Here is a 56942-nt window from a genome sequence, read left to right as displayed (position 1 = left end):
TTCGGCAGTGGCATCATCAAGCGCGCCCGTAGGCTCATCGGCGAAGATATACGGCGCACCGGCCAGCAAGGCGCGCGCTACCGCGACGCGCTGCTGCTGACCGCCGGAAAGCTGCGCGGGCAAGCGGCGCTCCAGTCCGTCAAGCCCCAAAGACGCGAAGGTTTTCTGCACCTCGTCGCGGCTGCAGCGCCGGCCGGAAAAGCGCGCGGTCAACGTGGCATTGCGCTGCGCATTCAGCGATTCCAGCAGATTATAGTCCTGGAAGACGAAGGCGCGCTCCGTGCGGCCCGGCGCGTTGACCGTGCCGGAGCTGGGCTTATCCAGCCCGGAAAGCAGGTTCAACAGCGTTGTCTTGCCGCTTCCGGATGGCCCCATAATCGCGACAAATTCCCCCGGCTCGATGCTTAGGTCCACCTCGGCGAGAGCGGTATGGCTCCCGTAGCGCTTGCTCAAATTCTGTGCTTCCAACATGCCTCCCATTCCACCGGCCGGCCCCCGCACGCGCGATGGGGAAGGCTGCCCGAAAAATAGTGGGGCTAGCTCTACTGCCACCACCCCGGCGCGGCGGCTAGGCTGAACCGATATGCGAACTGTCAAGGCCAACGGGTGGAGCCTCGTCCTCGGAATACTCGCCCTTCCGGGACTGGTAGTTTCGGTGCTCATGCTGCCGTGGATTCCGCTGGTAGCCCGCGCCGCGGAGTTTATCGGCCGCTGTGGTGCGAGGTGGATGGGCGTTGATATTCCCCCACGGCGTGCCAATCGTTGGTTTGATTGGCAGCAGTTTTATCACCTTTTACTGCAACTTCTTATTTGCGCGTCCTGCTTTGCTAACTGGGTCTTTGTCGGTTTTGTCGCGGGCGTACTGATTATCGCGCCGTTTATTCCGCAGGCCGAATTCAGCGTCGGCGAGTGGTCCACTGATAATCGCCCACTGATTTTTGTCGTGTGTTGGCTCGCGGCCGCCGTGCTCCTCATTTTGCTGGTGGTGCTCAACCGCCTGCTGGTCAAGGCCTCCATTTCTTTAACCCGGCTCGCCCTGAGCCCCTCCGCACAGGAGTTGGCGGCCTCGCGCGCCACGCTTATTGATGCCTTTTCGGGCGAGCGCCGCCGCATCGAGCGCGAGCTCCACGATGGCCCGCAGCAGTACCTCACCGCGCTCAAGCTCAACCTGGCCGCGGCGAAACTCCAGTCCCCGCCCGAGGCTCAGCAGGCGCTTGCCGATGCCGAACATAACGCCACCCAAGCCCTATCCTCCCTGCGCGCTACCGTGCGCGGCATTGCACCACAGGTGCTTTTCGATGACGGCCTCATCCCTGCCCTCGATGAGCTCTTGGCCCACAGCGGGCTCGACGCGGAACTGCACGTCGAAGGCGCGGAACGATCGATTGGGGAAACCACGGCGCTGCTGGCCTACCACGCGGTAGCAGAAGCGCTGACCAACGCCTCCACCCACGGCGCGGCCACCGCCGCCACCGTGTCCATCTCTTTTGGCGACGATCTTCGCCTGAGTGTCCGCGATAACGGCGCCGGCGGCCTCTCTACAGGAGGAGGCCCTAGCGCGTCTAACACCGCGCATTCCCGTGTCGGTGCTGATACCACCGCCGACGCGACTGCCGGCACGAGCGCCGGCACGACTGCCAGCGCGGACACCAGGAAGACCGCGGGAATGACTGGGGGCACGGGGCTGGCCGGGCTGCGCGAGCGGGCCGCGGCGCTCGGCGGCAGCGTCGACTTTTCCCCCGCGCACACAGAAGGACAAGGAGCGACCTTAACCATGTCACTACCGCTAAAGGAGGCCCGATGAAACTCTTATTGGCAGAAGATTCTGCCCTCTTGCGCGCCGGGCTGGAACAGCTTTTAACGGCACTGGGTCACAGCGTGACCGCCGTCAATGATGCGGAGGAATTGCGAGCCTGCGCGGCCAGCGATGACTTCGATCTGATCATTAGCGATGTCCGCATGCCGCCCACCATGAGCGATGATGGGCTGCGCGCGGTGCACGATGTGCGTGCAGCAGATCCGTCACAGCCGGTGGTGGTGCTCAGCCAATACGTGGCGGCAAGCTACTTGGACCGACTTTTAGAGCACGGCGGATTCGGCTACCTGCTCAAGGAGCGCGTATCCGATGTGGACGAATTCGTGCGCACCCTGGAAGAAGTGGCGGGCGGTGGCACCGTGGTCGATCCAGAAGTGGTCACCGCCCTACTCTCCGCGCGGCGCACGGGGCTGAGCCAATTAACCGCCCGCGAGCGCGAGGTTTTGGGCCTTATGGCGCAGGGATTGAGCAACCAAGAAATCGAAGACAAGCTGGTCTTAACCGCTGGGGCGGTAAGCAAGCACGTCTCCAATGTTTTTCTCAAGCTCGGGTTTCGGCCCGAAGACGCCAATCGCCGCGTCAAGGCCGTGCTGATGTGGCTGCGCCACACCGAGCGTTAAAGGAGGGGTGTTTACGCGCTCTTCGTGGAGTTGATGACCGCAGCGCGCCAGAGCGTGTACTCGTCAGGAAAATCCTCGCGGTAGTTTTTCACCGCGCGGATGCCGTGCTCGACGGAAGCCATGACCTCATCGATGGAGTCCTCCTCGCCCTCTGCATCCACGAAGATGACCGGGCCGCTAATAGCACGGATGGGATCTTGTAAAAAGGCGGAGTTTCCCGTGTCGGCGGCATTGCGCGCCAGGGAAGCAACCGGGTTGGGCTCGGCGCCTTCCTGCTTAGCTTCTGGTTTATACAGCGCGGCGTAGGTCGTCCCGTCATCTTGAAAGACGACGGAGACGCGACCCTCGGTGGTGCCGCCCAAAAACTGGTTGGCGTGTTCTAATTCGAACTCGATTTTTCGGCGAGTGAGATCGGGGTTGACGAGGAAACCAACGGTCATGAGAGAAAGCTCCTTTAAAGCCGAGAGGGCATGAACGCGTTAAAGGTTACCGCTCCCTCCCCCACCCTGCAGTGCGAGGAAGAAGAACTTTAGGTTAATTGTGGCTGTTCCACATCCAATTGCGTATCGGTACCGATACCCAGGCTCGACGGCGCAGCCCCCTCATGAATGAGCTGGGCGCCAAGTGCTGCAATCATCACGCCGTTATCGGTGCACAGGTTAAACCGCGGCACGCGCAGCTCGACACCCGCGGCGTTGCAGCGCTCGGCGGCTAGCTCCCGCAGCCGGGAATTGGCCACAACGCCACCACCGAGCAGCAGCACCTTCGCCCCGGTATCCTCGCAGGCGCGAATGGCCTTCGCGGTCAGCACATCGGCCACGGCCTCTTGGAACGAGGCGCATACATCCTCCACGGAGATGGTCTCACCGGCCTTTTCGGCGCGCTCCACATAGCGCGCAACGGAGGTCTTGAGCCCCGAGAAAGAGAAATCATGCCGATGCTCGCCGCGCAGGTCTTCGGCGCGCGACATGCCACGGGGGAAGTCGATGGTGGGTTTTCCGCGGGCAGCCAGCTTATCAATGACCGGCCCGCCCGGGTACCCCAGCCCTAGGAGGCGGGAGACTTTGTCGTAGGCCTCACCGGCGGCATCGTCAAGCGTGGAGCCCAACTCGCGCATGGGCTTTCCCACGGCCTCGACTTCGAGCAACTGCGTGTGCCCGCCGGAAACCAGCAGCGCGACCGAGTGCGGCAGGCTCTCGCCCTCAAGGTTGGCCACCGCCACATGGCCGCCGAGGTGGTTGACGCCATAAAAAGGCACGCCCCACGCGGCGGCATAAGCCTTGGCTGCGGAAGCACCCACGAGCAGGGCTCCGGCCAGGCCCGGGCCCACGGTGGCGGCAATGGCATCGGGCTTATCGATGCCCGCCTCCTCCAACGCCGCCCGCATCACCTGCGGCATGGCCTCCAGATGCGCGCGGGAGGCGATTTCGGGCACGACGCCGCCAAAGCGCGCGTGCTGCTGCATTGACGAAGCAACGGCATTGGCGATGATCTCCATGTGGCCGTCTTGGTCCAGCTCGACAATGCCCACCCCGGTCTCATCGCAGGAGGACTCGATGCCCATGACCTTCATTACTGCTCCTTTGCTTCGCGCTGGCTTGCTTGTGGCGACTGGCTGGGGCGCACCATGACGTGCGCATCCGCGCCGGAGGGCTGGTAATAATTGCGGCGGATTCCCTCGATGCTAAAGCCATAGCGCCGGTATAGCTCGATGGCGGGATCGTTTCCCACGCGCACTTCTAAGAAGATGGGCGCGCTTTTTAAGTCCGCGATGTAGCAAATATTGTCCATCATCATGCGCGCGATGCCGCGGCGCTGGGCCTTAGGATCAACGCCAATGGTGTGGATTTCAAACTCGGGGTCCGCGGCCGGGCCCATCATGCCGATGCCGACATAGCCCAATAAGACCGGCTCCTCGCCGTCCTCCGGCGATGCGGGATCTAGGGCGCCTTCCACCCCGAGGTAGAAGTTGAACGGCTGGGCCATTTCTTGCTCAAATACCGCTTCTGTCCACGGGGTTTCACCAGGAAAAAGCACCTTTTCCAGCTCAGCGCAGCGCGGGGCATCGGCGGGAGTGAGCTCGCGCAGGTTCACAGGCGCACCTCTGGAATGGCCGCGGAAAGCTGCTGCTTTTTGGGCGGAACCGCATCGGGACGGCGCAGGTACAGCGGCACGAATGGCTCCGGCTCCGCGTCAAGCCGCGCGACGGCCACCAGGCCCTCGGCGGTGGGTGCGCCCTCGCTACGCGGCAGCGCGGCGAGTTCTTCCGGCAGCTGGTCGGCCAGCTTCTCCGGGATGTTCACCTGCGCGATATCCTGCACGGCAAGCTCCCCCGGCTTTGAAACGTCCGGTCCGGTAACGCGCTGTCCCGCGCGGTAGGTGGCCCAATAGATTTCCTTGCGGCGGGCATCGGTGGCGACCAGCGCCGCGTCCTTTTCATCGGCCTCATCGACCCCCGCTAGCGCGGCGTGCGCGATGGCATCGTGGGTGCAGACGCCGTGGAGGGGGATGGAGAGGGCATCGGCAAGCGCTTGCGCCGTAGCCATACCAACGCGCAAGCCGGTAAAGGGGCCAGGGCCCATGCCCGCAACGATGGCGTCGAGGGCGCCGAGCTCCACCCCGGCCTCACTCATCACCGCGAGGATGGTGGGCATGAGCCGTTCATTGTGCGCGCGCGTATCGGCCAGCACGCGCTGTGTTATCTGCCCAGACTCGGTGTCGACTACCCCGGTAACCAGGGCGGTCGTCGCCGTATCAATGGCCAGGACGCGCATTAGCCGACCAGCTTCCACACGCCGTCTTCACTCTGGAAGGCCAGCGGCTGGGAGCCCTGAACCAGTGGAACTCCGCCGTCGAGGCCGTGGCCCTGCTGCTCCATGGCCTTAACCTGGGTGTTGATCATCTCGCAGACCTCAACCTCGGAGGAATCCAATTCCTCTACATAGGGGTCAACGTTGTGGCCCAGCGCCATGACGTAGCTCTTGCCCTCAGGAACGACACCGTCCTCAAAAGTGATGTCATCGGGGTTGGGGGCTGCTTCCTTAACTTTATCTTCCGCCATGCCTGGGCAGATGAAGCCGATGGCGCTGTAGTCGGCGCCGTAGACATCAGACGGGATGAGCGACATTACCTCGAGGTTCCGCGGGGCATGCTGCAAGGTATTGGTGAGGTTGCCCTCCAGGGAATCCTCATCACGCAGGGTAGCCCCGGCAACGAGCACCATCATCACAATGATAAATAGCGCGATAATGGTCGTGGTCAGGTTGCGTGCAAATTTAGTCATGGGGTGAGTAACGCTCCTCGGGTCAAGGGGGTCCTATATGTACATATGGTGAAGTGATTGTCAGTTCTATTTCCGAGGCTACTCGGCGGCCAACAAGCACTCACCCACTGGGTAGTGCCTGCCAGTGTAGGCGGCTTACCCAGTGGGTGAATAATTAGCGCGGGACATATGGGGCTAAAGCAATAACAATAGCAGCACCTGAGCGGCGATAATCTTGCCAATGATGGTGGTTGGATACACCGTTGCCCAGCCGCGCCCGGCAAGCTCCGTGCCGGTTTGGCCCCGGATATAGGCAAATACTGCTGGGTTCGTGGTCATGCCGGCTGCACAACCCATGGCCTCGTCCCACTTCAAGCGCAGCACTAGCATGCCGATGACGCCGATGAGGATGGCCGATACCAAGGTAATGATAAAGCCAACGCCGATGATGGTCAGCGAGGACGGATCTGTCAGGGCCTCGCGGAACGATGCGCCTGCCGATGTCCCCACGCCCGCCAGGAAGAGCGTCAGTCCCAGGTTCGAGAGGGTTTCCCTGGTGTGGAAGGGCATCTGCCAATTGATGGGGCCGGTGCGGTTCAGGTAACCGAGGATGAGGCCGACCACGACGGGACCGCCACCAAAGCCCAGCTGCAAGGTCGATCCGCCCGGCATGGGGATGGGAATAAGGCCCAACAGCATGCCCAAGGTCAAACCGATGGACATGGACAATAGGTCAGCGTTGCCGAGCGCCGATTCAGAATCGCCCAAGTACTTGCGCACCTCGCGCACGTGGTGCGAGCTACACACCACGCGCACGCGGTCGGAGTAATTGAGCACCATATCTGGGTGCGGGACCGCATCGCTATCGCCCTTGCGCACGCGCGCGATGATGAAGCCATGCTCGAGCGCATCGATATCGCGGATGCGCTTGCCCGCGACCTTCGGGTTCGACACGGTCACGCGCTTATATTGCAAGCCCGCCTCTGGGGTGAGCTCGACGGGGTATTCCTCACCGAGCACCTCGATGGCACCGGCGACGTCTTTTTCGGAGCCATTAATAAGGAATGCCTCGCCCTTGCGCAGGGGCATATCCGGGTGCGCAAGCCGGTGGTGTTCCATATCGGAGATCTCGCGGGTAGCCACCACGGTATGTCCGGTGACGCGGTACAGGTGCCCGGCTGTATCCGGGAAGTCTTTGGTCAGCCGTACGCCTTTGGCTACCAGCGGAGCGGGAATCATCCCCTCTTTCTTGGCGTCCGCCTCGTGGTCTACCTTGAGAACCTTCGCGCCGATGGCGGCGACTAGGATCGCGCCGATAACCGCACCCGGGTAAGCCAGCGAATAGCCGACGACCGGGGTGGAATCGCCCAGCATATCCACCACTGCCGCCATACCTGGTGTGGACGACAGCGAACCGGCAAACATGCCGGCCGCCACATCGGTTTCGAGGCCGAAGACGCGGATGAGCCCGAAACCCACGCCGACCAACAGGATCAACATGCCGATCATAAAGACGGTCAGCTTCCAGCCGCGGGTAGCAAATTCGCGAACGAACGACGGTCCGAAGTTCAGGCCAATGGCATAAACAAAAATGGCCAAGCCGAATTGATAGACCAGCGGTGGAATCTGGATATCCGGATTGGCGGTAGAAAGCCCGAGCGCCACGAACATCGCGGCCGCGGCGCCAAGAGAGATGCCAAAGAATTTGATTTTGCCGATGGCCAAACCAATGGCCATGATGGCAAAAAGGGCGAGCAGAGGACTAGAGGCTAGGAGATCTAACACCCTTTAAGGATCCCGCACCTTAAATACCTAAAGCAACTTGACGCCCTAAGATATCCATCACTTATACCTTGAAATTAATGAGATCTACCTAATCATTGTGGCGCCATGACCAGCTAATACGGCGCACGTCCTCATCGGCGCCGGCAAACTCCGCCGGTTCGCGGTCGATGCTGACAAAGAGGTACCTATCTGCGATCTGCTCGATTAGGCCGCCGCCCCATTCGGCGACGACGACGGCATCGGCAAGCTCGGTGTCCAGGTCCAAGGCATCCAGCTCCCCCAGGGGATCGCCGGAATTGGCCCCTCCCTCATCCAAGAGGCGGTACGCGTCCACGTGCACCAGGTCCGGTCCCCCAACCCGTGAGCGATGTACGCGGGCGATGACGAATGTGGGCGAGGTAATCCGGCCCTTTACCTGCATGCCCTGGGCTATGCCTTGGGTGAAGGTGGTCTTGCCCGCGCCCAATGGGCCATCCAAGATGACGACATCGCCGGCTTCCAGCGCGGCGCCCAGTTCCTTGCCGCACGCGTGGGTCTGTTCCACCGTTGCCAGATCGCGGGTTCCAGACTCCGGAAAATTACTGCGCATCGGCCCCTCCTATATATTCGCGTTCGGTGCGGCCGGTGGGTCGGCACACCACTTCATAGTTGATGGTGCCCACGGCATCGGCAAGCTCGGTGGCAGACATGCCACCCTGGCCAAAGATGGTGACCTCATCACCGGGGGCAATGCCGTGCGGGTTTTCTCCTAGATCCACCACTATTTGGTCCATGCACACCCGGCCTACCTGGGGATACAGCCGCCCGCCGATGCCCACCTGAAGGTGGCCCTGGTACGCGCGCGGCAGGCCATCGGCATAGCCACAATCCACAGTGGCCAGGAACCCTGGCTTATCCGCGCTCCAGGTCCGCCCGTAACTGGTGGCCTCATTCTTATCGATCGGCTTGACCCCGAAGACATTCCCAGACCAGGTCATTGCCGGGCGCAGGCCATGCTCTCTCCCTGCGATGGGCTCGAGCCCGTAGCAGGCGATACCCACCCGCACCTGCTCAAAGTGCGCCGATGGGCGCGAGAGCGTGGCCGGCGAATTGGCCAAATGATTAACCGGGCACTCCAGACCCGCCGCGCGCGCCGCATCCAGGGCGCGCCGAAACTCTTCTTCCTGGGCGTCATTATGGGCGTCATCCGGATCGTCCGCGCAGGCAAAGTGGGACATGAGGCCTAGGACGGTGATATGCGGGGCATCCCGCAGCAGCGCAAAGACCTCATCCCAGTCCGCCTTATCCACCCCGGAGCGGTGCATTCCGGTTTCGACCTTAATATAGACCTCGGCGGGAATCTCAGCCTCCACCAGCTTCTGCGCCTGCGCCGGGGAATTGACCGCAATCTGGATGCCACATGCCAGAGCCTCTTCTAGTACCTGATCCGTCTGCCAGATCCATGCCGCGATGGGTGAGTCCACTCCCATGCGCCGCAACTGCACGGCTTCTGTCAGCGTGGCGACGCCAATGGAATCCGCCCCCGCTTCCAGCATCACGGGCACGACCCTTTCTACGCCGTGCCCGTAAGCATCCGCCTTCACCACGCACATCAGCTTGACGTCTGGGCCGATCTTCTCCTTAATCAGCCGCACGTTATGCGCGATGGCAGCAAGGTCAATTGTGGTTTTCAGCATGCCACTATTGTGCCACTTTCTACCCGCGCGCTGAATTTACCGCAGATATGGGTAAGACCCCTCTCCCACCTGTGCAAAAAGGACGAGAAAGGGGCCAGAATCGCCGGAAGGTTATTCCACGGTCACGGACTTAGCCAGGTTGCGCGGCTGGTCAACGTCGTAGCCCTTGGACTTTGCCACGTGTGCGGCAAAGATCTGCAGGGGCACCGTAGCAAGGAGCGGCTGCATCAATGTCGGCGCCTTTGGCACGCGGATGACGTGGTTAGCGTAATCCTCTACCGCGGTATCGCCTTCTTCTGCGATCACGATGGTAATGGCACCGCGGGCGCGGATTTCCTGGATATTGGACACCACCTTGGAGTGCAGCGAATCGCGCCCGCGCGGGGAGGGCACGATGACGAAGACCGGCTGGCCCTCCTCAATCAGCGCGATCGGGCCGTGCTTGAGCTCGCCGGCGGCAAAGCCTTCGGCGTGCAGGTATGCGATCTCTTTGAGCTTCAGCGCGCCTTCAAGGGCAACCGGGAAGCCCACGTGGCGGCCCAGGAAGAGCACGGATTCCGCATCCTTCATGGAGTTAGCCAGGCCAGCTACCTGCTGTTCTTCATCGATGACGCTTTGTACCTTGTCCGGCATATTGCGAAGCTCAGCAAGTACTCCCTGAATTTCATCCGAGAACATATTGCCGCGCAGCTGTGCCAAGTACAGGCCCAGCAAGTAGGTCGCGGTAATCTGCGCCAAGAAAGCCTTGGTGGAGGCCACAGCGATTTCGGGACCAGCGTGGGTGTACAGCGCCGCATCGGATTCGCGCGGAATGGACGAGCCCTGCGTATTGCAGATAGCGATGACCTTCGCACCCTGCTGGCGTGCGTGACGCACGGCCATCAAGGTGTCCATGGTCTCGCCGGACTGGGACAATGCCACGACCAAGGTCTTCTCATTGACGATCGGATCGCGGTAACGGAACTCGTGGGCGAGCTCAACCTCGGTGGGGATGCGGCACCAGTGCTCGATGGCGTACCGCGCCACATGGCCGGCATAGGCCGCCGTGCCGCAGGCGATCACGATGATCTTATCGATGGACTTCAAGACCGACTCATCGATGCGCAAGTCATCTAGGGTCAGCTGGCCCTGCTCATCAAAGCGGCCGAGCAAGGTATCGCGCACGGCGGCAGGCTGGTCATGGATTTCCTTTTCCATGAAGGAATCAAAGCCACCCTTTTCAGCGGCGGCCGCATCCCACTTGATCTCAAAGGCCTTGCCTTCAGTGGGGTTGCCGTCGTAGTCAGTAATGACGACATCGTCAGCAGTGATGGTGACTACCTGGTCATTGTCCATTTCCACTGCGGACTTGGTGTAATCAATAAAGCCCGATACGTCAGAGCCCAAGAAGTTCTCGCCCTCGCCCAAACCAATGACTAGGGGCGAATCGCGGCGGGCGGCAACGATGCGATCCGGCTGGTCAGCGTGAATGGCCAACAGGGTAAACGCGCCGTCGAGGCGCTTAGCGGTCAGCTGCATTGCCTTGGTGAGGTCACCTGCGGCGTCATTGTGGAAAACATCGCCAAGCAACGCAGCGGCAACTTCAGTATCGGTTTCAGAAACGAAGTTGTAGCCCTTATTCAAGAGCTCGGTCCGCAGCTCCGCGAAGTTTTCGATGATGCCGTTGTGCACCACGGCCAGCTTGCCGCCGTCAACGACGTGCGGGTGCGCATTGAGATCGGTCGGACCACCGTGCGTGGCCCACCGGGTGTGCCCGATTCCCAAAACGGAATCCTGCAGCGGACGCGCTGCAATCTCATCATCCAAGGCAGCAACCTTGCCCGCCTTCTTCCGCCAGCTAATCTCCCCATCGGCGTACATCGCCACACCAGCGGAGTCATAGCCGCGGTATTCCAGTCTGTGCAGACCTTCCACGACTACATCCAGAGCGAAGTATTCGCGGTCACCGCTAGCGTGACCAACATATCCAACAATTCCACACATAAAAAGGAATCCTACCTCATTGGTCAACACGAACCGGGGGTTGGACTAGGGCCTGTTATTTATGGCCGCACACTTATTCGGGCCTTTTATAGTTACTGGAAACTGGCCTGCCCACCGCTAGTTTTCGCACCCTCGGTGAGCAGCCCTCCCGCCCTGCGGCTGACTGGGGCGCGGAAGAAGACGGGGGCATCGGCAAGCAGCCGCGCCCCTTCCCCACCGGGCTGCTAGCGCGTGGCGCGCTCCAGCATCTCAAGGACGTGGTGGTAATCCTCGCCGGTGGCGCGGGTCATGCCCAGCTCACACGTGCGGTTGGTAGAGGCGTGATACTGCGCGCCCAGCTCCGTGACCTGGGCGGCCTCGGCGCGGGTGGCGGACTCCGTGAGCTCTGGGTGGAGCATGCCGCGGTCGCCGGCATAACCGCAGCAATTCCAGGCGGTGGGGATGTGTACCTCCGTGGCTGCGGCTCGGGCGACCTTTTCTACATCTCCCATCATGCCAAGCTGGAACGCCGAACAGGTCGGGTGAATCGTCATGGAATCGACCGGCTGGGTGGTCTCGAGGCGCGGCAGCAGCGTATCGGCGGTGAAGCTCAGCGCATCGATGACGGTGATGCCGATGGATTCCAGCATCTCCTGAAAACCCGCGGTACAGCTGGACGCGTCCACGATCACGGGCAGGCAGGCGTTATCCGTGGCCTCCATGACGGTCTCGCGCACGCGCTGCTCCATGATGTCGTGACCCTTGCGCATGCCCTTTGAGGACCATGGCGTTCCGCAGCAGAGCTTTTCTATGCCCTTAGGCACCTCCAGCGCGATCCCCGCCCGCTCCAAGACGGTAATGAAGGCTTCCGTTGCGCCCATGCCCTCGCCTTGCGGGGCGAACATAGAGTTTACGCAGGCTGGAAGGTAGATTCCCGAGGTTTCAGCGTAGCGATCACCCACGCGCCCGGCCAGGCGCTCGCGGGACTTGCCGCCCTTGCCGAGCTCCGGCTGGTATCCCGGCACGGTATCGGGGCCGATGAGCGAGCGGGCCACGTCGGTAACCTTCGTCACCAGCTGAGCCGGCAGCATGTGCGCGCCGGTCAGCGTCGTTGCGGCACCGCGGCTGGTTACCTGCCAATTCTTGGCGGCAGCGGACCAGACCTTTTCTTCTGTGGCCCCGGCATTCTCGTGGCGCAGCTTCTTGATGAATTTGCCGGTATCGATGCCCACCGGGCAGGCGGTCAGGCACATGGAATCCACGGCGCACGTATCGATGCCCATGTACTCATAAGCCTCATCGAGTTCTGCAACCAAGTGCGTATCGCCATTTTCCTGCGCCCGCTGGCGGGCACGGCGCACCACGATGCGCTGGCGCGGAGTCAAGGTGAGATCCCTCGACGGGCACACCGGCTCGCAATAGCCGCACTCAACGCACGGGTCGATTTCCTCTTCCACCGTGGGGTTGAGCTTGATATTTGTAATGTGCGCATCGGGGTCATCGTCCAAGATGACACCTGGGTTCATCGTGCCGGCGGGATCGCAGGCACGCTTGAGCAGCTGCATGACCTCGTAAAGCTCATCGCCGTACTGGCGGCGCACATACGGGGCCATGGCGCGGCCGGTGCCGTGCTCGGCCTTGAGGTTTCCCTCTGCCGAAAGCACCAAGTCCACCATTTCCTCATTGAAGTTGTTATAACGGCCAATGGCGCTATCGCCTTCGAAGCGATCCGTTAGAAGGAAGTGGATATTGCCGTCTTTCGCGTGGCCGAAAATGACCGCAGCATCGTAGGAATAGCGGGTAAAAAGCTCCTGCAAGGAGGAACAAGTATCGGCCAAATCCCCCACCGGCACCACAACGTCTTCCAAGAGCGCCGTGGTTCCTGAGGGCCTCGCTTCTGCCACTTGGGCATACAGGCCCTTGCGGAAGTTCCACGCGGCGGTGCGGGTGGGAATATCGGCAGAAAACTCCGCCGGCGATTGCAGGTCCAATTCCCGCAAAAGGGACGAGCCCTTGTTCTCTTTTTCCCGCAGCTCTTCCTTGTCATCGGATTGGTACTCGATGAGCAACGCGGCCTGTGAATCCACATCGAAACCGGTAATGGCCTGCGGGACCTTATCAAAGCCTTGGCCCACGCGAATGGAGGCAGAATCCATCAGCTCCAGGGTGGCGGCACCGGTCTCCACCAGGGAAGGCAATGCCTTCGTAGCGGCGGAGAGATTATTAAAGACCGCCACGGTAGTCGTCGTGAGGGAAGAGATGTGCACGGTGCGAAAGACCGCTTCCGCGATAAACGCGAGTGTGCCTTCGGAGCCCACCAACAGGTGCTCAAAAAGCTTGACGGGGCTATCAAAATCCAGGAAGGAATTAAGCCCGTAGCCCATCGTATTTTTTAGCTGGAAGTGGCGGCGGATGATATCTACTGATTCCTGGTTATCGCGCACGCGGCGCTGCAGGCGGATGAGCGTATCCACCAGCTCGGGTTCTTGCGCTTGGAATTGCTGGTCCGCATCCGCGTCCGCAGTATTGATCACCGTGCCAGAAGGCAAGACAAAGGTCAGCGATTCCAAGGTGTTGTAGGTATTAAACTCGGTGCCGCAGGCCATGCCGGAGGAATTATTCGCCACCACGCCGCCGATGGTGCAGGCCGCCTCGCTGGCCGGGTCCGGGCCAAGCTTGCGGTTGCGCAGCCCTAAACGCGCATTGACCTGGCGCACGGTTGCCCCTGGCTGCACGCGCACCCGCTTGCCGTCATCGAGGACGTCTATGCCCCGGAAATGCTTGCGCACATCCACCATATACCCCTCGCCGGAGGCCTGGCCGGCCAAGGAGGTGCCGCCCGAGCGCAAGGTCACCGGAATGCCGTGCTGCCGCCCCGCCTTGAAAATAGCGGCCACGTGTTCTGCCGAGCGCGCTTCAATAACGGCCTTCGGGGTGTAGAGGTAGTGCGAGGCATCGGAGGCATAGGCCACCCTGTCGATGATGCCGGTCTTTACTTCCGGACCATCCTGCGGAAATAATTGGTCGATCTTAAGGGTGCCGGTAGTCATTTGCGGCGACCTGCCTTCCCAGAGAAGCATAGAAAATGTTACCTAGTGCACATTTTCGCCTGCTTTCTCGCCGGCGCGCAAGTAAGGCAACCCATAGAAATTCGGCGCCGCGCACCCCTTTTGGCCTCCGCGAATCCCCCGCATGTGCCACTCGCCACCCCTTGCCACCAGCACGGGGTGATCTTCATCTATCCTAGAATGCGTGTCTGCGAATTTGAATAAACACCTCGGAACGTTATCGAAGCGTGGCCGCAACCGCGTGCTGGTTGGCGACCTCGATTATGCGGGTATTACCGGCAAGGTTTATACCCCCGCGGAAGGCCAAGGCCTGCCCGCCGTCGCCTTTGGCCACGACTGGATGCACAAAATCAAGGATTACCACGCCACGCTGCGCCACCTCGCCAGCTGGGGCATCGTCGTGGTCGCCCCCAATTCTGAGACCGGCATGTTCCCTGACCACCGCAACCTGTCTGCAGACATGGAATCTGCGTTGCAGATCGCCGCTGGGGTAAAACTCGGAACCGGCAATATCACCGTATCGCCGGGCAAGCTCGGCATGATCGGCCACGGAATGGGCGGCGGCACCGCGGTTTTGAGCGCGGTTGATAACCCGAAGGTCAAGGCCGTCGCGGCCATTTATCCCGCCGTGACCGCCCCATCCGCCGTCGAGGCCGCCCGCAGCCTCGATACGCCAGGCTTGGTCATTGGCTCTGGTCGCGATGACATTTTCAATGCCGGAAACCCCGCCAAGCTGGCCTATAACTGGCGCGGCCAGGTGGCGTTCCGGGCCATCGACAAGGGCACTCAGGCTGGCTTTAGCGAAGATCGCTTCCGCAAATTGGCCATCGGTTCCGGTGCCTTCCAATCTGGCCCCACCGAAATCGCCCGCGGCCTCGTCACCGGTTTCTTGCTCTCCACCCTTGCCGGCGAGTCCGCCTACGATGGCTTTGCGGATCCTGAGGCGAGCGCGAAGAAGGTAGAAAGCTTTACTGGCGACGAACTAGCCGAGCGCGCCGGCGTTGCCCGCGATGACTAAAAGCTAACTCGCTGAATTAGACCTATCCACGTCGCAGCACAGATTTCACCTGCCCCGATGCGTTATTGACACGCGTTGGGGCAGCACCATTTTGGCCGCTTCTGCCACCGCGGCGCCACGTTCCAGCAGCTGCTTGCCGATGCCCCACCGCATCACCTTCCTTTCCCCCATGCTGCTCATTTTTGGCCTGCTGCACGGCCTTAGCCGTGGACTTTTCTAGCTCGTCTTGGGCCTTAGCCAGGCTTTTTTCAAATTCCAACATGCGTCGCGCGGTGCGCTCACGAAACCCTTGCGCGAATTCTGCGAAATCGTTATTCATTACCACTGCCCTGCCTTTCGTGCAGTCACGGATGGTTCATCTGAGTCTGGCGCTGGCGCAGGCTGGGTATCAGCCTCGGGAGCAGGTGCCGGCGCCGGGGCTGGGGCCGGTGGCTGTTCAGGTGCCGGTGCCGGCGCTGGTGCTGGTGCGGACTCAGGTTGAGGCTGCGGCTCTGGCGCAGGTGCTCCAGCTCCAGCGGCTTCTGCTGCTTGCAGGTGCTGTACCTTTTCTGGAGGCGGGGCCGGCTCTTCCACCTGGGAAAGCTCCGGAGGTGGCTCAATTGTTCCGTCTTCCGGGCAGGGTTCAGGCGCGGGCTCGGGTTGAGGCTCAGGTTCTGGGCATGGCTCCGGTTCCGGTTCCGGTGCGGGCTCGGGTTCTGGTTCAGGCGCAGGTTCCGGTTCCGGCTCCGGGCAATCTGCATCGCCGATGTTTTCCAGGCACTCCGCAGCGCCTTCAATGATGAGGCCTACACCTACCAAAGCGATTCCTGCACCGACGATTCCCAAGCTGCCGCTGCAGGAGGACTCGATGTCACAGGCCGCATCATCTTCCACGGCAGCCGGTGTTGTTGGTTCTTCTTCGCATTCAGAATCTTCCGGCACAGGCTCAGGTACTGGGTCCTGTTCTGGCTGCGGTGCGGGTTGTTCCTGTTGTTCTGGTGGGCAGTCTTGTGGTTTGGGTTCCGGCTCAGGATTCGGATCTGCGTGCGCCGGAGTGGTCGTGGATTCGTTCTGTCGAGGCGCCTCGTTTACGAAACCGCGGCACTGTTGGCACTGGCACCCAGAAGGGTGCTGCTCAGGTGCGGGTTCAGGAGCCGGCTTCGGAGCCGGTCCTGGTTTCGGCTCCGGTTGCGGCTCGGGAGCTGGTTTCGGCTCGGGCGCGGGTTGTGGTTGCGGGGCCGGCTTCGGGCCTGGCTTCGGGTCTGGCCTTGGCTCCGGGGTCGGCTCTGGCATCGGTTCCGGCTTGGGCGGGCACTCAGCGGTAGATGCGGGTTGCGTCGGCTGCGCTGACTGTGGCGGGGTGGAAGTGGTGTCGCCCCCGCCATCGGGCATCGGGCGCGTGGGAGCTGGCGTATCTGGGCACTTTTCCACTGGCGGTGGGAAGGAATCCTCCTCGGCCTCTGCAGGCTCGGGGCATTCTTCAGGCAGAGGACGCTCGCAGACGCATTCGCAGCGCGACTCAAACTCGTCGTAACAGGATTCAATGGCATCATCGCGGTCCCGGCACGTGCTGGCGATAGAGTCATTGGTGTCATCGATGATTTTCGCACCAATGGTGGAGACGATGGGAATAATGAACTTGGCCAGCGGGTGCCTGGTAGCCACCATGGACAAGATATTAAGCAGCGGGATGACCGCAGAAATCAGCTCTGTCAGTGCGGTATCGGAGGTATCGACGACATCGGAAATAGCGCTCGAGCATTGCTTGGCGGAGTCAGTAAGCTGCTTGCCTTCATCGCGGTGGATATCAAAATCCTTTTGAATGCCGGTCAGGTGCTCGCGCAAGGTGCCATGGGCAACATCGGAATCATCCGTGCGCAGGAAATCCGCAAGGCCTTTCCCGCCGCCGTGCGGCAGATTTCCTCCCACCGCGGAGATGGTATGGCGCAGTATGTTTTGCGGGGCGATTCCATCTACCGCGCTGATGAGCTCACCCAGAAGCCCCAATGGCATGCTGGGACCAGAGTAATGTCCCAGGCAGGCCAATTGGAACTGCGAAATGGCGGCGGAATAATCCCCTAAAAGCGATTTAGTCAGCGTACTCACTAGTCCACGGCCTTTCCGCTCTCTCCTGCAAAGGAGCGGCTAAAGCCGACATCGTACGTGGCGAATGCGCGCATCTGGTCGTGCGCTGCCTGACCTGTGGCAGAGATATTGTCTAAGTGCCACGTTCCATTGTCATGAATGCGCGCGAGGATGCTGCGGATGCGTTCCCCGTGCCCGGAGAAATTTCGCCCAGCCGCCGCAATAGGAAAGTCTGGAACGTCGGCGCGGTGAGCTTGGCGCTGTTCATCATTGGCGCTTATAGCTTGTTGTAGTGCTGTCATCGCCTCTGCAGGGCGAAGGAAAACCTCAGACATCGGTATAAATCCCCAAATCCATATGCGGTAAGTGTGCTCACCTTCATTGGACTGGGGTTTATACCAAATGGTTCCCCAATACTTCTTATTTTCTTAACTGCCTACACCGAGGCGACGACGGCAGAAAGCCTACCTGCCACCTTGCGGGCGTGCTCCTCTTCGGCTGCTTCCACCATGACGCGGAACAGTTCTTCGGTGCCGGAGGGGCGCAGCAGCACGCGGCCGGTCTCCCCGAGCTCCTCTTCTGCCTCCACAATGGCCTGCTTAACCTCGGCAGAATCCATGATCGCGGCCTTATTGGATACCGGAACGTTGATGAGCACCTGCGGCAATACGGTCATGACGGAGGCCAGTTCCTTCAAGCTCTTTCCAGACTTGGCCATGCGCGCCATGATGGAAAGGCCGGTGAGGGTGCCATCGCCGGTAGTGGAGTCATCGGGAAGCACGACGTGCCCAGACTGCTCGCCGCCCAGGGAGAAATCGCCGCGGTGGAGCTCTTCAAGCACATAGCGATCGCCCACTGCCGCGTGGCGGACCTCAATGCCTTGCTTTTCCATGGCGAGGGTCAGACCCAGGTTAGACATGACTGTGGCGACGAGCGTATTAAAGCGCAGGTCATTGTCTTCCTTCATCCCTACCGCGAGCAACGCCATGATCTGATCGCCATCGACCACGTTGCCTTCGGCATCGACGGCGAGGCAGCGGTCCGCATCGCCATCGTGGGCAAGGCCCAAATCGGCACCGTGCTCGAGCACCGCTGCCTGGGCTTTTTCAATATGGGTAGAACCACAGTTCTCGTTGATATTAAAGGCATTGGGCCGGTGGTAAATCGGGATAACCTCAGCGCCTGCTGCTTCATAGGCGCTGGGAGCGACTTTCGACGCCGCGCCGTTGGCCGTATCCACAACCACCTTGATGCCGCTTAAGTCAGTGGATACAACATCCTTGAGGTGCTCTAAATAGCGCTCGCGCCCATCAGGGGCCTCCGAGATAATGCGACCCAACTTGGTGCCCGTTGGGCCTTCCTCAACGAGATTATCCATCGCGTCTTGAATCTCATCTTCCACGCTATCCGGTAATTTCTTACCGCCAGCGGAAAAGAACTTAATGCCATTATCTGGCATCGGATTATGGGAGGCAGAGATCATCACGCCGAGATCCGCACCATAATCATCCGTCAAAAAGGCGATGGCTGGGGTGGGAAGCACCCCCACGCGCACAACGTCCACGCCGCGGGACGCCAAGCCGGAAGCGATTGCGGCATCAAGCATTTCGCCCGATACGCGGGGATCACGGCCGATGATTGCCAAGGGGCGGCGCTCATAAGATTCGCGCTGCGCAGTAAAGACCTCTGCAGCCGCTTGTCCCAGCGTCAAGGCCAAAATGGGAGTCAGCTTTTTATTCGCGAGGCCGCGAACTCCATCGGTTCCAAATAGTCGAGTCATGCAGTCAATTATGCCTTGTAGGACCCATCGGTTGCATGTTTGGGCATCGGCAAGCAGGCCAGTTGGGTAACCAACATCACGAAAAATGTGCTTGTGGCGAAAAGCGAAATTTGCTTTAAGTCGTACTTTCCGGCATTTATATGAAATTATTAGCTAGGTTATACTTCACTCTTTTGCCTTAGAGAGGATCAACGATGAACGAACCTAGATCTTCAGGTGACAAGTCACCTGAAACTACCTCGCAGAAGGCACGGTCAGCCATTGCGAAAGCCGCTTCTGGGGAACGCGCTATTCATCCAGCCCTCATCCCCGGAGTAAGTGTCGAAAACACCCGCGCAGATTTTAAGACCAATAAAACGGTCTTTGCGGTGGCCTTGGCATCTACATTTGCCGTTATCCTGTGGGCCATCATCGCCCCAGATAATCTGGCCAGCACAGGAAGCACCATGCGGGCGTGGGTCGTCCAGAACTTTGGATGGCTATTTACGATCATCATGATTGCCACCACGGCATTCCTGCTGACAATCGCTATCGCCCCAACCGGCAAAATTAAGCTCGGCGCAGATGATTCCAAGCCCGATTTCTCCCGGAACGCCTGGATCGCCATGCTCTTTGCCGCTGGCATGGGAATCGGCCTAGTTTTCTACGGCCCGATGGAACCGCTTGCCCTATTCTTGACTCCACCGCCGTATCTCTCCGGCGTTGAATCCGGCAGCCAAGAAGCCATCCTTCCGGCCTTTGCCCAGGCTGTGCTTCACCACGCTACGTTGCCGTGGATGATCTTTGCGCTGGTGGGCGGCGCGCTTGCCTATGCTGCTTATCGACGCGGCCGCATCCCGCTTATTTCCTCGCTATTTGAACCCCTCATTACGGATTCGAATAACCGAGTATTTGGAAAGATCGTCGATATTTTCGCAGTGTTGGTCACCCTCTTCGGCACGGCGACCTCGCTGGGTATCGGTGCCCTGCAGATCCGTACGGGAACCTCGATTCTTACCGGCAAGCCCCTCGAAGGAAACGGCATCATGGTGGTGATCATTACGATCCTCACCATCCTTTTCATCCTTTCCGCAATGTCCGGCATCAAGCGCGGCATCCGTATCCTGTCCAATATCAACATGGGCCTGGTCATCGGACTCGCGGTCTTCGTGCTCATCACCGGACCAACGCTCTACATTCTGGATCTGATTCCCGCATCCCTGCTGCAGTTCTTCAAGCACTTCGAAGACATGATGTCCCTGTCCGCCTCCCAAGGTGAACCGGAGAAGGAATTCGTCACCGCATGGACCATGCTGTACTGGGCGTGGTGGATTTCCTGGTCGCCCTTCGTCGGCATGTTCATCGCGAAGATTTCCCGCGGGCGCACCATTCGCGAATTCGTCTTCGTCATCATGCTCGTGCCTACCACCCTGTCGCTTTTCTGGTACGTCATCTTTGGTGCCACTGCGATCAAGACCCACCTGGATGGAGACGGAATCGAGATTGAAGGTTCCGGCGAGAATGTGATGTTCGATCTCATGAGATCGCTGCCGCTATCCAGCATCACCACGGTCATCGTTCTCCTTGCTGTGGTGGTCTTCTTCAATACGGCAGCTGACTCCGCTACCAACGTCATGGGCTCTATGTCCCAATCCGGTCGACCGGTCCCCTCAACATTGATTTCTGTAATTTGGGGTGTTGCCCTAGGCGGCATTTCCTTGTCCCTGCTGCTGATTGCCGGCAAGGATGCGCTCAGCGGCCTGCAGTCCATCATGGTCTCCAGCTCGCTGCCGTTTACCTTCATCCTCATCGGCATCATGGTGGCGTGGGGCAAAGACTTGGCACGCGACCCCGCAATACTGCGCAGGAAATACGCCCATGCTGCCATCGAGCGCGGCACCCACTTGGGCCTCCAAGAGCACAATGGCGACTTCGTCTTCAGTTCTTCTGCCGTTCCAGAAAACCACGGTGCCGGCGCCGAAATTGAAAACGATGATCCATACCTCCACGAGTGGTACACCATCAACGCATCGGATGAATACCTCGCAGAGCAAGCCGCCCTACGCGAAGAGCGCCGCGCCGAGCTCAAGGACTTTGCACAGAAGAAGAACAAGGACAGGGCCGCAGAAGACGATGAGTAGTCTCTCTGTTTAATCGGCCTTCCCCTTCCCCTTGCCGCTAGCCCGCTTCCATCGCACTGCGCATTAATGCTTCCGCGACTGGAAGCGGGCTTTTTCTACTCCGCAGTGCCGTGGCGCATCGCGGTGCCTACGGGCTCACTACGGTCTCAGCGGGGCCGCTCATGCCCCGAACACGGTTAAGCGTTAAGAGGCCATCGAGGGCCGGCCAGGCGAGTTTAGCCGACTTGACCGGAGAGGGGCATCGCTAAGAGCAATAAAACGACAAAGCCGCCGCCTCCCAGAATGGGAAGCAGCGGCAGTGTATGGCGCTTGCGGGCGCAGTAGAAGCGAGATTAACGCTTGGAGTACTGCGGTGCGCGACGTGCCTTGTGCAGACCAGCCTTCTTACGCTCAACTGCACGAGCGTCACGGGTGAGCAAACCAGCCTTCTTCAGGGCGGAACGATCAGCCGGGTTGTAGATGTTCAGTGCACGAGCGATAGCCAGGCGCAGGGCGCCGGACTGACCGGTCGGACCACCACCGTTAACGGTGACCTTCAGGTCAAACTGGTTCTCGCGGTCCAGCAGGGTCAGCGGGGTGAGGATGTCCTGCTGGTGCAGCTTGTTCGGGAAGTACTCAGCGAACTCGCGGCCGTTGACCACGATCTGGCCGGAGCCAGCAACGAGGCGAACGCGAGCGACGGCGCGCTTACGGCGACCGACGGTCTGAATTGGGCCCTCGTGGACCGGAGCAGCGGTCTCAACCTCTGCCTCGGTCTCAGCGTTGGCGCTAGCCAACGAATCACCGATGGTGTTGGTGAACTCTTCGGTAGCGGCGCTTGCTGCAGCGATGTCAGCAGCCTCGGCTACATTGTTGTCGATGTTCTGCTCAGCCATTACTGTGCCACCTGCTTAAACTCGAAGGTTTCCGGCTTCTGACCGGCGTACGGGTGCTCATCGCCTGTGAAGACGTGCAGCTTCTTGATGGAAGCGCGGGAGAGCTTGTTGTGCGGCATCATGCCGGCAACAGATTCTTCGATAACGCGGACCGGGTTGGCGTCCAAAGACTGACCCAGGGTCATGGACTTCAGACCGCCCGGGTAGCCGGAGTGGCGGTAGCGCATTTCGCGGTCGCGCTTGGTGGAAGAAACGTGAATCTTGTCAGCGTTGATGATGATGACGTGGTCACCGGTGTCAACGTTGGGTGCGAACTGTGGCTTGTGCTTGCCGCGCAGCAGGTCTGCCACGGTGGAAGCAAGCTTGCCCAGTACCACGTCAGTAGCATCGATGACGTACCACTTGCGGGTGATGTCACCGCTCTTTGGGTGGAAAGTAGACAAAATGACTCCTTGAAAGTCTGTCTCGGAACTGCCGGCCAGCGCTAAGCATCCATTCGCTTCCCAACAGCGGCCGGTGGAGACCTGCGGGAAGCGCTTCGCCAGCTGCTTGCCGACGAGCGAACACATAGGGCTACAACTTTAGCCGTGACCTATAGAAAACACCAAAACGCCGAAACCGGCACCTTCTCAGGAAGAAAAGGTACCGGTAAAAGAGGTGCTAGGCGGCGGTTTCTGTGGTGGTTTCTGCGGTTAGCTTCTGCGATTAGCGCTGTGCGGGGACGGCGGCTGCGTTCGCCTCCTGCCGGTTGGATACAGGCACAGGCGCCGCTCGTCCCTCCTACCGTGCTTAGAGAAACAGGTTAGTTAGATACCACCATCAGTGCGTTAGCCCCAGCTAGCGGCGGCGCGGCGGTTGACATCGCTCATGGCGTCATTGCCCTGAGAGACGGTCTTGGAGATGGTCGCCAGCACGGTGTTGAGTTCTTGTGCTGCCTTATCCCACTTGGCCTGCGCCTGGTTATAAGCCACTGCGGATTCACCTTCCCACGTACTCACCATGGGCTGGAGGCGGGATTTGAGGTCGGCCAAGGTGCTGTTGATGCGGCCGGAGGTGGCGTTGATATCAGCTGCGGCAGAAGAGATGGCGCCGAATTGGTACTTGATCTCGGACATGTGGAAAATGGTTCCTTTCGAAGTTGCTGGTGGAGGTGGCTGGGTTACAGGGCGAGGCCGCCGCCAACATTGGAGAAGGCCTGGGTATTTTCGGCTTCGACGTTGTCAAAGTTGCGGGCATTGCTGCGGATGTTTTCAGAAATCGACGTCAATGCCTCGCGCAGTTGTTGCGCGGAGGTGCTGTAGCGCTGCATCAAGTTATCGAATGAAACCTGCGCCTGGCCGGCCCAGCTGCCGCGGACAGAATCCACTACACCCTGCAGGCGGGTGAGCTCGCCTTGGACTTCGTCATTGGTGTTATCCACGCGGCCGGCGGTGGAGACCATGACATCGGCTTGTGTCTTAAAAGTCTGAGACATAACAGTGCGCCCCTCCTTAGGGCGGGAAGAGATGTTGAGTGTGATTTCCCCCGAAAAAGCTTCTGTGCTTTCTCACCGTTATTGGACTGAGCTCAGGGCCATATGGTTCCCAGTAAGTTAAAACTTTTCTGGTTATTTCTTACTCAGGGACTCGGTGGCCATCCGGCACGCGGCTTTTTGCACGGCATTGGCGTTATGGCGGGTATGGCACCCCACCGACATGTGGTGTCCGGTATCTTCCCAGATGGTCCATTCCACAACGGAGCCATCGCCGGGGTCTTCTATATAGTGCAAACGCCCTGCGTCCTCGGATACATCGCGCAGTTCCGGATCCTTATCCACCTGCGCTTTTATTTCATCAAAGAGCGCCTTGGCCGGAACGTTAAAAAGCGAGTCCGACGCTAAGAGGATCCTCAAATCAGGGTCTTTTCCTGAGGCGGTAACCAGTCCTTCCTCCACGGTGGCTTGAAATCCGGTGGGAAGGACAACGGAGAGCCCTTCAATATCGAGGCGTTTTTCGCCTGGGTTGAGCTCGCCATCACCGCCCGCGTCGCCAGCCGCACCGTCGTCGCCATCACTGCCATCGCTGCCACCACCACCGGTTTCTTCCGCCGGCACCGAATCAGCGACGCTCGCAGCGGTGGCGCTTCCGGCGGTGGCACCGGCATCACTATCGTCCTCATCATCGGACGCATTTGCGCTCATGGCCCACCACGAGGCCCCGACGACGGCGAGAATCACCACGACGATCGCGACGTGAAACATATCGATGGCACCTATCCAACCGCGCAGCTTATCGCCCCACCGCGTGCCTGCTTCCTGCCCCTTGCCTGCTCGCGCACCAGTTCCAGTTCCGGCTCCGGCTTCAGCCCCTGCCTCCGGAGCCGCTTCCGCGCGTTCCATGGGGACATCCATCTGGTCGGTCGGCACGGATTCTGGGGCGCCCGCAACCGATTCAGTACTTCGTGCTGGAGTTGATTCCGCTGCGTGCGACACGTCCTGCTGCACGCGGGCGCCGGCTACATTGAGCTGGCGGGTCAGGATGGTCACCGCTTCCCGGGAGATGGCGGTGCCCGAGGGATCCGCGATGACGGATACGTCCACGTCCGGCCAGACAGATCCAGCGATCTTCGCTATCTGGTCCATGACGTGGCCTAAGGCCTTGCCTTCTACGATGCCGGTTCCAGCGAGATCGTAGCGATACACGGTTTCCGGGCCTTCAAAGATGGTGGCCGCATCCATGACGGTCACCGTAATTGTTGCCGGTGGCGCGGATGTAGGCGTTTCTGTAGACATTTATTCTTTTCCTTCCCCATAGACCACCTGGGCGATTCCCAGGTTTTCGCCGCGGATGCTCCACTGCCCGCGCCCGGGCGGCTGGTGGCTGGGCTTGAGCCCGAAGATGGTGCCTTCGTCGCGGTCGGCATCGAAAAGCAGGAATGCTGGTTGCAGATCACGCACCGCGGAAAAAAATTGGCCAAACAGTGCTCGGCCGATGCCGCCGGCTTTTCGGGCAATGACCATGTGCAAGCCGATGTCCCGCGCGTGCGGCAGGAGATCGATTAAGGGTGCCAGCGCGATATCGCTAACCAAATCTGCATCATCAATCACCACATAAATATCCGGACCCTCCCACCAATCGCGTGCGGCGAGTTGCGCTGGGGTGATGTCCGGCCCCGGCAAGCGTTGTTCCAGCGTGCGCACGGTATTAACGATTGCCTCCTGCGCACTGGATTGCGTTGCGGCATAGGCCGCGACCATGTCCTGATCCAGCGTGCCCAGGTGAGCGCGGCGCTGATCGATGACCACCAATCGTGCCGCCTCGCGCGGAAGGCCGCTAATCCCGCGCATTATCTGTGCCAAGAAGTTGGACTTGCCACAGCCTTGGGCGCCGATGGCAACTAGGTGCGGTTCGCGCTCCGGATTCCACGCCAAAGTGGAAAGGTCGCGCCCGCCGATGCCCCACGGGATGCCGCCAGTAGGTGCTTCGCCATGGGCGGCGAGCGCTTCTGGGGTCAGGACCGCGGGCAGCATCTTCAAGCGCGGGGCGGGAACGGCGTTCGCATGCACGCGGCAGATATGGGCAATGTCTTGATTCGAGGTACGCGCGAGCAGCATATTTTCGCCGGCCTGTGTAAGCCCCCTGCCCGGCGCGCTTGGCAGTTTTTGCTGCAGCTTGCGGTCAATAAGCGAATCGAGCGCCTCGCCCAAGCGCAGCTCAAGGCGGTGGGCGATGAGATCCCTAATCGCCGGGCGCATCGTGGTCCACCGGGAGGTCGCGATGACGACGTGCACATTAGCGGAGGCGCCGTCCGCGACGATATCCGTGATGGACTCAGCTATATCCTCAAACTCCGCGTTGGACGGGCCAATGTGGTGCCAGCCGTCGATAATCAAGAAGGTCTCACGCGATTCCGGCCGGCGAATAAACCCAGCCACCTCATCTACGATACGGCGGATCTTCTCGCCTTCCTCGCGCCCGGCTACCCCGGCAACGTGCGGGAGCCGGTCCAAGGCGGCCAGCTGCCCGCCGCCCAAGTCGATGACATAAAAGCGGATATCCTCCGGCCGCCGGTTAAGCGCCAGGGAGGAGGCTATCGTGCGCAGCGCGCCCGACTTGCCAGATTGCGGTCCCCCGCACAAGGCAAGGTGGCCGCCGTGTTGGTGAAAATCGATGACTAATTGGTCTTGCCGCTGGTAGTAGGGTCTATCGATGATCCCAATCGGCGCGGACAGTTCCGCTGCGGTGGACTCCGCGCCCTCCATATCGAGGGACGATAGTTCAATGACCGGTGGCAGCGGAGGCAGCCAAATGCGGTGGGCCTCCTGGCCGCGTGCGGCGGCCTCTTCGCCGGCGGCGCGAACCACCTCAGTAAGAACCGATGTAGATTCATCCATCACCACCGCAGGAGAATTCTGTACAGCGGCATCGTCCTGCGCCCATCCCGTAAAAAGCTCCACCCGGCGCGGCGGGCCGGAAGGATTACCTTCCAGATCCGTGACCGCGTGCATCCCCGCGCCAGGTGCAGCCCGGCGCGCGAGCGGCCCTGATACGTAGGAAGCCTGAAACCGGGTGAGATCCTCGGCATCGGATTTCAGGTAGCCGGCGCCGGGTTGGCCGGGAAGGTGATAAGCATCGGTGACGCCTAGGACCTGGCGGGATTCGGCGGAGGAAAAGGTTTTGAGGCCGATTCTGTAGGACAAGTGGGAATCTAGCCCCCGCAAGCGCCCTTCCTCGAGCCTTTGGGAGGCTAAAAGGAGGTGCACGTGGAGGCTGCGCCCCAAGCGCCCGACGGCAACGAAAAGTTCTGCGAAGTCGGGATGCTGGCCCAAGAGCTCGGAAAATTCGTCCACGACGATGACCAGCGCCGGTAAGGGGCCGTAGTTACGTACGGCATCCGCAGAGGCGTTGTATTCGCCTACATTGGCAAAGTTGCCGGCGGTGCGCAGGAGTTCTTGGCGGCGGTTCATCTCCCCGGAAATGGCATCATACATGCGCTCTACCAGGGTAGATTCCTCTTCAAGGTTGGTAATGACCGCGGAGGTATGCGGCAGGCGGTCACAGCCTAGGAAGGTCGCACCGCCCTTGAAATCCACCAGTACCAGATTGAGCTCATCCGGGCTATGCGTGGCGGCCAGTGCGGTCACTAGGGTGCGCAGGAGCTCAGATTTACCACTACCCGTTGCTCCGATGCACAGGCCATGTGGACCCATTCCCCCATGCGCGGATTCTTTGAGATCCACGGTCACCGGCTGCCCAATGGAATCGATGCCGATGGGCACCATGAGCCGCGAGGCGCCATCGCGTCCGTGCCACATGCCGCTAGCGGCCAACTCATCCACGCCGCTGTAGCCGAGCAGCCCCAGCAAATCATTGCCCCGGCGCCCAGAGGTGCTATCGGGTCGGCGAAAGACCGCCATCCGGCGGGCCATAATCGTGGCCGCGGCAGTGCCCAAATAATCGGGTGTACCCAGTTCTTCCACGCCCGCGGCCGTGACCGCCTGCAGGGTATCCGCCGCGACGAGGCACAAGCCTTCTTGTTCCGCGCGCAGGCTCAACGCGGACGATGGTGCACCGCCTACTTCAATGACGGTGGTATAAGAATCGCCGTGGAAGAAGTCTTCGGTGCCGGTGGTCAGGAGGGCATCGACGAGCACAATGCGAAACCGCGCCTTGTCTGGCTCCCGGCTATGCGGCAGCCATTTCAGCCACTCCCACTCGCCGCCGATGGCCTCGATTCCGATGGTCTCGGGACCGTGCGCCAGGGCTAACTGCATGACGAGGGCGCGCACCGTATCGCGGGCATTATCGCCGGTAAAGGATAAAAACCTAAAGGCCTGCAATTGGATAACCACCGGCATATCGGGCACGGTGCCCACCGCCTTGATGGCCTGGCGCATGCTCACCGCACAGACCGGGTCTAGGTCCTCGGTCGCGCCGGAATCCGGGACGTTGATGGGCGAGCACAAGGTGGTGGAACCGGTGCCCACGCGCACCTCCAAGGCATCTGGATCATCGGGCCCGCGCTCCCACATGCGCCGCGAGCCCACCAGCGGTTCCAGCCCCTCCGGATCCGGGTGCCGGTACAGCTCGTGCGCGCGCTGCGCACCGGCATTATCCAGGGCCTTTTCCCGCAGCGCCTTAATGTGACGCAAGTAGGTCCGCCGGGTTTCATCCGGGTCCTGCCCGCTATTTTGCGGCCCAAACATCATGGCCATGCTGGCCAGCATCATGAGCGGAAACATCAGGGATACCGGGCTGATATGCCGCGAGTCCCCCGCGCCCAGCACCATCAGCGCCACCATGCCCAACATTGCGGCAATCATCACGATGGGTAGTAGCAAGCGCACCAAGGGCACCGGCTGTGGGCGCACCGCTTCTGGAACTTCTTCTGCCTCGATGGTGCCGGTGGGAAGCGGCGGTGGCGCGTCCCTGAGCGGCACGGTCAATGGCTCCACGATGTGGGTTTCCCTGATCCCAAGCATGGGTAAAATCCTCCCCCGATCCACACGCTTAGCGCTCTTGGCCCCCTGCCAAGATTCCCCGCGCTGCGGTGGACACGACGCCACCAGTAAGCCACAATATGTGGCATTGGGCAAGGGGGACGCCCACAATCATGAGACAATTCGGGGGAATTATGACCGCTCCAACGGCGCATCACCTGCGCCTTACCATCCGCATCCATGCAGATTCCTTCCACAAGGAAGCAGACGTAGCATTGCCGTTAAGCTCCAGCCTCGGCGAGCTCATGGCAGAACTTACTGACCTTGTCGATGCACCCGCGATCGCCTCGCCGTGGCGCGCCAGCACGGCCTCCGGGCGCGCCATCGACCTCACCGCACCGCTTGCCGCCACGCCGCTTGCGGAAGGCTCCATCCTGGTGCTCGCCCCGCGCGAGGAGCGGCCCGCGCCCGTCATCCGCGATGCCGCCGAATCCCTTGCCGCGCAGAGCCACGACGACACCACCTCTGCCATTCCCATCGTTTGGGCGTGGACCGGGCTTGCCGCTGCCTTCGCCGTGGCCTGGGTCCTCTCGTACCCGGCGGTGGCCTGCGCCGGGCTTGCCGTCGCGGCCTTCGTGCTCGCCCTGTGGACGCGAGCGCTATCCCTTGTCATGCTCGCCCTGACTGCGGGGGCTGCAAGCGGATGGGCGCTTATTTCGCCCGCGCTTGCCGATGCCCCCTATGCCGCCCTCACCGCCAGTGCCACGCTGCTTGTGGCCTTATTAGCCTGCCACCTCACCCGGCTAAGCACCGTACGGATAACCTCCGGCGCGCTCACCATCGCCGGGTTAGTGCTCATCGCGGCCGTGAGCTATCTGCTTCCCGGGCTGAGTGGCAATTCCGGCATCGGCACGAGCCACGGCACCGCAGCGGCCGCGGGCACCGTTATCGCCGGAGTCACTATGCTTGCCACCGCCCCCGCGCTCACCATTGCCACCGCGGGGCTCAAGGTGCCGCAATTGCCCACCGCGGGCCAAGACCTTGCCGTCTCTGATGAACTCCAGCCCGATGTGGACAATCGCGCCACCCGCGCCGGGTACGCCTACGAGGGCATCTGCTGCGCAATCGCGCTCTGCCTCATCCCGGCCCTTATCGCGCTCAGTTTCACTGGCACCGGCACCCTCGTGGCCACGGACGGGACCGTGGACGAGGCGGGATCCGCCGCTACCATCGGGTCTCGCATCGCCGTGCTTTTCGGCACCGGATTAACCGGGCTCGGCTTCGTCCAAGCGCTCTGCGTCTCCGTTGCTGGAACGGTGGTCATGCACGCCGCGCGTCACGGGCGCGTGCTTGCCAGCTGGGCTCTCATGCTCGTCGCCATGGTTGCCTGCCTCACCGCCTGTCTGTGCGCCGTGCATGCGATTGCCGCAGATGGGCTTGCTGGCGCTTGGGCGCCAACGGTGGTCGCCACCCTCCTGCTTGCCGCGATGCTGAGCGCCCCACTGTGGACGCCCAAAATGAGCGAGGTGGAGCCAACGACCATCGCCTGGTTTGAACGCCTTGAGTCCCTGACCATCGCCGCCTGCCTGCCGCTTGCCGCTCACCTCGCCGGGATCTTCGAGCTCATTCGGGGGCTAGGATAATGCGCCACCCCCATCCACGTCGTTCCTTCGCGCTACCTAGGTTCAGTGGCAGTTCTGGAATTACAACTTATGTCCTCACCACGTGTGTTCTCGCCGGAACCGGAAGCTTCACCACAGGAGCTCCCACCGCGCCCATCGCGAGCGCTCGGGAACCGGACCGGGAATGCGCCACCGCGCATCCATCTCCCCTGGCGCCAGAACCTTCCGAGGACCAGCGCGCCTACCGCTCCCAGCTGCACTCCTTTGCCACGGGCGAGGGTGTCACGGTAGCCGTCATCGATACCGGGGTTGCCCACCACGAACAACTGCCGAATCTCACTGCGGGTGCGGACTTGGTCACTCCAGAAGAACCGGATCCGCACCGGGATTGCGACCTGCACGGCACCGTCGTAGCTGGCATCATCGCAGGCCACGATATTGGCATCGCTCCGCGCGCCGAGGTTCGCGCCATCCGCCAAACCAGCACGCATTATCGTCAGTACGATGACACGGCCGGGACCGCCGATGAAGACAGCACCACCGGTTCGCTCGATACGCTGGCCCGCGCCATCGATCATGCTGTGGAGGACAACGCCCGGGTGATCAACATTTCCGTCGTGTCCTGCGTCCCAGAGAAGACCGCGCAGCGCATCGATAGCTCGCGCTTAGATGAGGCACTTGACCGCGCGGAAGATGCCGGTGCCGTAGTCATCGCTGCCTCTGGCAATATTTCCTCCGGTACCTGCGAAGAAGGCGACCACGTCTTTCCCGCAGATTCACCGACCGTATTATCCATTAGCGCCCAAGAAGATGCCCACGCGCTTGCGGAATACTCGCTCACGCCCGCCGATGGCCCACAACTATCCGCCCACGGATTTATACCGTTAGCGCTGAACCCCGCCGGTGGGTGGGCAGACGGGAAGAACCAAGAGGATTCCCTGTCGCAGTTCCACGGCACCTCGTTCGCGGCCCCGGTGGTCAGCGGCACCGCCGCCCTATTAGCCGAGCGCTACCCAGACGCCAGCGCCGCCGATATACGCCAACGGCTGCTTTCTGCCGGTGAGCCCGGTAACGGTTTCATCGATCCGCTCGCTGCCCTTACCCATATCGATGGCGAGTACGCCGCGCCCGCGCGCGATCTGACTATCCAACCAAGCAAAGACGAGCACTCCCCGGCGGCGAGCCGAACCAGGTGGATGCTCGGCGGGTTAGTCCTGCTGCTGACCGGCCTGGCGGTTGCCCGTGGGCTACGCCGACCGAAGGCAGAGTAAGTCGGCGTAGGTTCTACCGCTCGTGCTTTTCAGCGTGAACACCGAGCGCGGTGCGGGCTAGCACCGCCTAGCGGCTGACCTGTAGCGCTTCGTCTCGGTCCAAGCGCGATGCCTCTGGCAAGAGCCGGATGATTTCCCACGGAACCTCGGCTCCGATGCCGGTGCCGAGGGCCTCCAAGAGTTCTTCGTTATCGACTGCATGGCGCTGCCCAGTAGGCGAGACAACGTGGTAGCCATGACCGGTATCCACGCCGACTCCGCCTGCCGATAGCCCACCAAAGCGATCCGCTATGCCCTCTCCTGCGAGCGCTACCGTCCCGGGGTTCTCTGTCACCATCGCTGCACCGCCCTCACTATCGGCGCACATCCAGCCTTCATCTGGGCCAACGAAGTCGAAGGTGGTGGTGGGCAGGCGGAAGTTTAAGGGGGCATCGGCAAGCGCGCCTACCTCGTGCGGGGTGGCCTCCACGCGCGTTGCGCCGTAGCTAACCAGCATGTCTGCCTGGGTGGCGGAGAGCTCCGCCACGCCATCGTCCGTCCGGGCCCACTGGCCCTGCCCGGTGTCCATGATGTCTGGCAGCGGATCCGGGAACGTCAGCAGCGGCTGTTCCGCAAAGGCATTGAGCAACTCCGCGGGAACGGGCCAGGCATGGGTGCTCCCGTCAATGCCAATCCCCCGGCGAATGACGCGGCCCTCCGTGCTCTGCGCATCGGGCAAGCGCACGCGCCCGTCTGCGGTGAGCAGCCACTGCGTGCCATCCATTTCTGCGAGCGCGGCGCGCTTCTCCCCAAAGCCCTCCTGTGGCGGATCCGCCACCACGATGACCTCCTCTTTGGCTACCTGTTGGCCATCGATGCTGGTGGGGTTATCCGCGGGCTGTTCATCATGCCCGGCAAGGCACGCCGCCCACGAGCGCTGCGGTGCCTCGCCCGGCGCAGCTAGATACCCGGGAGCATCCGAAATGCCCACGGGTGTGCCCAACGAGGCCTGGCGCAAATGCTCATCCCCAATGGTCTGCGCCTCGGCCGCCTCGCCGGCGATAATCCGCGCGGAAGAGAGGTTGTAGACGGGGTGATACGTATCGTTGACGTCTACGAAGAGCTGGCCCTGCTCCGAGCGCACGATCGGTGCATCCCCCGGCTGCGGGCTCGGCTGCAACCAGGCCAAAAGGCCAGAACCGACCGCCAAAAAGGCCACGCCTACTCCGCCGAACATCATCGCCTTGCGGCGGCGGGCCAGCGGATCGTGGATCATGCGGGTATCCCCCAACACGAGCCCGTGTTCCACGCGGCGGCGTAAAAATTTATGGCCCGAGACTTGGGCCTTGGTCGTTGGCAATGGACGTGCCATGAATTTCCCCCGAAAATTCCCCGAAAGTCTAAATAAACCCAGGCTTCAGGCTAGCGTAGGCGCCACGGCCCTGCCACTTGGCAGCGCGGGGTTACTCAACGGTGCGCTTTTCCCGCGTCACATCAGCCCGCGCGGACATTCCGCCCGGTTTCGGGTAATCCACCTGGACTAAGGACAAGCCCTTCGCCGGCGCCACGGGAATGCGGGAAGAGCGCTTGGTTTCCTGCAGCAATGCCGCGACAAAGTCGACGTCCCTGCGGCCTTCCCCAACACTTAAGCAACAACCAACCAATGAGCGCACCATCGACCAGCAGAAGGCGTCCGCGGTCACTCGGGCCTCAAAGAGCTGCGGTTCCTCCGGCGTCGAGACATCCTGCCAGCTAAATTCCTGTAATTCGCGAATGGTGGTGGCATTCGGCTTGGCCTTACAAAAGGCCGCAAAATCGTGCAGGCCCACCAGCGCAGTCGCCGCATCCTGCATGGCATCGATATCTACCGGTTTGAACCATTCGGCCGTATCGCGCGCCCGCGTCGGCAGCGCGCCCCGAGGGCTAGTGGTTATTCGGTACACGTAGTGCCTGCGCAGCGCGGAAAATCGGGCATCAAAACCTTCTGGCGCGAAATCGCAGCCGTGTACCCGGACGTCTTCCGGCAACAGCTTGGCAAGCCTGCGCACTAACTTCCCCGGATCATTTGCTACGGACCGTTGCTCCAGCATCTCCAGCGGCACATCCACGTGCGCCACCTGCCCGCGCGCATGGACGCCCGCATCAGTACGCCCGGCCACCGTCAGCGGTACCTCCGTGCGAGCGATCATTGCCAGCTGCTCCTCGAGCACGCCCTGAACGGTGCGCAGTCCGCCCTTTTGCTTGGCCCAGCCGTGGAAATCGGTGCCATCATAGGCCAGATCCAACCGGAGCCGAACGAATCCTTCCGCTGGTCTCTCATATGAGATCGGTGCTGCTTCAGTCATGGTGAACCTAATGCTACCGGAGGCATCGGCGGGTTCCCGAAATGTGCAACCTCTCCTGCTACACCTCCCCTGTTCGTTTTGAGCAGAAAATGCAATATCTGAGGGCCACATTTGCTCAGTTATCGCAGAGGAGGTTGCGCAGAGGAGGATGCACATAGGAGCTTGCGCATCGGAGGTTGTGCCTAGGGCGCCAAGAAACGGAGAGTGCGTGGTCTGCTGCATGGCGGAGCGGGACGAGGGGGCGGGACGAGGGGGCGGGACCAAGTACCTGAGGTTCCAAGTTCAAAACGACAAAAGCCACCTCCCCGTCTCTTCGTAAAGAGAATGGGAAGGCGGCGATTGTGCGCTACTTCTGCGAGTAGGAACTGCAATCCACGCACGGCGTTAGGTCCGGCGCGGATTCAGTGGCCGAGGGAGATTACTTCTCCTCGGACTCCTCAGCAGCGGTGTCCTCGGCCGGAGCCTCGGTCTCTGCAGCCTCGTCTGCCTGAGCCTCTTCAGCCTCAGCGGCCTTGGAAGCGGCAGCGCGGGTAGCGCGGTTAGCCTCGGAGGTCACGGTCTCCTCAAGAACGAGGGAGATCTGGGACATCGGGGCGTTGTCACCGGTGCGGTTGTCCAGCTTGATGGTGCGGGTGTAGCCACCCTCACGGTTCTCAAAATTCGGTGCAACCTCGTCGAACAGGTGGGAAACAACATCCTTACGCGGGATGAGCTTCAGCACTGCGCGGCGGTCAGCGATTGTGCCGGACTTAGCCTTGGTGATGATCTTTTCGACGTACGGGCGAAGAACCTTCGCCTTGGCATCGGTGGTCTTGATGGCGCCGTGCTCGATCAGGCTAGCTGCCAAGTTGCTCAGCATATGAGCTTGCTGCTTGGCGGAGCCACCGAGACGGGCACCCTTCTTCGGGGTAGGCATTGTTTACTCCTCGTGTGCGGTAAAAGTTGAGCGCGCGGCAACGAGTGCCGCAGTTCAGGGTGATTCTTTACTCGGAATCGTCCGCAGCCGGGTCCTTGAAGTCACCGGTTTCTGCGTCGTAGCCCTCGAGCTGGGTGGGGTCGAAGTCCTCAGGGGTATCCTTCAGAGCAAGGCCCAAGTTAGCCAGCTTGATCTTTACCTCATTAATCGACTTCTGACCGAAGTTACGGATATCCAGCAGGTCGGACTCGGTGCATTCTGCAAGCTCGCCGACGGTGTGGATTTCCTGACGCTTCAGGCAGTTGTAGGAGCGAACGGAGAAGTTCAAGTCCTCGATAGGCATGCCGTAGGCGGCGATGTACTCGGTCTCCTGCGGGGAGGGACCAATCTCGATGCCTTCGGCTGCGTTGTTCAGCTCGCGTGCCAGGCCGAAGAGTTCGACCAAGGTGCCGCCGGCAGAAGCCAGGGCATCGCGGGCGGAAATCGAGTTCTTGGTTTCGACGTCGATGGTCAGCTTGTCAAAGTCGGTGCGCTGCTCAACACGAGTAGCTTCGACCTTGTAGGAGACCTTCAGCACTGGGGAGTAAATCTGGTCGATTGGAATACGGCCAATTTCCCCAGAGGTTGCGGCAGCCGGGACGTAGCCACGGCCGCGCTCGACGACGAGCTCAATGTCCAGCTTAGCGGTGTCATTCAGCGAAGCGATGTGCAGATCCGGGTTGTGGATCTCCACGCCAGCCGGCGGCTGGATATCGCCCGCGGTGACATCACCAGGGCCTTCCTTGCTCAGGTACATAACCACCGGCTCATCAGAGTCGGAGGACAGAACCATGCTCTTGATGTTCAAGATGATCTCGGAAACGTCTTCCTTCACACCGTTGATGGTGGTGAACTCGTGGAGCACACCATCAATCTTGATGGAGGTTACCGCTGCGCCCGGGATGGACGACAGCAGGGTGCGACGCAGCGAGTTACCGAGGGTGTAGCCAAAGCCCGGCTCGAGCGGTTCGATGACGAACTTCGAACGAGACGAGTCGATGAATTCCTCGGTGAGCTGAGGACGCTGGGAAATGAGCATTGCAATTCTCCTTTTCGGCGACCGCTATTTGACGCCGGTAGAGGGGGTAAAAATCTTGAGGTTGAAGATTCCTGATGGACCGCGTGGCCTTGAAGAGCCGTGCGGTATAACAGTTTACTTCGAGTAAAGCTCGACGATGAGCTGCTCTTGCAGCGGAATGTCGATCTGAGCGCGCTCGGGCAACTGGTGCACGAGGATGCGCAGCGTATCAGGAACGACCTGCAACCATGCCGGTACGTTGGCATCGATAAGAGCGTCCTGAGCGTCTTCGAACCATTCCATCTTCTGGGAACGCGGGCGAACATCGATGATGTCGTACTGCGTAACCCGGTAGGACGGGATGTTGATGTTCTTGCCGTTCACGGTGAAGTGACCGTGGGAAACGAGCTGGCGTGCCTGGCGGCGGGTGCGTGCCAGACCTGCGCGGTAAACTACGTTGTCCAGGCGGGTTTCCAGAAGGATGACCAGGTTGTCACCGGTCTTGCCTGGGAGGCGGTTAGCCTCGGTGTAGTAGCGGCGGAACTGACGCTCCAGCACACCGTAGGTGTACTTTGCCTTCTGCTTCTCCTGGAGCTGCAGCAGGTACTCAGATTCCTTGATGCGGTTGCGGCCAGCCTGTCCCGGAGGGTACGGGCGGCGCTCGAATGCCATGTCTCCGCCGACCAAGTCGACGCGAAGACGGCGGGATACGCGGGTAGCGGGGCCAGTGTAACGAGCCATTTTCTTACCTCTTTCCTTCCCTTAAACCTTGCGACGCTTGGTCGGACGGCAGCCGTTGTGCGGCTGTGGAGTTGCATCCGTGATCGAGGAAACCTCAAGGCCTGCAGCCTGCAGGGAACGGATGGCGGTCTCGCGGCCGGAGCCCGGACCCTTGACGAATACGTCAACCTTCTTCATGCCGTGGTCCATTGCCTTGCGTGCGGCGCTTTCAGCGGCCATCTGCGCAGCGAACGGAGTGGACTTACGGGAACCCTTGAAGCCAACGTGGCCGGAGGATGCCCAGGAGATAACAGCACCGGTCTGATCGGTGATCGAGACGATGGTGTTGTTGAAGGTGGACTTAATGTATGCGTGGCCCAGAGCCACATTCTTCTTGACGACGCGACGGCCGGAACGGCGTGCGCCGGAACGAGTCTTTGGAGGCATGAACTACTTCTTCTTTCCTGCGATCGTCTTCTTCGGGCCCTTACGAGTACGCGCGTTGGTCTTCGTACGCTGACCGCGTACTGGCAGACCGCGACGGTGGCGCAGACCCTTGTAGCTTCCGATTTCAATCTTGCGACGAATATCAGCCTGAACCTGGCGGCGGAGGTCACCCTCAACCTTCCAGGAGCCTTCAATTGCGTCACGCAGTGCCGAAACCTGTTCATCATCCAGGTTGTCGGTGCGCAGGTCAGGAGAAATGCCAGTCTTTTCTAGCAATTCCTTGGCACGGGTTGGACCGATGCCGTAGATGTAGGTGAGAGCGACCTCCATACGCTTATTGCGTGGGAGGTCAACACCAGCTAGACGTGCCATAAGGCGTGTCCTTTCGGGTTGTTACGGCGGTTTTCTCCCCATCCGTCCCGCTCCATGCAACGCTTCGCCCGGACCGTGCCGGGAGTCCTTGGGTTACTTACCAGTGCGGGCTCAGGCCACCGTAGCCTGAGGTGTACAGGACAAAGTCATGCTTCGCCCTTGGGTGAGGAGGCTGACTGTGTTTACTTGTAGCGGTAGACGATGCGTCCGCGGGTCAGGTCATAAGGAGACAGCTCTACGACGACGCGATCCTCCGGGAGGATGCGGATGTAGTGCTGACGCATCTTACCGGAAATGTGTGCAAGAACCTTGTGCCCATTGTCGAGCTCGACACGGAACATTGCGTTTGGCAGAGGCTCGACGATGCGACCCTCTACCTCAATTGCGCCTTCCTTAGCCATAACCTCTACTTTTCTGGCGACAGACAAGTACCTGTCACCTGCATGTTTGTTGTCTACTGCGGTGGTGCAAGCCAACCAGACCTACTGGCGCTATACACCGTCAAACCAGCATACGCTGCAGCGACACGATTTCCAAACCGTACGCACTTTCCTAATTTCTCAACCTGGAACAAAACTAAAAATACCCTCGCGTTCAGTTCCAAGTTGCGGAACCGAGCACGAGGGCGGGGTGCGCTCACGCGGTGAACTACACCGAATTAGTAGATGTAGACCTTGTCACCAATTTGGACGTCGTTCCAGTAGCGAACCGCTGCATCGTACGGCAGGTGGACGCAACCGTTGGAGTCAACGTTGGTGTTGTCTAGGTGGAAAGCGTGGCCGTTGTTGGTGAAGTAGATGGAATACGGCATCGGCGCGTTGTTGAACTCGCGGGAGATCTCGTCCTTCACCTTGCGGTTGACGTGGAAGGTACCGCGCGGGGTTTCCTCACCCACCATGCCAGCGGACATGGATGGGGAAATGTAGGAAACATCGCCACCTTCCTGCAGCCAGGTGCGGCGGCCATCAAGGTCGACGCAGATCTTGGCGTCTGCTGGGCAGGAACCGCGGTCGAATTCATTGGCGCGGCGCTGCTCCTCCGCACGGCGTGCCGCCTCTTCAGCCTTCGCCTTTTCTTCCGCAACCTGCTGTGCGTGTGCGCGCTCAGCTTCCTCGCGAGCTTGGCGTGCTTCCTCGTTCTTCTGCGCTACTAGGCCCGGGAAAAGGAACTCCAGTGCGCTGTCCACTGCGGACTGCACATTCGGCGCCAGTTCTGGGGCGTACTTCTCAGCCTGATCCAGGATGTCAGTGCGGGTCTGCCATGCCTGGTCACGGGTCTGGCCCTGGAAGTTATCGATCTGCTGCTGGGCCTGTGCGGTGAGCTGATCGAGATTAGGGAGTTGCTGAGCAGAAGCTGCAGGGGCACCAGCGATGGTGCTCAATGCCATGACGCCAGCCACTGCTGGTGCAGCAACGGTGGCACTTAACTTGCGGAGGCTGAATTTAGACATAGTGGTGAGTATAAACCTTTCAGGGGATTATCGCCTAGTTTGAGAGGCGATTTCTAGGAATGTATATCAGGAGCGCCTGGTGAGAATGCGGGGGCCGTCCGCCGTCGCGGCTACCGTATGCTCCCAGTGGGCGGCAGTGGAGCCATCGAGCGTGACCACCGTCCAGTCATCTTCCAGCACCGCACTATCGACGGTGCCCAAAGTGAGCATGGGTTCAATAGCTAGGACAGAACCCTCCTGAATGAGGGGCCCGCGTCCAGGCTTTCCCTCATTTTCCAAATAGGGTTCTTCGTGCATGGTCCGACCAATTCCATGGCCGCCGTAACCGTCCACGATATAGAGGGATACGCCAAACTTATCTTCAGCGCGATAGGTTGCCTGCTCCAAGGCGTGGGACACGTCCGTCAGGCGGTTGCCCGGGACCATCGCTTGCAGCCCTTCCATGAGCACCCACTCAGTCGCCGCATTCAACGCCGCAACGTCCGGGTCCGGTTCACCGATGGGAAAGGACCACGCGCTATCTCCTACCCAACCATCTAGGGTGGCACCGCAGTCGATGGAGAGGAGGTCGCCATCGGCAAGCAGTGTCTTTGCATCGGGGATGCCGTGCACAATGACATCGTTGACGGAAGAACAGATGGAGCCCGGAAACCCCTCGTAGCCCTTGAAGGTAGGGGTAGCACCGGCAGCGCGGATAGTTTGTTCCGCCACCGCATCGAGCTCCAGCGTGCTCACTCCCGGCGCCGCTGCGGCGCGAACTGCCTGCAGCGTCTTGCCGACGATCTCGCCAGCCGCCTGCATGGCATCCAGCTCGCCTGCGGTGCGGGCGGGGATGCGCTTGGTGCGGCGCCGAAAAGCCATTACTTGCCCAGCGCTTCCATAGTGCGGGCGTTGATTTCTTCGACGGAGCCTTCTGCCTTGATGGGGATGATGGCATCGCCGTAGTGCTCGATGAGCGGGAAGGTCTCATCGCGGTAGACACCCAGTCGGGTGCGGATGGTTTCCTCGTTATCGTCGGCGCGGCCGCGGGCCATCATGCGCTCAACAACGACGTCTTCAGAAACCTCGAAGTTCAATACGCCATCGAGCTTTTCGCCCTTCTTGGACAACAGCTCTTCCAAGATATCTGCCTGCTCGGTGGTGCGCGGGAATCCGTCCAAGAGGAAGCCGTTCTTGGCGTCGTCTTGGCTGAGGCGCTCTTCTACCATGCGCGCGGTGACATCGGTAGGCACGAGCTTGCCCGCATCGATATAGGACTTTGCCTCTACACCGAGCGGGGTGCCCTCGCCAATATTGGCGCGGAAGAGATCGCCGGTGGAGATGTGCGGGACGCCGAGCTTTTCACTCAGGATTGCCGCTTGGGTGCCTTTGCCAGCACCGGGAGGGCCGAGAAGTACAAGACGCATTATTTCAGTAGTCCTTCGTAGTTGGATTGGAGAAGTTGGGATTCAATTTGCTTGACCGTGGTCAACGCAACGGAGACCATAATCAAGATGGCCGTACCACCAAAGGCGGAGGTTCCGTTAGCAGAAGAGTGGCCGACGCCCAGGTCCAAGAGGATATTAGGCAAGATGGCGATCAACGCCAAGTACAGTGCACCGACGCTCAGCAGACGGTTCATGACAAAGCCGAGGTACTCCGCAGTGGGGCGACCCGGGCGGATGCCTGGGATGAAGCCGCCGTACTTCTTCATGTTATCCGCTTGCTCGGCGGGGTCGTACTGCACCGAAACGTAGAAGTATGCGAAGAAAATGGTCAGCAGGAAGTACAAGACGATGTACTGCCAGGACGACGGCGCCTGCAGGTGCGCAATGACATTGCGCTGCCACCAGTTATCCGGGGTGTCCACGGAGCTGGAGTTGACGATCTGCGTGATCAGCACCGGCATATAGATCAGCGAGGAGGCGAAGATGACTGGGATAACGCCGGCCTGGTTGACCTTGAGCGGCAGGTAAGTGGAAGAGCCACCGTACTGGCGACGGCCCACCATGCGCTTGGCGTACTGCACCGGAATGCGGCGCTGGCCCTGCTCGATGAAGGTAATGCCGACGACCAAGACAATGAGGCCGGCCAGCACCATGGCAAAGACCATGCCGCCGTTGTTTTGCAGGATGTTCATGCCATCGGTAGGCAGGCGCGTAGCAATGCCGGCGAAAATGAGCAAGGACATACCGTTACCAATGCCCTTTTCCGTAATCAGCTCACCCATCCACATCACGAGGACGGCGCCGGAGGTCATCGTCACCACCAGCAGGATGAGGGTGAAGAAGTTGCGGTCTTCCGCCAAGACCGGCACGCCCTGGCCCAGCAATTGCTCGCGGTCCGCCAACGCAACGATGCCGGAGGATTGCAGAAGCGCCAAGGCAAGCGTGAGGTAGCGGGTGTACTGGGTCATTTTCGCCTGCCCAGACTGTCCTTCTTTCTTCAGCTGCTCAAAGCGCGGGATGACCACGGTCAGCAGCTGCACAATGATGGAAGCCGTAATGTAGGGCATGATGCCGATGGCGAAGATCGACAGCTGCAAGAGGGCACCACCAGAAAATAGGTTAATCACGGAGTACAGGTCTCCGGATTCCTCTGTCAGCTGACGCAAGCGTCCTGCAATTGACGCGTAATCTACACCCGGCGACGGGATCTGTGCACCGATGCGGTACGCAATGATCATCACGATGGTGAAGATGATCTTCTTACGTAGGTCGGCATCCTTAAAAGCCTGCAAAATGGCGGACACTACAAAATCCTCCTGGCCTACCGCTGTCACTGCCACGCGCGAATCTTCAGGATTCTTATTGCAGCGACACACGGAGGTGGACACTCGTTGGCCCCCTCAGGGCTCCGCATCTTTCTCACACGGCGTTATGAAGTAAAGACTAGGAGTCCCAAAGGAACGGTGGAACACTTTTGACCCCATAACCCTACCAGCCATATAACTGCGAGCCACATCTAACCCGCATTATGTGACAATGATTGCCTTTTCTTTCGCGCTTATTCCACTAGGGGTTTACCATGTTAATTATTGCCCCGCGCAATTTTCTACCCGTAGCATTTCGGCCTTGCGGCCCCTAAACACCAAGGTCGTTATTGGTGTGAACCCAACATTGCGAAAGAAGTCTGAATGAGCAAAAAATTCACGCCGATGACCGTTGCTGAGATCATCGACGTCTTCATCCCTAGTCCCAATCCCTTCCGCTGGGAGGCCTTTGATGGATCGGCCACCGGCCCTGCCGATGCCGAATTCAAGGTCACCATCAATAGCCTTGGCGGACTTGCTTATATCGCCACCCACCCAGGCGACGTCGGATTCGCCCGCGCTTATGTCACCGATGGCATCTCTGTAGAAGGTGAGCACCCTGCGCACCCGTACGGCATCTTCAACGCCCTGCACGCCATGTATGACAAGTTCGAAAAGCCCAGCGCTAAAGATATGGCACGCGTGATTCGTTCGCTTGCTTCCATGGGCGCCTTCCACATCCAGCCGGTGCCTGAGGTAGAGCGCGCCTCTTGGCTGCGCCGCAAGCTGCACGACGGCCTGTCCAAGCACTCCAAGGAGCGCGATGCCGACGTCATTTCGGACCACTACGACGTGGGCAATGACTTCTACGAGCTCTTCTTGGGCGATTCCATGACCTATACCTGCGCCTACTTCCCCACCCCGGATGCCACCTTGGAGGAAGCGCAGGAAAACAAGTACCGCCTCATCTTTGACAAGCTGCGCCTCAAGGAAGGCGACACCCACCTTGATGTGGGCTGTGGCTGGGGCGGCATGGTGCGCTACGCCGCACGCCGCGGCGTGAAATCCATCGGCGTGACCTTGTCGCAAGAGCAGGCCGAGTGGGGTCAAAAGAAGATCGAGGAAGAAGGCCTACAAGATCTGGCTGAGGTCCGCTTCATGGACTACCGCGATGTCACAGAAGAAGGCTTCGATGCCATCTCCGCCATCGGCATCATCGAGCACATCGGTGTGCAGAACTACGATGACTTCTTCAAATTCATGTACAGCAAGCTCAAGGTCGGTGGGTTGATGTTGAACCACAACATCACCTACCCGGATAACCACAAGACGCCCAAGGGCGGGTTCATCGACCGCTACATCTTCCCCGACGGCGAGCTCACCGGCTCTGGTAACGTCACCAAGGCCATGCAGGACAATGGCTTCGAGGTCTTCCACACCGAGTCCCTGCGCTTCGATTACATGCGCACCCTGCACGAATGGTGCGAGAACTTGAAGGAAAACTGGGAAGAGGCCTGCGATCTGGTCGGCCTACCCACCGCCCGCCTCTACGGCATCTACATGGCCGGCTCGGAGTGGGGCTTCGAGCGCAATATCATTAACCTCTACCACTTCTTGGGCATCAAGCTTGGTGAAGCCGGCTCCCGCGCCGGCGTGCCTGAGCGCCGGTGGTGGGAAGACAGCCGCTTTTAAAAGGAGCCCACTATGACCCTTTTGGATCAATTGCGCGAGCGCGTTTCTGCTTTGCAGCCGCGCCCAGTCGACGCCGTGCGCATCGAGCCCGTGGGCTGGCAGGCCCACCGCGCAGGCGTAGACACCTTGTTGCGCAGCTTCCGCGAGGTTCCCGCCGGCAAGCGCGTGCGCTTGGCCAAGAAAACTTCTAACCTCTTCCGCGGCCGCAGCGAGAATCAGGTAGGCCTCGATGTCTCCGGCTTGGGCGGGGTCATCGAGGTCGATCCCCTCGCCCGCACCGCCGATGTCCAGGGCATGTGCACCTACGAGGACTTAGTCGATGCCACCCTCCCGCACGGCCTCATGCCGTTTGTGGTGCCGCAGCTGAAGACCATCACCCTAGGTGGCGCTGTGACCGGCATGGGCGTGGAGTCCACCAGCTTCCGCAACGGCCTGCCGCACGAGTCCGTCATCGAGATGGATATCCTCACCGGCACCGGTGAGATCCTCACCTGCTCGCGTGAGCAGAACGTCGATCTCTTCCGCCTCTTTCCCAATTCCTATGGTTCTTTGGGCTACGCGGTGCGCCTCAAGATTGAGCTCGAGCCCGTGCCTCCCTACGTGGAGCTGCGCGAGCAGCGTTTCCACACGGCGGAGGAGGCAAGCCGCGTGCTTGCCGATGTCTCCGTTAACCACACCCACGAGGGTGAGACCGTCGATGGGCTAGACGGTGTGGTCTTTTCTGAGGACGAGGCCTACCTCGTCTTTGCCCGCTTCACCGATGAGGAAGGCCCTACCTCCGATTACACGCGGGATAAGATCTATTACCGCAGCCTGCAGCACGCCCAGGGCATGCGGCGCGACCGGCTCACCATCCGCGACTATATCTGGCGCTGGGATACTGACTGGTTCTGGTGCTCGCGCGCGTTTGGCGCCCAGAACCCCAAGGTCCGCAAGGTGTGGCCGCGCGAGCTGCGCCGCAGCTCCTTCTACTGGAAGCTGGTGCGCTTGGACCGCAAGTACGAGCTGGAGTACAACTTCATCAAAAAGCCGCACGGCAAGCCGCGCGCCGAGCGTGTTGTCCAAGATATCGAGGTCACCCCGGAAAACCTCCCGGATTTCCTCCACTGGTTCTTCCAGGCCTCCGATATCCAGCCTGTGTGGCTGTGCCCCATCCGCCTGCGCGATGGCGTGGGCGAGCTCGTAGGCACCGGTGATATTGCCGCCGAGTCCCAAGATCCCTGGCCGCTCTACCCGCTGCGCCCCGGCAAGACGTGGGTCAACGTCGGTTTTTGGTCCGGCGTGGATGGCGATCACGTCGATCCCAGCGCCCCCGGCAATGGCGCCTTCAACCGCGTTATTGAAGAAAAGGTCAATGACTTGGGCGGCCACAAGTCGCTGTATTCCGAGGCCTTCTACTCCCGCGAGAGGTTCGAGGACCTCTATGGCGGAAAGCTCCCGGATGCGATCAAAGCGGTAACGGACCCGGACGACCGCTTCCCCGGCCTCTTTGAAAAGACCGTGGACGAGGCTTAAGACGGCCTCCCACAATCACTGAAGGGTGGAACGCTTTCACGAGCGTTCCACCCCTTTTTGTCGCTTAACCCAGCTCCCGGGCCGGTTCAGCGGCGCGCGCAGGTGACTGCCGCGCGCGCAGGCAATTACTGCGCCTGGGCCACCTGCGCGGTCTCCGAGTTATCCGGCTGGGATAGCTGCGACAGATCGACTACACCCCCTCGCCCCGCACGCTAGGTGCGAGGAAAGGGGGTGTAGCTATTCTCTAGTCCAGATTATTTGGTGTTGGCGGAACCGCCAGCAGCCTCAATCTTTTCTACAGCGGACTTGGAGAACTTGTCTGCGGTGACGTTCAACTTAACGTTGATGTCGCCGCTGCCCAGAACCTTGACCGGCTGGTTAGCGCGGACGAGGCCAGCAGCTGCGATGTCAGCGACGGTGATGTCGCCGCCATCGGCAAACTTCTCGGCCAAGTCAGCCACGTTAACAACCTGGTACTCAACGTGGTTCGGGTTCTTGAATCCCTTGAGCTTAGGCAGACGCATGTGGATGGGCATCTGTCCACCCTCGAAAGCAGCGGGAACCTGCTTACGAGCGCCGGTACCCTTGGTACCGCGACCAGCGGTCTTACCCTTGGATGCCTCACCGCGGCCGACGCGGGTCTTGGGCTTATTTGCTCCTGCGGTTGGGCGCAGGTCGTGCAGCTTGATGATATCAGCCATGGTTTACTCCCCTGCCACTTCTTCGACGGTGACCAGGTGGCGAACCTTGTGAACCATACCGCGGATGATCGGGGTGTCCTGCTTAACTACGGACTGACCGATGCGCTTGAGGCCCAGAGCCTCAATGTTCTTGCGGTGGTTCGGCTTGGTGCCCACCAGGCCCTTTACCTGTGTAATCTTCAGAGCCATTGTTTATGCCTCCTGACCTGCGCGCTTGCGCAGCATACGGGCCGGGGTGACCTCTTCGAGGGACTTGCCACGGCGTGCGGCAACCTCTTCGGGGCGAACCAGCTGCTTGAGGCCGTCCACGGTAGCGCGGACGACGTTGAGTGCATTGTCGGAGCCCAGGGACTTCGACAGAATGTCCTGCACGCCAGCGCATTCGAGCACTGGACGAGCAGCACCGCCGGCGATGACACCAGTACCAGGAGCGGCGGGCTTCATCATGACGATGCCCGCTGCGTCGCGACCCTCGACCGGGTGGGTGATGGTGCCGGCAACCATAGGTACGCGGAAGAAGTTCTTGCGAGCCTCTTCTGCCCCCTTCTGGATTGCAGCCGGAACTTCCTTAGCCTTGCCGTAGCCAACGCCTACCTGACCCTGGCCGTCACCAACGACGACGAGAGCGGTGAAGGACATGTTGCGGCCGCCCTTAACGGTCTTGGAGACGCGGTTGATGGTCACAACGCGCTCGATGTACTTATCGCGCTCGTTGTCCTGCTGGTTACGACGATCGTTGCGACGGCCGTTGCCGCCGCGGTTGTTCTTGTTGTTCTCGGCGGAGCGTCCGCCGTCACGCTGTTCACGGTCCGACATTACGCGATCCTTCCGTTGATGTTTCCGTTGACGATGATCATTAGAACTTCAGACCACCTTCACGTGCGGCGTCTGCCAGCGCAGCGACGCGGCCGTGGTACTTGTAGCCTGCGCGGTCAAAGACGACCTGCTCAATGCCAGCGGCCTTGGCGCGCTCAGCAATCAGTTCGCCCACCTTGGCAGCCTTTGCCTTCTTATCGCCCTCGAATGCACGGATGTCCGCTTCCATGGAGGATGCGGAAACCAGGGTGTGGCCTGCCAAGTCATCGATGACCTGGACGTGCATGTGGCGCGAAGAGCGGTGCAGGACCAAGCGCGGGGACTCAGGGGTGCCACGCAGGGTCTTACGGATACGGAAGTGGCGGCGTGCGCGTGCTTCGCGACGACGAGAAGAAATGTCCTTGCCGACTGGAGTGCGCTTCGTGTTTTCAGTGTTTGCCATTGCTTACTTACCCGTCTTTCCGACCTTGCGACGGATCTGCTCGCCTTCGTAGCGAATACCCTTGCCCTTATAAGGATCGTCCTTACGCAGGCGACGGATATTAGCGGCGATCTGTCCGACTAGTTGCTTGTCAATACCGGTAATGGACAGCTTGGTGTTGCCGTCCACTGCGAAGGTGATTCCCTCCGGAGCCTTGATGAGGACCGGGTGGGAATAGCCCAGGCTGAATTCCAGATCCTGGCCCTTTTGCTGCACACGGTAGCCGACACCAAAGATTTCCATCTTGATGGTGAAGCCCTCGGTCACGCCGATGACGGCGCTGTTGAGCAGCGAGCGGGACAGGCCGTGCAGTGCACGGTGCTTGCGGTGATCATCAGGGCGGGAAACGGTCAAGATGCCGTCTTCCACGTTGATGGTGATCGGATCCGGAACGTTTACGCTCTGGGTACCCTTAGGGCCCTTGACCTCAACGTCTTGGCCGTTGATGTTGATTTCGACGCCGTTTGGTACGGCGATCGGTGCTAGACCGACTCGAGACATGTGTCAAACCTCCCTTTACCAGACGTAGGCGAGAACTTCTCCGCCTACGCCCTTCTCCTCAGCCTGACGGTCAGTCAGCACACCGTGGGACGTGGAAATGATAGCCACGCCCAGGCCACCCAAGACCTGTGGCAGTTCGGTGGACTTTGCATACACACGCAGACCCGGCTTAGACACGCGACGCAGACCAGACAGGGAACGCTCGCGGTTGTTGTACTTCAGCTCGAGGGACAGGGTGTGGCCCTCAACGGTGTAGTCAGCGATGTAGCCTTCCTGCTTCAAGATGTCAGCAATGTTTGCCTTCAACTTGGAGGTAGGCATCGACACGACGTCGTGGTGTGCGTTACTTGCGTTACGCACACGCGACAGCATGTCGGCAATAGGATCAGTCATAGTCATATGAGTGACCGTGTACCTTTCTCGTTGCGGTTCCCGTGCTCACCAAAGCGTTTTCCGTGTGATTTCGGGCTACTCACGCTCCTCACGGTCAATACCGCAAGGCGCTCGCCACCCTTTGATTCAGACAACGGTCCGCTATAAACGGCGAGGGGCCTACAACAAAGTTGATGTTCAATTCTTTTTCGGCTCTGCGTTTTGCCAGTTCAGCACGCAAAACCCGCAGGGCTTTGCGCGTGCACCGGTTGTAGCGCAGGCACGCGGGAACACTTTACGCCATATCCTGCGGTTTTCCAAATAAATCCGCTGCATTCATTACAGTCGGATGCAGCGCCACATAATTGAGGAGTAGTTGAGATGAGTACCGAGAACGAAGATCCGATCCGCACCGCCCACCAATGGCTTGAAGAAGCCGCACGGCTATTAAACCTCGAGCCCCACGAGGCCACGGCGCTGACCCGAGAACTACTGGATCTAACCAAGGACGTGGCCCATACCCAATCGCGGCCGGCAGCACCGTTGACGGCGTTCGTGGTGGGGTTGGCATCGGCAAGCACGGCAGAAGCCAAGGTAAATATCGAAACCCTCAAGGAGGCGCTGAAGTAATGGCTGGACGTAAGAATGCCACGTTTGCTGTCACGAAGGTCCGTCTGGGCGAGCACGCGCAGGTAGATACCCGCGCCGATACCGTCGCCGGCGAGGAGCCGCTTGAGATTCGCGTAGGCGGGCAGACCATCACCACCACCATGCGCACCCCGGGCCACGATATTGAATTGGCGCACGGTTTCCTCCACTCCGAGGGGCATATTGCCGCGCTTTCCGATGTCACCACTGCCCGCTACTGCGCCGGTGCCACCGTCGAAGGCATGAATACCTATAACCTGCTGGACCTGGAGCTGGTAAAGAACACCCCACTGAGCTTGAGCGATCTTCGCCTGACCACGACGACGTCCGCCTGTGGCGTGTGCGGGACCTCCTCTATCGAGGCGCTGACGAAGAAGTCTCGCTACCCCATCCCCCATATCCCCGTGGACCCACAGCTGGTGGTCCAGCTGCCGGAGAAACTGCGCGCCGCCCAAAAGGAATTCCGCAAGACCGGCGGAATCCACGCCGCCGGCGCGTTTACCCTCGAGGGTGAGCCGGTGGTCATCCGGGAGGACATCGGCAGGCACAACGCCGCTGATAAGGTCATTGGCAATCTGCTCATGGAAGAGCGCCTGCCCGCCGATGACCTCATTTTGGTCATGAGCTCGCGCGCCAGTTTCGAGCTGGTCCAAAAAGCCGCCATGGCAGGTTTTGGCATGCTCGTTGCCGTCAGCGCTGCTTCCTCCCTTGCCGTAGAGACCGCGCGCGAAACCGGCATGGCGCTAGTGGGCTTTGCCCGCGCCGATCGCTTTAATCTTTATTCGGGCACGCTGGCCTAGTCGCGGTAGTCCTCCGGCCCATTATTGAGCCAGGCGTAGACCCCACCGATGAGCAGGCCGCCGCCGATGAAGTTGCCTATCCACACCAGCGTCCAGTTGAGAGCAACATTGCCAATTGTCAGTGCGGCCGGCAGTGGATCGCTGCCGAAGAAGGTAAGCGCAAAGAGGCAGAAATTGGCAATTACGTGCTCCAAACCCAGGCCCACGAAGATACCGATGATCGGGACGATAACAAAGAACTTCGACACAACGTCCTTGGCAAAGACCGCGCTAACGATGCCCATATTGACCACGAAGTTTGCGGCCATGCCCTCTACGAGCATTCCCTGCGGGGATTTGGTCAGCTTGCCTTCAGAGATGGTGACCAACAGGTGCGAGGGATCCATATTCGCGAGCTTGGCGGACATGCCGATGACGGCGGCAAAGATGATGGCGCCGACTAGGTTAAAGATCGTGGTAATAAGCAGTACGTAGAAGGCCTTGCCCCAGGACAGGTGCTTCTGTATCGCCCCGTAGACCATGTACATCATATTGCCGGTGGCCAGCTCAGCGCCGAGGATAACGATGGCAAATAGGCCCAAGCCGAAGAACAGGGCAAATGCCACAGACCCCAGGCCCGGGGCAACGCCTTCTACCGCTTGGCCTACGACGCCGGCAAACACGGTACCGATGCACAAGTAGACACCGGCGAGGATTGCGCGGACAGAAAATCGTGCAAATGATTGATCGAGCAGGGCGGCCTTTTTCAGGGATGCGCCCTTGGCAGCTTCGTTGAGAGACACCGTTTCTTATTTTCCTTATTTAGCTTTACTTATACGGACAAGAGAACCACGGATTATCGTAGCGGTTAGCGCAACCGCTACCTCGATAAGCCGGAACAACCGCTACCTCGATAAGCCGGAAAAGAAAATTATTACTCTAAGCTGGGTTCACACCCATCCCTATTGTCCCTAGTTTCCTCGGAGGTCACAGTGGAGCACCAAGACCACCCACGGAGGAAGGGATCTCACTTATCCGCAGCGCAACCGCGCCACACTATATCCTTAAATCACAACACTCCAGGCCATGCTTCTAGCGTTGCTGATAAAAATTCCCGGCCCAAAGGTGGCTCTGGCCGGCACCATTCCACAGAGCGCGATTGGCGGAAAGCAGAGCATCACGCGCGTCACATCCAAAGCCGTTACCCGAATCGCAGAATAAAAGAGACTTCAGTTCCAAGGCACCGAAAAGCCCCTTCTTCCCCTTGGGATCGCTTTAAAGGCGCATGGGCGTCCTCCGGAGTTCTTCGAGTCTCAGCCGGCATCGTTGCAACGATCCTCGTCATCAGCACGATCGATCGCAGCATCAATACGACCGAGCAAAGCATAAGCCCACCCAAAGGGTTAGAAACCAACGAGGCCCCTGGAGAAACATCTCCCGTAATCGAACCGTCGGCGGCACTAGACATGTATATCCCTGCCATCGACGTCCATGCGCAATTTGAGGATGGCACGTGCCGCGTAGTCGATGGCGCCATAAACCCTGACACCATGGATAAGGCTTGCACTTATACTGCCGATGACCGCCCCTACTCCCTGCCGGGAACTAATGCCGACGATATCGTCGTTATCGCTGGGCACACCGGCGCCGGCGTGCCTGCCGTATTCAATAAGCTTTACGATGGCGCTGCCAACGAGCACAAGGTCAGCATCGGCGACAAGCTGTACGTACGCACCAAGAATTCCGACCAGAACTGGCTCACCTACACCGCAACCGATCTTCACGATCCCGATAAACAAGGCCTAGCCGGGGACTCAAGCGTATGGGGAGACGAGGCGATGCCAGGCAGGCTGCTGACCATTAGCTGCATTCAACCCGCTAACCCCCCTCAAGGCAGCCGTTCGCAATGCCGTCGTGGGATGGCAATTCGAGGGCACCACCCACACCGCAGACAACAAATCTTAACCGCTCAGCAGCACTGCGGTCACTCGCCCGCCTTCCGCTTATCCGCTCCTTTACCTCAGCTTTACACAGTCCCCGCTTCCGCAACCGGAGGTGGGGACTTTCTATATCTTCTTTCCCAGCTCGCGGGCAAAGGTTCACTATTTTCAACAACGCTAACGATAACGGTTTGCAATAGTGTAGTATTCGTCGCAACCTATATAAAAGTTCACTGCACCTAACCTTGGGAGAACCTTATGCCGTTGCGCACCTCACTACCGCGCCTTGCCAGCATAGTCGTGGCCTTGGCGCTCGCGTTATTCCACGCTCCCTTCGCCCTCGCTGAGGACGCCCCACTTGTCCGCACCCAAACGCACGTAGATTCCCCGCACGCGGTGTGGAAGGACGGAAACTTCAAACTCATGTCCAATAGTGCGGGCCTAGTCCCCATCGAGGACACGATCAACTGGGTCAGCCACGGCCGCGTCGATGGCGGCCTAGGAGCCTATGCCTGGCGCGTTCCCGATGACCCGCGCTTCGAGTTTCTCAATGCCGAGAAAACCAGCTCATGTACTACGGCGGCCCCGCAGTAGGCTTCCCGAAAAACACCATGCCCATCTGGGCTGGGTTCGGTGCCGCCGCGGATCTTCCCACCGATCAATTCCGCGATAAATCCTTCAACATGGAAATCGTTGATTTTAAGGGCCCCGGCCGCATGGAGCTGTTTACCTACAGCGACGAGAACTATCCTCTGAACCGCCTCTGGTCCTCCCACGACCCGGGATTCCGTACCACCTGGGTCAATGCAGGCACGCACACGCATAACGCCACGACGTTTACCCGTCCTGGCCACTACGAAGTAACCTACCGCGCTTCGGCTCGAAAGAAGGATGGCACTTTCATCCACTCCGAGCCACAAACCTTGGTCTGGCAGGTAGGCGGAACCAACCCCGCCGAGCGCACGATCACCGACCTTGATACCGCCTTTAATGACGCCAAGTCTGAATACTCAGGCTCCGAAGGGGCCGAGTCCAACGCTCCTATATTTAAGATGGCTCCCTCCAAGGCCGATACAAAGGGCGCGAAGCAAGGCATCCTCACCACGCTCTCCCTCGATACCGGCAATGCCAAAGACTCCGGCCGCGCCGTATTCACCATCAACGGCCACTACCTTGCCGAGCGCAAGGTAGAAGGCGGTAAGGCTTCGTGGGATGAAATGATTGGTGATGAAGAATCCAACTTCCAAGCCATCTTTATCCCCGACAATGATTCCCCAAGCCCTCGCTGGGTATCCGAACCCGTAAAGTTCTGGACCAGCACCGATGGGGAAAAGGACGATGAAGATGCCGAAGCTTATACAACGAAAAGCGGCGAGCTTCCTACCCCAGAGATGGAAGAGATAGAGCCGTTTGAGACCGATCCCCTTGAGATCACGAGCTCTGATGTCACCGTTTCCACCAGTAAAGTGTACGGCGAGGGCGACCGTAATATCGACATCACCGTAGCTCCCGAGGATGACCGCACCACGGTGCGCGTTACCGGCGGCTTCTACAAAGTAGATGGCGAACCGATGACCAGCCTGCCGCAGAACGCTATTGCAGATTGCGAAATCGGCTTTACTTCCGGGCCGGGGCAAAGAACGAGCAGGCAACTCATCGACAGTTGTAAGCAACCCGGATACCAACTCATGCTGCGCATCGTTCCTGACTCCCGCTCCGATGCCGCCGGCGCCTCGCTATTTAGCCATACTCACAAGGATGCTTATGAGCCGATCGCTGAGACCACCGTCTCGTTCGCTGAGGCTTCTGACTCCACGGATTCACAGGACCCAGAAGGATCGGAGAAGCCAGAAGACTCCGACGCCCCAGAGAAGCCGCAGGATTCGGAAGAATCAGAAGGCTCTGCCCCATCCAAGAATCCCTCGCCTTCCACGACCTCGAAGCCTTCTGTTCCCAAGATCCCCTCACCCAAGCCGCAGAACCCGAAGGATAAAGACACCCCGCACAAGGAGCTCAATCTGCACCGGGGTCACGTAGATATCGCCCCGATCCACGAAGATGGTGAGCTGCACCTAGGCATCAAGGACGAGACGAACCTGTACCACATTGGTGCAATCTGGCGTAAGCCTTCCGATGTCTTTTTCACCGTTCCAAAGCAGGTCAAGTCCACTTTGAACAAAGACATTCCGCACTTTGGAAAGAAAGGCAGCGCTGCCTACGTCCTGCCAGAGACACAGCGCACCGGTGTAGTGTGGCCTGGGCTCAGCACTGAGGATGCTTACAAGGACACCAAGAAGAATTACACCTTTACCTTCACCCCCGTCAGCGCCCCGAAGGACGGCGAATGGTTGGCATACCAGGCTGATCAGACCGGGCTGGACCAGCGCCTTGCCGGCAGCGATGGCACGCATTCCTACACCACCGAAACCGCAGAACACATACACCTCAACTGGGCATTCAACAAACCCGGTACGTATGAAGTTGGTGTCACGGTCGCAGAAAAAGACGGTAAGCCTGCGAAAAAGGCTGTTCTGCGCTTCAAGGTAGCTACCGAGGATTCATCATCTGCTGCCCCACCCACTACTGGGAACGACAGTGCCACTGAAGGCGACTCCAACGGCACGGAAAGCACCACACCGTCGAAGGAACCAAGCCCAGAGACAACGGAACCTGCTCCCAGCGCAGAACCGTCTAAGAAGCGCGAGATTACCAAGGGCCACATCGACTTCGGGCCAAAGGTTGTGGACAACAAGCTCGGCTTCTATGTCAACGAAGACGACCAACACAACGTGCCTGAAGACGTAGCGCTGCGCATTCACGATGCCCGCCGCGTGACGGTCGCTGACTCCCTGGCTAAGACGCTGTCTTTTACCGGAATGGTAAAGACTGGCTCAACGATCTACCACCTACCATTGCAACAGGACCACGACGCTGTGTGGCCGGGGTGGGACACGATCAAGGTGGGGCAAGACTACCGTGACGCCGCGATCGAAGTTCGCCCTAAGTCGGCGCCTACGGACGGAAAATGGTGGGCCGGCCACACTGCCTCCCTAAACACGCCGGCACGCACCTTAGCCGATAGCAACGGCACCCATACGATCAAAGGCGTTGAGGATGGTCCTTTCCATGTCCACGCGCACTGGATTTTTACCGAACCAGGCCGCTACGAAATGGACATGCGCACCGTCAACAACGACGGCGACAAACTCACCGACTGGCACACCGTGACCTTCCTCGTGGGCGATTCAACCACCCAGCCCGGTGGAAAGGACACCGACAAAGAAAGAGATAAGGAAAACAACAAGCCCGCAGACTCCTCGAAGGTTAAGCAGCCAGGCGCTACCAAGCCAGATAACGGCTCGAATAGCACCGGCACTAATAAGCCGGGGTCCGATAAGTCCAAGGCAACTAACTCATCTGGATCGAATGCGGGCGCTAAGGCATCCATGGGAAATGGCGCTGGGAAGTCGGACGGCTCCACCAAGTCCACTACTGCTAAGGGCGCAGGCAGTGGCTCTGGTCCAAGCTCCAGATCCGGCGGAGGCTCTTCCAGCTCCCACAACGGCGCACTAGCCTCTACGGGTGCCAATATCGGTTGGGTTCTCGTGCTCGCCGCACTCTTTATTGTCGGCGGCATAGTACTGGTGAAAAAGCGGTCTAAAGGCAGTCAGTAGCCCTTAAGCTCCGGGGTTCGTTGACCGCCCAACCGCAACGAACTCTCACCGAGGAACTGCTCCACGACCTTAGAACCCAAGAAGCATCAACCCCTAACGCAGAGCTCAGTGAGGTTACCCTCGTTTAGTGGACACCCGATTAGTGCGGATCTTGTGTCCGTAGGAGAGGATGTTCATTGTGAGTTCGTCAAGGAAGAAGTACACCCCGGAGTACCGGCAGGAGGCCGCCAGACTGGTCATTGAGTCTGGGCGCCCAATCGCTCATGTGGCTAAGGAAATTAGCGTATCAGCCACAATTTTAGGCAGGTGGGTCAAACTTGAGCGGGAACGCCAAGGCTCGGTAGATGGCCGCAGTGATGCCGATATACGAGCCGAAAACGCTCGCCTGCGTCGTGAGTTAGCTGAGGCCAAGATGGATAATGAGTTCTTGTCAAAAGCCACCGCCTTCTTCGCTGCGAAGCAACGCGATCGGAAAAATTTGAGCTAATGCAGCAGGAGAAGGCGAACTACAGCATCAAACGAATGAGCAGGTTATTAGAGGTTTCTCGTTCTGGCTACTATAAATGGCAAAAGGCTCAAGCAGTACGGCTTCGTGGTGAAAATCAGCGTCAGAGATTCCTCGACCAGTTAGACAGGAAAATTCATGACATCTGGGAAGATTCTGACGAAGTCTACGGTGCCCCACGGATTACTGCAGAACTCGCCGAGGGTGGGGTCTATGTGAATCGCAAAACCGTGGCCAAACGCATGCGGATGATGGGTATTGAAGGCATCTCACCCAGGGCGTTTGTTCCCGTAACGACGATTCAATCCAAGCGGAAGTCAACGCTTCCAGACCTAGTGAAACGCCTATTTGATCAAGGGCAGCTTAATCGAGTGTGGATGTCGGATATTACCTATCTACGCACGAATGAGGGCTGGCTGTACCTATGCGTTATCCGCGATGGACACTCCCGCCGAGTCCTAGGCTGGTCCATGGATAGTGTGCAGGATTCTTACCTAGTTGAACGTGCACTGCGCATGGCTTACACCCTGCGTGGTGAAGTACCCGACGGCGTGGTCTTCCACGCCGATCGTGGTACCCAGTTCACCAGCGAACAGCTGTGGCAGGTCTGTCAAGAACTAGGGATTGCACAATCGGTCGGCCGTACTGGTGTCTGCTTTGACAATGCGATGGCCGAGTCGTTCTGGTCGACATTGAAGACCGAATTTTACGATCGGAAGGAATGGCGAACCCGCAACGAAGCCCGGAAGGCGGTGGCTCGCTGGATTGAGATTGTCTACAACCGGCGCCGTCGCCACTCGTCCATCGGGATGGTAAGCCCCGTCGATTTCGAAGCCCAGCTCGCTGATCAAAATGGTAATAAGAAGGCCGCTGCTTAACCCCTAAGCAGCTTAACTACGTGTCCACGATTTGCGGGCAACCCCATCAGCCCCGAGCATGGTCGATTACTAGCTCGGGCCGGGCTCATTTTGCGTTTTAAAGTGGTTTTTACGCACCAAGCCTTTAATCTCTGCCCGAATAGGTTGAAAGCTAACCTGGACTGCTGCATTCAGCATGTTAAACATAGTTCAATGGAATATGCCGGGTATCTACCTACCTTCCTGATTCATTCCTTTTAACAAAGAAAAACTATGCATAATAAATTTAGCTAACTGTTTACGGGTTCTTGGGAAAGTCAGTGGAAATTGAGCCCGTATGCAGTGATGACCCAAATAAGTGATAGAATAGACTGACCACTAAGAGAAATTGGGTCTATGCCGATCACCGTGATGACCTGAGCTATTTATAACCAATGGATGGACGAAGGCTCCCCCGTGAGAAATGTGATTAGCTTTGTTTAGTCGTATATCGAAATCTGTTTTACTTCCTTTAATCATTCTTGTATCCACTTCTCTAGCGGGATTTTTCTGGGGAGAATTAAGGGCTTTTCCTCTTGCTATGGCGGTAATATACATGACCCTGTACAACGCCTCTATACGTAGAGATTTTTGCCCAAGATCGGAATCTGGGGTATTTATCGTCGGGTTTGCACTATCCATTTTTGGTGGATTAATGAATGGTTCAAACTATGCATTCGCTCTTGGGCTTATGATAGCTTCGACATTCCTTATGTTTTTAAAACTTAATAATGCGTGACCAACCCGACCAAGGAAGTGAAATGGCTGGCCATTAAGCCTTTACCATGGCCACTAGTATTCCCATCTACTTCTGGAGAGTGTCTAATGGTTTGTGTGTGGGAACCTAACCCGCATAAGGAGATGAACCAGAATGACTACTATGGCGAGACGAGATCCGGCTGATAAGGCCAAGATTGATGCGATTGAAAAGAAGCTGCTTGCTAACCCAGAAATCGCGAAACTGATTGATGAGCTAGGCACGTCCACCACGGATGCCAACGACCTAGTTCGGGGCATGTTACAAGCCTCAATTACCCGGGGTTTGAAT

General features: G+C 59.7%; 52 protein-coding genes and 2 pseudogenes (1 of these 54 cut by a window edge). 14 read left to right on the top strand and 40 right to left on the bottom strand.

Going from position 1 to position 56942, the window contains the following annotated elements; genetic code table 11:
- Nucleotides 1–471, bottom strand: the 5' portion of a protein-coding gene (locus HMPREF1257_RS10350; RefSeq protein ID WP_023025271.1) for an ABC transporter ATP-binding protein. Its footprint begins 135 nt before the window's first position; only the first 471 of its 606 coding nucleotides appear in the window; the start codon lies at nt 469–471; the stop codon falls past the left edge of the window.
- A gap of 112 nt (nt 472–583) precedes the next feature.
- Between HMPREF1257_RS10350 and HMPREF1257_RS10345 the strand changes: the two genes are divergently transcribed.
- Both HMPREF1257_RS10345 and HMPREF1257_RS10340 read left to right on the top strand, forming a co-directional pair.
- Nucleotides 584–1804, top strand: a complete 1221-nt coding sequence (locus HMPREF1257_RS10345) for a sensor histidine kinase (RefSeq protein ID WP_023025269.1) — start codon at nt 584–586, stop codon at nt 1802–1804.
- Nucleotides 1801–2436, top strand: coding sequence for a response regulator transcription factor (locus HMPREF1257_RS10340; RefSeq protein ID WP_023025267.1), 636 nt, complete (start codon nt 1801–1803; stop codon nt 2434–2436). The genes HMPREF1257_RS10345 and HMPREF1257_RS10340 overlap by 4 nt, the downstream gene beginning before the upstream one ends.
- 11 nt (nt 2437–2447) lie before the next feature.
- On the opposite strand, the gene HMPREF1257_RS10335 is transcribed toward HMPREF1257_RS10340, so the two are convergent.
- The 10 genes from HMPREF1257_RS10335 to HMPREF1257_RS10290 all read right to left on the bottom strand — a co-directional run bounded on the left by HMPREF1257_RS10335 (nt 2448) and on the right by HMPREF1257_RS10290 (nt 14171).
- On the bottom strand, nt 2448–2876 hold the full coding sequence (locus tag HMPREF1257_RS10335) for a hypothetical protein (protein WP_023025265.1): 429 nt from the start codon (nt 2874–2876) through the stop codon (nt 2448–2450).
- Between the two features lie 89 nt (nt 2877–2965).
- Nucleotides 2966–4009, bottom strand: coding sequence for a tRNA (adenosine(37)-N6)-threonylcarbamoyltransferase complex transferase subunit TsaD (gene tsaD, locus HMPREF1257_RS10330; RefSeq protein WP_023025263.1), 1044 nt, complete (start codon nt 4007–4009; stop codon nt 2966–2968).
- On the bottom strand, nt 4009–4530 hold the full coding sequence (rimI, locus tag HMPREF1257_RS10325; protein ID WP_023025261.1) for a ribosomal protein S18-alanine N-acetyltransferase: 522 nt from the start codon (nt 4528–4530) through the stop codon (nt 4009–4011). Before rimI ends, tsaD begins: the two co-directional genes overlap by 1 nt.
- A complete protein-coding gene (gene tsaB / locus HMPREF1257_RS10320) occupies nt 4527–5210 on the bottom strand; it encodes a tRNA (adenosine(37)-N6)-threonylcarbamoyltransferase complex dimerization subunit type 1 TsaB (RefSeq protein WP_023025259.1) in 684 nt (227 codons plus the stop codon). The genes rimI and tsaB overlap by 4 nt, the downstream gene beginning before the upstream one ends.
- A complete protein-coding gene (locus tag HMPREF1257_RS10315) occupies nt 5210–5719 on the bottom strand; it encodes a hypothetical protein (protein WP_023025258.1) in 510 nt (169 codons plus the stop codon). Before HMPREF1257_RS10315 ends, tsaB begins: the two co-directional genes overlap by 1 nt.
- A 174-nt stretch (nt 5720–5893) precedes the next feature.
- Nucleotides 5894–7483 carry an aspartate:alanine exchanger family transporter gene (locus HMPREF1257_RS10310; protein ID WP_023025257.1) on the bottom strand — a complete coding sequence of 530 codons (1590 nt, stop codon included), beginning with the start codon at nt 7481–7483 and terminating at the stop codon, nt 5894–5896.
- A gap of 88 nt (nt 7484–7571) precedes the next feature.
- Nucleotides 7572–8072, bottom strand: coding sequence for a tRNA (adenosine(37)-N6)-threonylcarbamoyltransferase complex ATPase subunit type 1 TsaE (gene tsaE, locus HMPREF1257_RS10305; protein ID WP_023025256.1), 501 nt, complete (start codon nt 8070–8072; stop codon nt 7572–7574).
- Nucleotides 8062–9159 carry an alanine racemase gene (alr, locus tag HMPREF1257_RS10300; RefSeq protein WP_023025255.1) on the bottom strand — a complete coding sequence of 366 codons (1098 nt, stop codon included), beginning with the start codon at nt 9157–9159 and terminating at the stop codon, nt 8062–8064. Before alr ends, tsaE begins: the two co-directional genes overlap by 11 nt.
- 111 nt (nt 9160–9270) lie before the next feature.
- On the bottom strand, nt 9271–11142 hold the full coding sequence (gene glmS / locus HMPREF1257_RS10295) for a glutamine--fructose-6-phosphate transaminase (isomerizing) (RefSeq protein ID WP_023025254.1): 1872 nt from the start codon (nt 11140–11142) through the stop codon (nt 9271–9273).
- A gap of 224 nt (nt 11143–11366) precedes the next feature.
- Complete coding sequence (locus tag HMPREF1257_RS10290) at nt 11367–14171, bottom strand: FAD-binding and (Fe-S)-binding domain-containing protein (protein ID WP_023025253.1); 2805 nt, start codon at nt 14169–14171, stop codon at nt 11367–11369.
- A gap of 202 nt (nt 14172–14373) precedes the next feature.
- On the opposite strand from HMPREF1257_RS10290, the gene HMPREF1257_RS10285 reads away from it, so the two are divergent.
- Nucleotides 14374–15207, top strand: coding sequence for a dienelactone hydrolase family protein (locus tag HMPREF1257_RS10285; RefSeq protein ID WP_023025252.1), 834 nt, complete (start codon nt 14374–14376; stop codon nt 15205–15207).
- Between the two features lie 22 nt (nt 15208–15229).
- On the opposite strand, the gene HMPREF1257_RS10280 is transcribed toward HMPREF1257_RS10285, so the two are convergent.
- The 4 genes from HMPREF1257_RS10280 to glmM form a co-directional block, all read right to left on the bottom strand.
- A complete protein-coding gene (locus tag HMPREF1257_RS10280; RefSeq protein ID WP_023025251.1) occupies nt 15230–15526 on the bottom strand; it encodes a hypothetical protein in 297 nt (98 codons plus the stop codon).
- On the bottom strand, nt 15526–17292 hold the full coding sequence (locus tag HMPREF1257_RS10275; protein ID WP_023025250.1) for a hypothetical protein: 1767 nt from the start codon (nt 17290–17292) through the stop codon (nt 15526–15528). The genes HMPREF1257_RS10280 and HMPREF1257_RS10275 overlap by 1 nt, the downstream gene beginning before the upstream one ends.
- The gene (locus HMPREF1257_RS10270) at nt 17292–17606 is read right to left on the bottom strand and encodes a hypothetical protein (protein ID WP_023031225.1); all 315 of its coding nucleotides are present in this window, start codon (nt 17604–17606) and stop codon (nt 17292–17294) included. The genes HMPREF1257_RS10275 and HMPREF1257_RS10270 overlap by 1 nt, the downstream gene beginning before the upstream one ends.
- A 101-nt stretch (nt 17607–17707) precedes the next feature.
- Entirely contained in the window at nt 17708–19051 is a 1344-nt protein-coding gene (gene glmM, locus HMPREF1257_RS10265; RefSeq protein ID WP_023025248.1) for a phosphoglucosamine mutase, read from the bottom strand.
- Nucleotides 19052–19245: 194 nt separating this feature from the next.
- On the opposite strand from glmM, the gene HMPREF1257_RS10260 reads away from it, so the two are divergent.
- On the top strand, nt 19246–21171 hold the full coding sequence (locus HMPREF1257_RS10260; protein WP_023025247.1) for a BCCT family transporter: 1926 nt from the start codon (nt 19246–19248) through the stop codon (nt 21169–21171).
- Between the two features lie 332 nt (nt 21172–21503).
- Here HMPREF1257_RS10260 and rpsI read toward each other — a convergent pair whose 3' ends face one another.
- From rpsI to HMPREF1257_RS10230, 6 genes are all read right to left on the bottom strand, one after another.
- Complete coding sequence (rpsI, locus tag HMPREF1257_RS10255) at nt 21504–22046, bottom strand: 30S ribosomal protein S9 (RefSeq protein WP_023025246.1); 543 nt, start codon at nt 22044–22046, stop codon at nt 21504–21506.
- Nucleotides 22046–22489 (bottom strand): 50S ribosomal protein L13, encoded by a 444-nt coding sequence (rplM, locus tag HMPREF1257_RS10250; protein WP_034659641.1) that lies wholly within the window; start codon nt 22487–22489, stop codon nt 22046–22048. Before rplM ends, rpsI begins: the two co-directional genes overlap by 1 nt.
- A gap of 384 nt (nt 22490–22873) precedes the next feature.
- Nucleotides 22874–23161 carry a WXG100 family type VII secretion target gene (locus HMPREF1257_RS10245; protein WP_005277116.1) on the bottom strand — a complete coding sequence of 96 codons (288 nt, stop codon included), beginning with the start codon at nt 23159–23161 and terminating at the stop codon, nt 22874–22876.
- Between the two features lie 44 nt (nt 23162–23205).
- On the bottom strand, nt 23206–23520 hold the full coding sequence (locus tag HMPREF1257_RS10240; RefSeq protein ID WP_023025244.1) for a WXG100 family type VII secretion target: 315 nt from the start codon (nt 23518–23520) through the stop codon (nt 23206–23208).
- Nucleotides 23521–23652: 132 nt separating this feature from the next.
- Nucleotides 23653–24816 (bottom strand): type VII secretion-associated protein, encoded by a 1164-nt coding sequence (locus HMPREF1257_RS10235; RefSeq protein WP_023025243.1) that lies wholly within the window; start codon nt 24814–24816, stop codon nt 23653–23655.
- Nucleotides 24817–28506 carry a type VII secretion protein EccC gene (locus HMPREF1257_RS10230; protein WP_023027964.1) on the bottom strand — a complete coding sequence of 1230 codons (3690 nt, stop codon included), beginning with the start codon at nt 28504–28506 and terminating at the stop codon, nt 24817–24819.
- A gap of 152 nt (nt 28507–28658) precedes the next feature.
- Here HMPREF1257_RS10230 and HMPREF1257_RS10225 point away from each other — a divergent pair, with 152 nt between their 5' ends.
- A complete protein-coding gene (locus HMPREF1257_RS10225; RefSeq protein ID WP_034659624.1) occupies nt 28659–30107 on the top strand; it encodes a membrane protein in 1449 nt (482 codons plus the stop codon).
- Nucleotides 30107–31357, top strand: coding sequence for a S8 family serine peptidase (locus tag HMPREF1257_RS10220; RefSeq protein WP_023025217.1), 1251 nt, complete (start codon nt 30107–30109; stop codon nt 31355–31357). Before HMPREF1257_RS10225 ends, HMPREF1257_RS10220 begins: the two co-directional genes overlap by 1 nt.
- A gap of 67 nt (nt 31358–31424) precedes the next feature.
- Here HMPREF1257_RS10220 and eccB read toward each other — a convergent pair whose 3' ends face one another.
- From eccB to secY, 12 genes are all read right to left on the bottom strand, one after another.
- Complete coding sequence (eccB, locus tag HMPREF1257_RS10215; RefSeq protein ID WP_023025216.1) at nt 31425–32708, bottom strand: type VII secretion protein EccB; 1284 nt, start codon at nt 32706–32708, stop codon at nt 31425–31427.
- 91 nt (nt 32709–32799) lie between these two features.
- Complete coding sequence (gene truA / locus HMPREF1257_RS10210) at nt 32800–33681, bottom strand: tRNA pseudouridine(38-40) synthase TruA (protein ID WP_023025215.1); 882 nt, start codon at nt 33679–33681, stop codon at nt 32800–32802.
- 418 nt (nt 33682–34099) lie between these two features.
- Nucleotides 34100–34597, bottom strand: a complete 498-nt coding sequence (rplQ, locus tag HMPREF1257_RS10205) for a 50S ribosomal protein L17 (protein WP_023025214.1) — start codon at nt 34595–34597, stop codon at nt 34100–34102.
- Nucleotides 34598–34664: 67 nt separating this feature from the next.
- Nucleotides 34665–35675: a DNA-directed RNA polymerase subunit alpha gene (locus HMPREF1257_RS10200; protein ID WP_005277080.1), complete on the bottom strand. Its 1011-nt coding sequence runs from the start codon at nt 35673–35675 to the stop codon at nt 34665–34667.
- Between the two features lie 114 nt (nt 35676–35789).
- Entirely contained in the window at nt 35790–36395 is a 606-nt protein-coding gene (gene rpsD, locus HMPREF1257_RS10195) for a 30S ribosomal protein S4 (protein WP_023016758.1), read from the bottom strand.
- Between the two features lie 21 nt (nt 36396–36416).
- Nucleotides 36417–36821 carry a 30S ribosomal protein S11 gene (gene rpsK / locus HMPREF1257_RS10190; protein WP_005277076.1) on the bottom strand — a complete coding sequence of 135 codons (405 nt, stop codon included), beginning with the start codon at nt 36819–36821 and terminating at the stop codon, nt 36417–36419.
- Nucleotides 36822–36824: 3 nt separating this feature from the next.
- Nucleotides 36825–37193 carry a 30S ribosomal protein S13 gene (gene rpsM, locus HMPREF1257_RS10185; protein ID WP_023025213.1) on the bottom strand — a complete coding sequence of 123 codons (369 nt, stop codon included), beginning with the start codon at nt 37191–37193 and terminating at the stop codon, nt 36825–36827.
- 182 nt (nt 37194–37375) lie between these two features.
- Nucleotides 37376–37594, bottom strand: coding sequence for a translation initiation factor IF-1 (gene infA / locus HMPREF1257_RS10180; RefSeq protein ID WP_003854422.1), 219 nt, complete (start codon nt 37592–37594; stop codon nt 37376–37378).
- A 257-nt stretch (nt 37595–37851) separates the two neighbouring features.
- On the bottom strand, nt 37852–38643 hold the full coding sequence (locus HMPREF1257_RS10175; protein ID WP_023027965.1) for a L,D-transpeptidase: 792 nt from the start codon (nt 38641–38643) through the stop codon (nt 37852–37854).
- 66 nt (nt 38644–38709) lie between these two features.
- Entirely contained in the window at nt 38710–39504 is a 795-nt protein-coding gene (gene map, locus HMPREF1257_RS10170) for a type I methionyl aminopeptidase (protein ID WP_023025210.1), read from the bottom strand.
- Entirely contained in the window at nt 39504–40049 is a 546-nt protein-coding gene (locus tag HMPREF1257_RS10165; protein ID WP_023025209.1) for an adenylate kinase, read from the bottom strand. Before HMPREF1257_RS10165 ends, map begins: the two co-directional genes overlap by 1 nt.
- Nucleotides 40049–41374, bottom strand: coding sequence for a preprotein translocase subunit SecY (gene secY / locus HMPREF1257_RS10160; RefSeq protein ID WP_034659642.1), 1326 nt, complete (start codon nt 41372–41374; stop codon nt 40049–40051). The genes HMPREF1257_RS10165 and secY overlap by 1 nt, the downstream gene beginning before the upstream one ends.
- 384 nt (nt 41375–41758) lie before the next feature.
- Here secY and HMPREF1257_RS10155 point away from each other — a divergent pair, with 384 nt between their 5' ends.
- Both HMPREF1257_RS10155 and HMPREF1257_RS10150 read left to right on the top strand, forming a co-directional pair.
- Nucleotides 41759–43066, top strand: coding sequence for a class I SAM-dependent methyltransferase (locus tag HMPREF1257_RS10155; protein WP_023025207.1), 1308 nt, complete (start codon nt 41759–41761; stop codon nt 43064–43066).
- Between the two features lie 12 nt (nt 43067–43078).
- Nucleotides 43079–44581 carry an FAD-binding oxidoreductase gene (locus HMPREF1257_RS10150; RefSeq protein ID WP_023025206.1) on the top strand — a complete coding sequence of 501 codons (1503 nt, stop codon included), beginning with the start codon at nt 43079–43081 and terminating at the stop codon, nt 44579–44581.
- A gap of 254 nt (nt 44582–44835) precedes the next feature.
- Here HMPREF1257_RS10150 and rplO read toward each other — a convergent pair whose 3' ends face one another.
- From rplO to rpsH, 6 genes are read right to left on the bottom strand one after another with little or no spacing between them, the layout of a single operon-like run.
- Nucleotides 44836–45282 (bottom strand): 50S ribosomal protein L15, encoded by a 447-nt coding sequence (gene rplO / locus HMPREF1257_RS10145; protein ID WP_005277000.1) that lies wholly within the window; start codon nt 45280–45282, stop codon nt 44836–44838.
- 3 nt (nt 45283–45285) lie between these two features.
- Nucleotides 45286–45471, bottom strand: coding sequence for a 50S ribosomal protein L30 (gene rpmD, locus HMPREF1257_RS10140; protein WP_005276997.1), 186 nt, complete (start codon nt 45469–45471; stop codon nt 45286–45288).
- Between the two features lie 3 nt (nt 45472–45474).
- On the bottom strand, nt 45475–46098 hold the full coding sequence (gene rpsE, locus HMPREF1257_RS10135; protein WP_023025205.1) for a 30S ribosomal protein S5: 624 nt from the start codon (nt 46096–46098) through the stop codon (nt 45475–45477).
- Between the two features lie 40 nt (nt 46099–46138).
- The gene (gene rplR, locus HMPREF1257_RS10130; RefSeq protein WP_023025204.1) at nt 46139–46540 is read right to left on the bottom strand and encodes a 50S ribosomal protein L18; all 402 of its coding nucleotides are present in this window, start codon (nt 46538–46540) and stop codon (nt 46139–46141) included.
- Nucleotides 46541–46543: 3 nt separating this feature from the next.
- Nucleotides 46544–47080 (bottom strand): 50S ribosomal protein L6, encoded by a 537-nt coding sequence (rplF, locus tag HMPREF1257_RS10125; protein WP_023025203.1) that lies wholly within the window; start codon nt 47078–47080, stop codon nt 46544–46546.
- 15 nt (nt 47081–47095) lie between these two features.
- Nucleotides 47096–47479, bottom strand: coding sequence for a 30S ribosomal protein S8 (rpsH, locus tag HMPREF1257_RS10120; protein WP_005276990.1), 384 nt, complete (start codon nt 47477–47479; stop codon nt 47096–47098).
- Between the two features lie 354 nt (nt 47480–47833).
- Here rpsH and HMPREF1257_RS10115 point away from each other — a divergent pair, with 354 nt between their 5' ends.
- Nucleotides 47834–48082, top strand: coding sequence for a DUF6457 domain-containing protein (locus tag HMPREF1257_RS10115; RefSeq protein WP_005276987.1), 249 nt, complete (start codon nt 47834–47836; stop codon nt 48080–48082).
- Nucleotides 48082–48900 carry a formate dehydrogenase accessory sulfurtransferase FdhD gene (fdhD, locus tag HMPREF1257_RS10110; RefSeq protein ID WP_023025202.1) on the top strand — a complete coding sequence of 273 codons (819 nt, stop codon included), beginning with the start codon at nt 48082–48084 and terminating at the stop codon, nt 48898–48900. The genes HMPREF1257_RS10115 and fdhD overlap by 1 nt, the downstream gene beginning before the upstream one ends.
- Here the strand turns inward: fdhD and HMPREF1257_RS10105 are convergent.
- Nucleotides 48897–49682: a formate/nitrite transporter family protein gene (locus HMPREF1257_RS10105; RefSeq protein ID WP_023025201.1), complete on the bottom strand. Its 786-nt coding sequence runs from the start codon at nt 49680–49682 to the stop codon at nt 48897–48899. The two genes, fdhD and HMPREF1257_RS10105, sit on opposite strands and share 4 nt — an antisense overlap.
- A 663-nt stretch (nt 49683–50345) precedes the next feature.
- Here HMPREF1257_RS10105 and HMPREF1257_RS12050 point away from each other — a divergent pair.
- The 4 genes and pseudogenes from HMPREF1257_RS12050 to HMPREF1257_RS12045 all read left to right on the top strand — a co-directional run.
- A complete protein-coding gene (locus HMPREF1257_RS12050) occupies nt 50346–51062 on the top strand; it encodes a hypothetical protein (RefSeq protein WP_232208574.1) in 717 nt (238 codons plus the stop codon).
- A gap of 15 nt (nt 51063–51077) precedes the next feature.
- Nucleotides 51078–54493: pseudogene (locus HMPREF1257_RS10095) on the top strand (choice-of-anchor M domain-containing protein).
- Nucleotides 54494–54662: 169 nt separating this feature from the next.
- A protein-coding gene (locus tag HMPREF1257_RS10085) for an IS3 family transposase (protein WP_232208497.1) occupies nt 54663–55876 on the top strand; the annotation gives its coding sequence in 2 pieces (ribosomal slippage) (nt 54663–54936 and nt 54936–55876; 1215 coding nt in all).
- Nucleotides 55877–56774: 898 nt separating this feature from the next.
- Nucleotides 56775–56942, top strand: a pseudogene (locus HMPREF1257_RS12045) (IS256 family transposase); the annotation flags it as partial.

Source organism: Corynebacterium sp. KPL1814 (assembly GCF_000478175.1).
Lineage (GTDB): Bacteria > Actinomycetota > Actinomycetes > Mycobacteriales > Mycobacteriaceae > Corynebacterium.
The sequence above is the reverse complement of the archived record's forward strand: the minus strand, read 5'-3'. Positions and strand labels throughout refer to the sequence as shown.

What these genes read in the sequence shown, in the direction of transcription:
- HMPREF1257_RS10345 (WP_023025269.1), top strand. Translation starts at nt 584, where the DNA reads ATGCGAACTGTCAAGGCCAACGGGTGGAGCCTCGTCCTCGGAATACTC.
- HMPREF1257_RS10340 (WP_023025267.1), top strand. Translation starts at nt 1,801, where the DNA reads ATGAAACTCTTATTGGCAGAAGATTCTGCCCTCTTGCGCGCCGGGCTG.
- HMPREF1257_RS10335 (WP_023025265.1), bottom strand. Translation starts at nt 2,876, where the DNA reads ATGACCGTTGGTTTCCTCGTCAACCCCGATCTCACTCGCCGAAAAATC.
- tsaD (WP_023025263.1), bottom strand. Translation starts at nt 4,009, where the DNA reads ATGAAGGTCATGGGCATCGAGTCCTCCTGCGATGAGACCGGGGTGGGC.
- tsaB (WP_023025259.1), bottom strand. Translation starts at nt 5,210, where the DNA reads ATGCGCGTCCTGGCCATTGATACGGCGACGACCGCCCTGGTTACCGGG.
- HMPREF1257_RS10315 (WP_023025258.1), bottom strand. Translation starts at nt 5,719, where the DNA reads ATGACTAAATTTGCACGCAACCTGACCACGACCATTATCGCGCTATTT.
- tsaE (WP_023025256.1), bottom strand. Translation starts at nt 8,072, where the DNA reads ATGCGCAGTAATTTTCCGGAGTCTGGAACCCGCGATCTGGCAACGGTG.
- alr (WP_023025255.1), bottom strand. Translation starts at nt 9,159, where the DNA reads ATGCTGAAAACCACAATTGACCTTGCTGCCATCGCGCATAACGTGCGG.
- glmS (WP_023025254.1), bottom strand. Translation starts at nt 11,142, where the DNA reads ATGTGTGGAATTGTTGGATATGTTGGTCACGCTAGCGGTGACCGCGAA.
- HMPREF1257_RS10290 (WP_023025253.1), bottom strand. Translation starts at nt 14,171, where the DNA reads ATGACTACCGGCACCCTTAAGATCGACCAATTATTTCCGCAGGATGGT.
- HMPREF1257_RS10280 (WP_023025251.1), bottom strand. Translation starts at nt 15,526, where the DNA reads ATGAATAACGATTTCGCAGAATTCGCGCAAGGGTTTCGTGAGCGCACC.
- HMPREF1257_RS10270 (WP_023031225.1), bottom strand. Translation starts at nt 17,606, where the DNA reads ATGTCTGAGGTTTTCCTTCGCCCTGCAGAGGCGATGACAGCACTACAA.
- glmM (WP_023025248.1), bottom strand. Translation starts at nt 19,051, where the DNA reads ATGACTCGACTATTTGGAACCGATGGAGTTCGCGGCCTCGCGAATAAA.
- HMPREF1257_RS10260 (WP_023025247.1), top strand. Translation starts at nt 19,246, where the DNA reads ATGAACGAACCTAGATCTTCAGGTGACAAGTCACCTGAAACTACCTCG.
- rpsI (WP_023025246.1), bottom strand. Translation starts at nt 22,046, where the DNA reads ATGGCTGAGCAGAACATCGACAACAATGTAGCCGAGGCTGCTGACATC.
- HMPREF1257_RS10245 (WP_005277116.1), bottom strand. Translation starts at nt 23,161, where the DNA reads ATGTCCGAGATCAAGTACCAATTCGGCGCCATCTCTTCTGCCGCAGCT.
- HMPREF1257_RS10240 (WP_023025244.1), bottom strand. Translation starts at nt 23,520, where the DNA reads ATGTCTCAGACTTTTAAGACACAAGCCGATGTCATGGTCTCCACCGCC.
- HMPREF1257_RS10235 (WP_023025243.1), bottom strand. Translation starts at nt 24,816, where the DNA reads ATGTCTACAGAAACGCCTACATCCGCGCCACCGGCAACAATTACGGTG.
- HMPREF1257_RS10230 (WP_023027964.1), bottom strand. Translation starts at nt 28,506, where the DNA reads ATGCTTGGGATCAGGGAAACCCACATCGTGGAGCCATTGACCGTGCCG.
- HMPREF1257_RS10225 (WP_034659624.1), top strand. Translation starts at nt 28,659, where the DNA reads ATGACCGCTCCAACGGCGCATCACCTGCGCCTTACCATCCGCATCCAT.
- HMPREF1257_RS10220 (WP_023025217.1), top strand. Translation starts at nt 30,107, where the DNA reads ATGCGCCACCCCCATCCACGTCGTTCCTTCGCGCTACCTAGGTTCAGT.
- eccB (WP_023025216.1), bottom strand. Translation starts at nt 32,708, where the DNA reads ATGGCACGTCCATTGCCAACGACCAAGGCCCAAGTCTCGGGCCATAAA.
- truA (WP_023025215.1), bottom strand. Translation starts at nt 33,681, where the DNA reads ATGACTGAAGCAGCACCGATCTCATATGAGAGACCAGCGGAAGGATTC.
- rplQ (WP_023025214.1), bottom strand. Translation starts at nt 34,597, where the DNA reads ATGCCTACCCCGAAGAAGGGTGCCCGTCTCGGTGGCTCCGCCAAGCAG.
- HMPREF1257_RS10200 (WP_005277080.1), bottom strand. Translation starts at nt 35,675, where the DNA reads ATGCTCATTTCCCAGCGTCCTCAGCTCACCGAGGAATTCATCGACTCG.
- rpsD (WP_023016758.1), bottom strand. Translation starts at nt 36,395, where the DNA reads ATGGCTCGTTACACTGGCCCCGCTACCCGCGTATCCCGCCGTCTTCGC.
- rpsK (WP_005277076.1), bottom strand. Translation starts at nt 36,821, where the DNA reads ATGCCTCCAAAGACTCGTTCCGGCGCACGCCGTTCCGGCCGTCGCGTC.
- rpsM (WP_023025213.1), bottom strand. Translation starts at nt 37,193, where the DNA reads ATGGCACGTCTAGCTGGTGTTGACCTCCCACGCAATAAGCGTATGGAG.
- infA (WP_003854422.1), bottom strand. Translation starts at nt 37,594, where the DNA reads ATGGCTAAGGAAGGCGCAATTGAGGTAGAGGGTCGCATCGTCGAGCCT.
- HMPREF1257_RS10175 (WP_023027965.1), bottom strand. Translation starts at nt 38,643, where the DNA reads ATGTCTAAATTCAGCCTCCGCAAGTTAAGTGCCACCGTTGCTGCACCA.
- map (WP_023025210.1), bottom strand. Translation starts at nt 39,504, where the DNA reads ATGGCTTTTCGGCGCCGCACCAAGCGCATCCCCGCCCGCACCGCAGGC.
- HMPREF1257_RS10165 (WP_023025209.1), bottom strand. Translation starts at nt 40,049, where the DNA reads ATGCGTCTTGTACTTCTCGGCCCTCCCGGTGCTGGCAAAGGCACCCAA.
- HMPREF1257_RS10155 (WP_023025207.1), top strand. Translation starts at nt 41,759, where the DNA reads ATGAGCAAAAAATTCACGCCGATGACCGTTGCTGAGATCATCGACGTC.
- HMPREF1257_RS10150 (WP_023025206.1), top strand. Translation starts at nt 43,079, where the DNA reads ATGACCCTTTTGGATCAATTGCGCGAGCGCGTTTCTGCTTTGCAGCCG.
- rplO (WP_005277000.1), bottom strand. Translation starts at nt 45,282, where the DNA reads ATGGCTGATATCATCAAGCTGCACGACCTGCGCCCAACCGCAGGAGCA.
- rpmD (WP_005276997.1), bottom strand. Translation starts at nt 45,471, where the DNA reads ATGGCTCTGAAGATTACACAGGTAAAGGGCCTGGTGGGCACCAAGCCG.
- rpsE (WP_023025205.1), bottom strand. Translation starts at nt 46,098, where the DNA reads ATGTCGGACCGTGAACAGCGTGACGGCGGACGCTCCGCCGAGAACAAC.
- rplR (WP_023025204.1), bottom strand. Translation starts at nt 46,540, where the DNA reads ATGGCAAACACTGAAAACACGAAGCGCACTCCAGTCGGCAAGGACATT.
- rplF (WP_023025203.1), bottom strand. Translation starts at nt 47,080, where the DNA reads ATGTCTCGAGTCGGTCTAGCACCGATCGCCGTACCAAACGGCGTCGAA.
- rpsH (WP_005276990.1), bottom strand. Translation starts at nt 47,479, where the DNA reads ATGACTATGACTGATCCTATTGCCGACATGCTGTCGCGTGTGCGTAAC.
- HMPREF1257_RS10115 (WP_005276987.1), top strand. Translation starts at nt 47,834, where the DNA reads ATGAGTACCGAGAACGAAGATCCGATCCGCACCGCCCACCAATGGCTT.
- fdhD (WP_023025202.1), top strand. Translation starts at nt 48,082, where the DNA reads ATGGCTGGACGTAAGAATGCCACGTTTGCTGTCACGAAGGTCCGTCTG.
- HMPREF1257_RS12050 (WP_232208574.1), top strand. Translation starts at nt 50,346, where the DNA reads ATGTATATCCCTGCCATCGACGTCCATGCGCAATTTGAGGATGGCACG.